Annotated in this window: 54 protein-coding genes (1 of these 54 running past the window's edge); 47 read left to right on the top strand and 7 right to left on the bottom strand. The window is 43.1% G+C overall.

All coding sequences use genetic code 11. From position 1 onward, the window contains the following. The 8 genes from BMZ78_RS08780 to moaA form a co-directional block, all read left to right on the top strand. On the top strand, positions 1-172 hold the 3' end of the coding sequence (locus BMZ78_RS08780; protein ID WP_093229629.1) for a (2Fe-2S)-binding protein. Its footprint begins 335 nt before the window's first position; 172 of the gene's 507 nt are visible here — the last part of the coding sequence; its start codon lies off the left edge, out of view; the stop codon is at positions 170-172. Positions 173-356: 184 nt separating this feature from the next. Beyond that, a complete protein-coding gene (locus BMZ78_RS08775) occupies positions 357-1,355 on the top strand; it encodes a thiamine pyrophosphate-dependent dehydrogenase E1 component subunit alpha (protein WP_093229628.1) in 999 nt (332 codons plus the stop codon). Next, positions 1,345-2,337: an alpha-ketoacid dehydrogenase subunit beta gene (locus tag BMZ78_RS08770; protein WP_093229626.1), complete on the top strand. Its 993-nt coding sequence runs from the start codon at positions 1,345-1,347 to the stop codon at positions 2,335-2,337. The genes BMZ78_RS08775 and BMZ78_RS08770 overlap by 11 nt, the downstream gene beginning before the upstream one ends. Before the next feature lie 140 nt (positions 2,338-2,477). Then, the gene (gene lpdA, locus BMZ78_RS08765) at positions 2,478-3,896 is read left to right on the top strand and encodes a dihydrolipoyl dehydrogenase (protein WP_093229625.1); all 1,419 of its coding nucleotides are present in this window, start codon (positions 2,478-2,480) and stop codon (positions 3,894-3,896) included. A gap of 29 nt (positions 3,897-3,925) precedes the next feature. Then, positions 3,926-5,131, top strand: coding sequence for a dihydrolipoamide acetyltransferase family protein (locus BMZ78_RS08760; RefSeq protein WP_093229623.1), 1,206 nt, complete (start codon positions 3,926-3,928; stop codon positions 5,129-5,131). Between the two features lie 91 nt (positions 5,132-5,222). Further along, a complete protein-coding gene (locus BMZ78_RS08755; protein WP_093229622.1) occupies positions 5,223-5,651 on the top strand; it encodes a molybdenum cofactor biosynthesis protein MoaE in 429 nt (142 codons plus the stop codon). A 4-nt stretch (positions 5,652-5,655) separates the two neighbouring features. Then, on the top strand, positions 5,656-5,901 hold the full coding sequence (moaD, locus tag BMZ78_RS08750; protein WP_175482374.1) for a molybdopterin converting factor subunit 1: 246 nt from the start codon (positions 5,656-5,658) through the stop codon (positions 5,899-5,901). A gap of 189 nt (positions 5,902-6,090) precedes the next feature. Beyond that, positions 6,091-7,104, top strand: coding sequence for a GTP 3',8-cyclase MoaA (gene moaA / locus BMZ78_RS08745; protein ID WP_093229619.1), 1,014 nt, complete (start codon positions 6,091-6,093; stop codon positions 7,102-7,104). Between the two features lie 262 nt (positions 7,105-7,366). Here moaA and BMZ78_RS08740 read toward each other — a convergent pair whose 3' ends face one another. Continuing rightward, positions 7,367-8,068, bottom strand: a complete 702-nt coding sequence (locus BMZ78_RS08740; RefSeq protein ID WP_281244553.1) for an MOSC domain-containing protein — start codon at positions 8,066-8,068, stop codon at positions 7,367-7,369. A gap of 228 nt (positions 8,069-8,296) precedes the next feature. Here BMZ78_RS08740 and BMZ78_RS08735 point away from each other — a divergent pair, with 228 nt between their 5' ends. The 10 genes from BMZ78_RS08735 to BMZ78_RS08690 all read left to right on the top strand — a co-directional run bounded on the left by BMZ78_RS08735 (position 8,297) and on the right by BMZ78_RS08690 (position 19,135). Further along, positions 8,297-10,348 (top strand): sigma 54-interacting transcriptional regulator, encoded by a 2,052-nt coding sequence (locus BMZ78_RS08735; RefSeq protein ID WP_093229616.1) that lies wholly within the window; start codon positions 8,297-8,299, stop codon positions 10,346-10,348. A 204-nt stretch (positions 10,349-10,552) separates the two neighbouring features. After that, positions 10,553-11,473, top strand: a complete 921-nt coding sequence (gene yqiS, locus BMZ78_RS08730; RefSeq protein WP_093229614.1) for a phosphate butyryltransferase — start codon at positions 10,553-10,555, stop codon at positions 11,471-11,473. Positions 11,474-11,486: 13 nt separating this feature from the next. Then, positions 11,487-12,584: a Glu/Leu/Phe/Val family dehydrogenase gene (locus BMZ78_RS08725; RefSeq protein ID WP_093229613.1), complete on the top strand. Its 1,098-nt coding sequence runs from the start codon at positions 11,487-11,489 to the stop codon at positions 12,582-12,584. 55 nt (positions 12,585-12,639) lie between these two features. Further along, the gene (locus tag BMZ78_RS08720) at positions 12,640-12,891 is read left to right on the top strand and encodes a hypothetical protein (protein ID WP_139203297.1); all 252 of its coding nucleotides are present in this window, start codon (positions 12,640-12,642) and stop codon (positions 12,889-12,891) included. Between the two features lie 29 nt (positions 12,892-12,920). Then, positions 12,921-14,345 carry a dihydrolipoyl dehydrogenase gene (lpdA, locus tag BMZ78_RS08715; protein ID WP_093229610.1) on the top strand — a complete coding sequence of 475 codons (1,425 nt, stop codon included), beginning with the start codon at positions 12,921-12,923 and terminating at the stop codon, positions 14,343-14,345. A gap of 14 nt (positions 14,346-14,359) precedes the next feature. Continuing rightward, the gene (locus tag BMZ78_RS08710; RefSeq protein ID WP_093229608.1) at positions 14,360-15,364 is read left to right on the top strand and encodes a thiamine pyrophosphate-dependent dehydrogenase E1 component subunit alpha; all 1,005 of its coding nucleotides are present in this window, start codon (positions 14,360-14,362) and stop codon (positions 15,362-15,364) included. A 17-nt stretch (positions 15,365-15,381) separates the two neighbouring features. Next, positions 15,382-16,365 (top strand): alpha-ketoacid dehydrogenase subunit beta, encoded by a 984-nt coding sequence (locus BMZ78_RS08705; RefSeq protein WP_093229607.1) that lies wholly within the window; start codon positions 15,382-15,384, stop codon positions 16,363-16,365. Positions 16,366-16,533: 168 nt separating this feature from the next. Continuing rightward, complete coding sequence (locus BMZ78_RS08700) at positions 16,534-17,841, top strand: dihydrolipoamide acetyltransferase family protein (RefSeq protein WP_093229605.1); 1,308 nt, start codon at positions 16,534-16,536, stop codon at positions 17,839-17,841. A 300-nt stretch (positions 17,842-18,141) separates the two neighbouring features. Next, the gene (lipB, locus tag BMZ78_RS08695) at positions 18,142-18,786 is read left to right on the top strand and encodes a lipoyl(octanoyl) transferase LipB (protein ID WP_093229604.1); all 645 of its coding nucleotides are present in this window, start codon (positions 18,142-18,144) and stop codon (positions 18,784-18,786) included. 157 nt (positions 18,787-18,943) lie between these two features. Further along, a complete protein-coding gene (locus BMZ78_RS08690; RefSeq protein ID WP_093229602.1) occupies positions 18,944-19,135 on the top strand; it encodes a DUF4177 domain-containing protein in 192 nt (63 codons plus the stop codon). A 144-nt stretch (positions 19,136-19,279) separates the two neighbouring features. Here the strand turns inward: BMZ78_RS08690 and BMZ78_RS08685 are convergent, their stop codons facing one another. Continuing rightward, positions 19,280-20,050: a class I SAM-dependent methyltransferase gene (locus BMZ78_RS08685; RefSeq protein ID WP_093229601.1), complete on the bottom strand. Its 771-nt coding sequence runs from the start codon at positions 20,048-20,050 to the stop codon at positions 19,280-19,282. Positions 20,051-20,162: 112 nt separating this feature from the next. After that, positions 20,163-20,348 (bottom strand): hypothetical protein, encoded by a 186-nt coding sequence (locus BMZ78_RS08680; protein ID WP_093229599.1) that lies wholly within the window; start codon positions 20,346-20,348, stop codon positions 20,163-20,165. Positions 20,349-20,914: 566 nt separating this feature from the next. On the opposite strand from BMZ78_RS08680, the gene BMZ78_RS08675 reads away from it, so the two are divergent. The 8 genes from BMZ78_RS08675 (at position 20,915) to BMZ78_RS08635 (ending at position 30,781) form a co-directional block, all read left to right on the top strand. Next, positions 20,915-22,456: an acyl-CoA carboxylase subunit beta gene (locus tag BMZ78_RS08675; protein WP_093229778.1), complete on the top strand. Its 1,542-nt coding sequence runs from the start codon at positions 20,915-20,917 to the stop codon at positions 22,454-22,456. Between the two features lie 366 nt (positions 22,457-22,822). Beyond that, the gene (locus BMZ78_RS08665; RefSeq protein WP_175482373.1) at positions 22,823-23,515 is read left to right on the top strand and encodes a DUF421 domain-containing protein; all 693 of its coding nucleotides are present in this window, start codon (positions 22,823-22,825) and stop codon (positions 23,513-23,515) included. Positions 23,516-23,809: 294 nt separating this feature from the next. Further along, on the top strand, positions 23,810-24,973 hold the full coding sequence (locus BMZ78_RS08660; protein ID WP_093229595.1) for a M20/M25/M40 family metallo-hydrolase: 1,164 nt from the start codon (positions 23,810-23,812) through the stop codon (positions 24,971-24,973). 203 nt (positions 24,974-25,176) lie between these two features. Next, positions 25,177-26,814 carry an ATP-binding protein gene (locus tag BMZ78_RS08655; protein WP_425263925.1) on the top strand — a complete coding sequence of 546 codons (1,638 nt, stop codon included), beginning with the start codon at positions 25,177-25,179 and terminating at the stop codon, positions 26,812-26,814. Further along, entirely contained in the window at positions 26,807-27,499 is a 693-nt protein-coding gene (locus BMZ78_RS08650; RefSeq protein WP_093229593.1) for a response regulator, read from the top strand. The genes BMZ78_RS08655 and BMZ78_RS08650 overlap by 8 nt, the downstream gene beginning before the upstream one ends. A 143-nt stretch (positions 27,500-27,642) precedes the next feature. Continuing rightward, complete coding sequence (locus tag BMZ78_RS08645) at positions 27,643-28,653, top strand: tripartite tricarboxylate transporter substrate binding protein (protein ID WP_093229592.1); 1,011 nt, start codon at positions 27,643-27,645, stop codon at positions 28,651-28,653. A 103-nt stretch (positions 28,654-28,756) separates the two neighbouring features. Further along, entirely contained in the window at positions 28,757-29,203 is a 447-nt protein-coding gene (locus BMZ78_RS08640; RefSeq protein WP_093229590.1) for a tripartite tricarboxylate transporter TctB family protein, read from the top strand. Between the two features lie 51 nt (positions 29,204-29,254). Next, a complete protein-coding gene (locus BMZ78_RS08635) occupies positions 29,255-30,781 on the top strand; it encodes a tripartite tricarboxylate transporter permease (protein WP_093229589.1) in 1,527 nt (508 codons plus the stop codon). A 160-nt stretch (positions 30,782-30,941) separates the two neighbouring features. On the opposite strand, the gene mciZ is transcribed toward BMZ78_RS08635, so the two are convergent. Further along, positions 30,942-31,121 carry a Z-ring formation inhibitor MciZ gene (gene mciZ, locus BMZ78_RS08630; RefSeq protein ID WP_093229587.1) on the bottom strand — a complete coding sequence of 60 codons (180 nt, stop codon included), beginning with the start codon at positions 31,119-31,121 and terminating at the stop codon, positions 30,942-30,944. A gap of 227 nt (positions 31,122-31,348) precedes the next feature. Between mciZ and BMZ78_RS08625 the strand changes: the two genes are divergently transcribed. From BMZ78_RS08625 to BMZ78_RS08615, 3 genes are all read left to right on the top strand, one after another. Then, positions 31,349-31,897 carry an NUDIX hydrolase gene (locus BMZ78_RS08625; RefSeq protein WP_093229775.1) on the top strand — a complete coding sequence of 183 codons (549 nt, stop codon included), beginning with the start codon at positions 31,349-31,351 and terminating at the stop codon, positions 31,895-31,897. Next, positions 31,867-33,078, top strand: coding sequence for an endonuclease Q family protein (locus BMZ78_RS08620; protein WP_245739794.1), 1,212 nt, complete (start codon positions 31,867-31,869; stop codon positions 33,076-33,078). Before BMZ78_RS08625 ends, BMZ78_RS08620 begins: the two co-directional genes overlap by 31 nt. Positions 33,079-33,343: 265 nt before the next feature. Further along, positions 33,344-34,705 (top strand): hypothetical protein, encoded by a 1,362-nt coding sequence (locus tag BMZ78_RS08615; RefSeq protein ID WP_093229584.1) that lies wholly within the window; start codon positions 33,344-33,346, stop codon positions 34,703-34,705. Between the two features lie 140 nt (positions 34,706-34,845). Here BMZ78_RS08615 and BMZ78_RS08610 read toward each other — a convergent pair whose 3' ends face one another. Continuing rightward, the gene (locus BMZ78_RS08610; RefSeq protein ID WP_093229583.1) at positions 34,846-35,568 is read right to left on the bottom strand and encodes a hypothetical protein; all 723 of its coding nucleotides are present in this window, start codon (positions 35,566-35,568) and stop codon (positions 34,846-34,848) included. A 263-nt stretch (positions 35,569-35,831) separates the two neighbouring features. Next, positions 35,832-36,371: a DUF420 domain-containing protein gene (locus BMZ78_RS08605; RefSeq protein WP_093229581.1), complete on the bottom strand. Its 540-nt coding sequence runs from the start codon at positions 36,369-36,371 to the stop codon at positions 35,832-35,834. Positions 36,372-36,526: 155 nt separating this feature from the next. On the opposite strand from BMZ78_RS08605, the gene spoIIM reads away from it, so the two are divergent. The 9 genes from spoIIM to BMZ78_RS08560 all read left to right on the top strand — a co-directional run bounded on the left by spoIIM (position 36,527) and on the right by BMZ78_RS08560 (position 46,684). Beyond that, complete coding sequence (gene spoIIM / locus BMZ78_RS08600) at positions 36,527-37,207, top strand: stage II sporulation protein M (protein WP_093229580.1); 681 nt, start codon at positions 36,527-36,529, stop codon at positions 37,205-37,207. A gap of 86 nt (positions 37,208-37,293) precedes the next feature. Then, entirely contained in the window at positions 37,294-37,788 is a 495-nt protein-coding gene (gene fur, locus BMZ78_RS08595) for a ferric iron uptake transcriptional regulator (RefSeq protein ID WP_093229578.1), read from the top strand. A 185-nt stretch (positions 37,789-37,973) separates the two neighbouring features. Further along, on the top strand, positions 37,974-39,098 hold the full coding sequence (gene ald / locus BMZ78_RS08590; protein WP_093229577.1) for an alanine dehydrogenase: 1,125 nt from the start codon (positions 37,974-37,976) through the stop codon (positions 39,096-39,098). Positions 39,099-39,247: 149 nt separating this feature from the next. Continuing rightward, positions 39,248-39,487 carry a DUF4227 family protein gene (locus BMZ78_RS08585; RefSeq protein ID WP_093229575.1) on the top strand — a complete coding sequence of 80 codons (240 nt, stop codon included), beginning with the start codon at positions 39,248-39,250 and terminating at the stop codon, positions 39,485-39,487. Positions 39,488-39,599: 112 nt separating this feature from the next. After that, positions 39,600-40,781 carry a phosphopentomutase gene (gene deoB / locus BMZ78_RS08580; RefSeq protein WP_093229574.1) on the top strand — a complete coding sequence of 394 codons (1,182 nt, stop codon included), beginning with the start codon at positions 39,600-39,602 and terminating at the stop codon, positions 40,779-40,781. Between the two features lie 115 nt (positions 40,782-40,896). Then, positions 40,897-41,718 (top strand): purine-nucleoside phosphorylase, encoded by an 822-nt coding sequence (locus BMZ78_RS08575; RefSeq protein ID WP_093229572.1) that lies wholly within the window; start codon positions 40,897-40,899, stop codon positions 41,716-41,718. Positions 41,719-41,737: 19 nt separating this feature from the next. After that, positions 41,738-42,565 carry a purine-nucleoside phosphorylase gene (locus BMZ78_RS08570; protein ID WP_093229571.1) on the top strand — a complete coding sequence of 276 codons (828 nt, stop codon included), beginning with the start codon at positions 41,738-41,740 and terminating at the stop codon, positions 42,563-42,565. Then, positions 42,562-43,887: a pyrimidine-nucleoside phosphorylase gene (locus BMZ78_RS08565; protein ID WP_093229569.1), complete on the top strand. Its 1,326-nt coding sequence runs from the start codon at positions 42,562-42,564 to the stop codon at positions 43,885-43,887. The genes BMZ78_RS08570 and BMZ78_RS08565 overlap by 4 nt, the downstream gene beginning before the upstream one ends. A 526-nt stretch (positions 43,888-44,413) precedes the next feature. Continuing rightward, the gene (locus tag BMZ78_RS08560) at positions 44,414-46,684 is read left to right on the top strand and encodes an immune inhibitor A domain-containing protein (protein ID WP_093229568.1); all 2,271 of its coding nucleotides are present in this window, start codon (positions 44,414-44,416) and stop codon (positions 46,682-46,684) included. Between the two features lie 212 nt (positions 46,685-46,896). Here the strand turns inward: BMZ78_RS08560 and BMZ78_RS08555 are convergent, their stop codons facing one another. Beyond that, positions 46,897-49,443, bottom strand: a complete 2,547-nt coding sequence (locus BMZ78_RS08555) for a PIG-L family deacetylase (RefSeq protein WP_093229566.1) — start codon at positions 49,441-49,443, stop codon at positions 46,897-46,899. 472 nt (positions 49,444-49,915) lie between these two features. Between BMZ78_RS08555 and BMZ78_RS08550 the strand changes: the two genes are divergently transcribed. The 9 genes from BMZ78_RS08550 (at position 49,916) to spoVAEA (ending at position 57,144) form a co-directional block, all read left to right on the top strand. Next, positions 49,916-51,076, top strand: a complete 1,161-nt coding sequence (locus BMZ78_RS08550) for a D-alanyl-D-alanine carboxypeptidase family protein (RefSeq protein ID WP_093229564.1) — start codon at positions 49,916-49,918, stop codon at positions 51,074-51,076. Between the two features lie 251 nt (positions 51,077-51,327). Continuing rightward, positions 51,328-51,681: an anti-sigma F factor antagonist gene (gene spoIIAA, locus BMZ78_RS08545; RefSeq protein ID WP_093229563.1), complete on the top strand. Its 354-nt coding sequence runs from the start codon at positions 51,328-51,330 to the stop codon at positions 51,679-51,681. Next, on the top strand, positions 51,678-52,136 hold the full coding sequence (gene spoIIAB / locus BMZ78_RS08540; RefSeq protein WP_093229561.1) for an anti-sigma F factor: 459 nt from the start codon (positions 51,678-51,680) through the stop codon (positions 52,134-52,136). Before spoIIAA ends, spoIIAB begins: the two co-directional genes overlap by 4 nt. A 10-nt stretch (positions 52,137-52,146) precedes the next feature. Beyond that, the gene (gene sigF, locus BMZ78_RS08535; protein WP_093229560.1) at positions 52,147-52,935 is read left to right on the top strand and encodes an RNA polymerase sporulation sigma factor SigF; all 789 of its coding nucleotides are present in this window, start codon (positions 52,147-52,149) and stop codon (positions 52,933-52,935) included. A gap of 132 nt (positions 52,936-53,067) precedes the next feature. After that, on the top strand, positions 53,068-53,736 hold the full coding sequence (locus BMZ78_RS08530) for a tetratricopeptide repeat protein (protein WP_175482372.1): 669 nt from the start codon (positions 53,068-53,070) through the stop codon (positions 53,734-53,736). A gap of 228 nt (positions 53,737-53,964) precedes the next feature. Further along, positions 53,965-55,251 carry a DnaJ domain-containing protein gene (locus BMZ78_RS08525; RefSeq protein ID WP_093229557.1) on the top strand — a complete coding sequence of 429 codons (1,287 nt, stop codon included), beginning with the start codon at positions 53,965-53,967 and terminating at the stop codon, positions 55,249-55,251. 270 nt (positions 55,252-55,521) lie between these two features. Further along, on the top strand, positions 55,522-56,145 hold the full coding sequence (locus BMZ78_RS08520) for a stage V sporulation protein AA (RefSeq protein ID WP_175482371.1): 624 nt from the start codon (positions 55,522-55,524) through the stop codon (positions 56,143-56,145). After that, positions 56,132-56,554, top strand: coding sequence for a stage V sporulation protein AB (locus BMZ78_RS08515; RefSeq protein ID WP_093229773.1), 423 nt, complete (start codon positions 56,132-56,134; stop codon positions 56,552-56,554). Before BMZ78_RS08520 ends, BMZ78_RS08515 begins: the two co-directional genes overlap by 14 nt. A 29-nt stretch (positions 56,555-56,583) precedes the next feature. Beyond that, a complete protein-coding gene (spoVAEA, locus tag BMZ78_RS08510; protein WP_093229554.1) occupies positions 56,584-57,144 on the top strand; it encodes a stage V sporulation protein SpoVABEA in 561 nt (186 codons plus the stop codon). Positions 57,145-57,671 lie beyond the last annotated feature (527 nt).

Below are 57,671 nucleotides of genomic sequence, written 5' to 3'. Positions count from 1 at the left end.
TGTCATTTCGGCGTATGCTTTCCTTTCCGAAAATCCTAATCCCACTGACGAGGAAATACGTGAGGCGCTGTCCGGTAATTTGTGCAGGTGTACTGGTTACCAGGGAATTATCAAATCTGTAAAAGCCGTTGCAGAAAAAATGCAGGCCACCGCCGTATCGAATACCAAGTAAGACAAAGGCAATACATCAAAAGAACCCCTTGAATTACAGAAACAAATATTGCATGAGTATGAACTCCAGCGGTCATATATTGACAATTTTTTATCTTTTTCCGATATGGACTCATTTCATGATTTTACAAATGATTGTGTTATGAATTTCAAATAATAAAACAAAAACCAGAGGAGGGAAACAAATGGGACAATTATTACAGTTCTTTGAATTAGGCGAACAGACATGGCACGGGGATCAACGAAAAGCGGAAGAAGCCTGGCGTACCATGAATCTAATCCGGGCATTTGAAGAGAAATGTATCGAGTTGTATAAACAAGGACTGATGGGAGGTTCACTTCACTCCTATATCGGGCAAGAAGCTGTAGCGACAGGTGTATGCATGAATCTGAATACGGATGACTATATAACCATCAGTTACCGTGGTCGCGGTCAAGCAATAGCAAAAGGGGCAGATCCTTATAAGTTATTTGCTGAGATGTTGGGACGAAAAGATGGATATTGCAAGGGAAAAGGGGGGCCGATGCATATTGCATGCCGCGAATTGGGGATTTTAGGTGCGAATGGAATCGTTGGTGCCGGAATTCCGATCGCCGTCGGTGCCGCTTTAACTGCCAAAAATAAGAAAACAGGGCAGATTGCCTTAACCTTTTTCGGAGATGGTGCAACAAATCAAGGTGCTTTTCATGAGGCGTTAAATTTGGCTGCTGTTTTAAAGCTTCCGGTTGTGTTTGTTTGTGAAAACAATCTTTATGCCGAAATGACTCCAATAAAACACTCCACGTTAAATGAGGATCTTGCCGAAAGAGGTGCCGCTTACCGCATACCCTCCATTGTCGTAGATGGAAATGATGTTCGAGCTGTGCATGAAGCAACCAAAACAGCTGTAGATCGCGCACGTTCGGGTGAGGGACCGACGCTTATTGAGGCAAAAACCTATCGACTTGTAGGTCATATGTTTGGAGATCCGGAAACCTATCGCACCAAAGAAGAAGTCGCAGAGTGGAGACAAAAGGAACCCATCAAACGCTTTCGACAAGTGTGCTTGGACGAAAAATTATTGGATGAAGACAGATTGGATGAAATCCAGAATCAAATCTACAAGGAAATCGATACTGTAGCCAAACGGGCGATGGAAGCAGATCAACCTGGAATGGAGGAGATCTTTACCGATGTCTACTAAAAGAGTGATTACGTATGCTGAAGCCATCAATGAGGCCCTGAGAGAGGAAATGAAAGCAGATCCAAATGTTATTCTTCTGGGTGAAGATATAGGAGCATATGGTGGTGTTTTCAAGGTAACCAAAGGTTTATTGGATGAATTCGGCAGTGACAGAGTCATAGATACCCCGATTTCCGAAACAGGATTTACCGGGGCAGGGATTGGAGCCGCTATGACTGGGATGAAACCGGTTGTGGAGATCATGTGGGTGGACTTCACCCTCGTGGCCATGGATCAAATTTTGAACCAGGCAGCAAAGATGACCTACATGTCCGGGGGCCAAACCAAAGTTCCATTGGTCATTCGTACCCAAGGAGGTGGAGGAAGAGGAAATGCTGCACAGCATTCTCAAAGTCTGGAAACGATGTTTGCGCATGTTCCAGGACTTAAAGTGGTTGTACCTTCCACTCCATACGATGCGAAGGGATTACTGAAATCATCGATTCGAGAGGAATGTCCGGTCATCTTTATAGAACATAAAATGCTTTACAATCAGAAGGGTGAAGTGCCTAGCGAAGAATATTTCATTCCTCTAGGACAGGCCGATATAAAAAGAGAAGGTAAGGATGTTACGATCGTTTCCTTATCAAGAATGGTTCATTTTTGTCTTGACGCTGCCAGGGAACTTCAAAATGAGGGAATTGAGGCGGAAGTTATTGACCTCCGCACGTTGGTACCGTTGGACTTGGAGTTGGTAAAGAAATCGGTGCAAAAAACCCATCGATTGGTCATTGTTCATGAAGCAACCAGATCGTATGGGTGGGGAGCAGAAGTAGCCGCCAGAATTCAGGAAGAAGCGTTTGACGAACTGGATGCGCCAGTGCTGAGAGTAGGTGCTGAAGACGTTCCCATTCCTTATAACTTGAATTTGGAAAAAGAAATGCTTCCCCAGGTACGGGATATTGTCGATGCAGCGAGAAACGCTCTATATCTGTCAGTGTAAGTTCTTTTATCATCTGTTCTTCGCCAAAGTGCAGGGATCCTGCATTAAACTGAAGAGAAATGTTTCCGAAAACCGGTACGATTCATAGGATAAACGGATTTATATAAAACTCGAATACTCAAAAAACAAAGGTGGAAGTTATGGACGCTTTTTATGATTTAGCGATTATTGGCGGTGGAACTGGGGGATATACTGCCGCAATTCGGGCAGCCAAAAAAGGCTTGAAAGTACTTCTGATTGAAAAGGACAAATTAGGCGGGACGTGTCTTCACAAGGGATGCATTCCGACTAAAACCTTATTGGAATGTTCAAGTCTTTTTAACAAAATCAATTCCTTGGCTAGCGATTGGGGAATTGAAATTGAGGGTAATCCCCAAATCTCAGTAGAGAAGTTGATGAAAAGAAAAGAAGCAGTAATCCATCAACTTTATCAGGGGATTCAATATTTGATGAAAAAAAACAAAATTCAGGTTGAATCTGGTTTTGGAAAAATAACGAAACACGACGGTAGAGATTTTTTTGTTCAAGTGAGGAAAGAAAAAGAAGTACTTGAGTTTAAGACATCCAATGTCATTATAGCGACAGGATCCAAGCCTGCTTTGCCATCTCCATTGAAATTGGTAAGAAATAAAGTGGTGACAAGTGACCAAATGTTAGATATGGATGATATTCCGGGTTCGATTGCAATCCTTGGAGGTGGTGTTATAGGTGTCGAATTTGCTACCATTTTTCACGAAATTGGCAGTAAAGTAAAGATCATTGAGCAACAAAACAGACTGCTACCTTTCGAGGATGAAGATATAAGTAAAGAAATGAAACGAATTATGACCAAGAAAAAAATTGAACTTTTGCTTGATTCAAAAGCCAATCTTGAGGGTCTAAATATTTCGGATACTGGTGTGCAAATTCCGGTTCTACGTTCGGGTCATACGGAATTCAAGGTGGAAGCAGACTTGCTTCTTATTGCTGTTGGTAGAACGAATAATATCAAAGATATTGGTTTGGAGCAACTGGGGATTGATATATCCCAGGGATTTGTTCCAGTAAATGAATTTCAAGAAACAACCATAAAAGGTCTGTATGCGATCGGTGATATTACAGGGTCCTACCAATTGGCTCATGTGGCTGCTCACCAAGGAATCATAGCCGTGGATCATATGACTGAGAGTGAAGTACATCCGTATCAACCGTTGTTGGTTCCAAGATGTGTTTACTCTCATCCTCAGGTCGCAAGTATCGGATTGACCGAACAAGAAGCCATACAAAAAGGATTGGAAATTAAAGTCGGGAAATTCCCGTTCAAAGGGATTGGTAGAGCTTTAACCCTTGGGAATTCCGATGGTTTTGCAAAGCTGATTTGTGATGCAAGAACAGACCAAATCATCGGGGTACACATCATTGGAACCGATGCAACCGAATTAATCGGAGAGCAAGCTCTGGGTATGCTGTTGGAAGCGACTGCTTGGGAAGTTTCCTTAACGATCCACCCTCATCCTACGCTGAACGAAATTTTTGGAGAAGCGGCTTTAGCTGTTGAAGGTCAGGAAATTAACGGATAAATGATGTAAATCGAGGGAGGTACACGATCATGACTACGGAAATAGTACTCCCGAAAATGGGGTTAACGATGGAAGAGGCAGAAGTGCTGGCATGGGAAAAAAAAGTTGGTGATTTTGTAGAAAAAAATGAAGTCATCCTTACGATCCAAACGGATAAAGCCGCCCTGGAAGTCGAGGCGCCTGCCGACGGTATCCTTCAAGATATACTGGTTAAAGAGGGCGAAGTTGTAACCGTTGGTACAGTATTGGGTTATATCTCGAATACAGAGAAACAAGATGAACCGGTAAACACGCTTCAAGAAAATGATTCTCCTGTTGATGAACCAAAACGAATTAGAATGTCACCAGCAGCAAGAAAATTAGCACGAGAAAACGGGATTGAAATAGAAGAAATAAGAGGTTCCGGACCAAGAGGCAGGATCCTATTGAGGGATGTGCAAGAGGCAATTGCACAAAAATCTCTTAAGGAATCAAAAACGGTAACCAAGACAGTGAAAAACACTGTTTCGGAAACATTGACAACCCCGAGAGGAAAAGGAAAACATGTACCTCTTACCCGAATGAGAAAAGTGATCGCTGAACGAATGACGCAAAGTTTTATGACGGTTCCCCAGTTTCAATTAAAGAAACAGGTGGATGTCACAAACATCCTGCGAATTCGTAATCTATTGGTTTCAAGTTTTGAAGAATCGATCGGAATCCGGTTGTCAATGAACGATTTTCTGATTCAGGCTGTTGCATTGACATTAAAAAAACATCCTAGAGTAAATGCCTCATATATCGATTCCGATACAAAACCATACATTTATGAACATGATGATGTCAATATTGGACTTGCAGTAGCGGTAGATGATGGACTGGTAGTACCAGTGATTCATCATGCTGATCAAATGTCATTGGCGGAGATTGCCAAAAGACGGATTGAATTAATTGAAAAAGCCAAAAAAGGAATCTTAAAGCCTGAAGAAATGAGCAATGGTACTTTTACCATTTCAAATCTGGCCTCATTTGAAATTGATGAATTTGTAGCCATTGTAAACCCCCCTGAAACAGGTATCTTAGCTGTAGGACAAGTTAGAGAACAACCAGTCGTTGTAGATAATCGAGTAGAAATAAAACCCATTCTCATTGTGAATGCTTCTTTTGACCACCGAACCATAGATGGAGCAGATGGAGCCAAATTCATGATCGATTTGGTTCAACATCTACAGTCGGATCGTTGGAAGATTTTTTGAAAAAGTGATATCCATTGAATAACTGACATTCAACCTTCCAAAAGATGCTTGTCATAAGGGCATCTGATCGGACCATGGGAGTTGAGCATCATTGAAAAACTTTGCGATTACACAAGAGGAAATTGAAATTCAACGCCTGATCGAGTGGGTAAAAGATCCAAATTGCGGAGCTGTATGCACCTTTATGGGGACAGTTCGCGAATTGACCAACGGAAAGAGAACCTTATATTTGGAATATGAAGCATATCAAGAAATGGCCGAGAAGATGTTGGAAAGAATCGGGAACGAAGTGCTGGAAAAATTCCAATGTAGAAAAATAGCAATGGTTCATCGAGTCGGTCGCTTAGATACCGAAGAGGTGGCTGTCGGCATTGCTGTTTCTGCCCCCCATCGAAAAGATGCTTTTGAGGCTTGCCGGTATGCGATTGATCGGGTTAAAGAGTTTGTCCCGATCTGGAAAAAGGAGTACCGAGAAGACGGATCCTTTTGGGTTGAATGCACTTGCTCTGAAAGTAGGTGACTGCATGGAAAAATTAAAAATACTCTGTTTCGCCAATTTGGGGGAAAAGATCGGCAAGTTTCTGGAGATTCCTGTGGAAACAGAACTTACGGTACATCAACTGCGCGAACGAATCATAAAGAGTTATCCCCAGCATCAACATACCATCGAAATGTGTATGATTGCTGTAAATCATGAGTATGTAACAGAAGAAACAATAATCAGAAAAGATGATCAGATTGCCTTGATTCCGCCTGTCAGTGGTGGATAATAATCAGGAAAAATAAAGAATGGTCACGCATAAATGAGCCCCGCAACTTGTAACTGCAATTTGGACATGGATGTCTTCATCCCTATGGGGCTCGTTTCCTATTAATGTTGGGTAAAAATCGCTGGGGATCATGTATAACAAATGTCAAGCACAGATATTGGAGATGAACGGAAAAAAAGGGGGTTCATAATGGCGAAAAGTATAACCGATGTACTCGGACGACCACTTAGAGATTTGCGCATTTCGGTAACAGATCGTTGCAATTTTCGTTGCAGATACTGTATGCCCGAGGAGATCTATGACAAGAACTATCCATTTCTGAAACCGGACCAGATGCTCAGCTTTGATGAAATCGCCCGAATAACACGCATTTTTGCATCCATGGGTGTGAAGAAAATCCGCATTACAGGCGGCGAACCACTTTTGAGAAAAGACCTTCCAGAACTGATTCACAAGCTATACTCCATCCAACCAGTCCAAGACATTTCGCTTACCACAAATGGCGTTCTCTTGAAAAAGCAAGCCCCTCTGCTCAAAGAAGCCGGTTTGGATCGGATTAATGTCAGCCTGGATACACTCCGAGATGAGACATTTGCTCGCCTGAACTCGCGTAAATACAGTGTGAAGGATGTTCTTGAAGGAATTGAAGCTGCTGCAAAAGCAGGACTCCGAGTGAAAATCAATATGGTCGTCATTAAGGGAATCAATGATGATGAGATCGTGTCATTTGCCCGGTATTTTCGAGGTAGCGGACATATTGTGCGCTTTATTGAATACATGGATGTAGGCAACTCCAATGGCTGGGACATGAATCAAGTGGTCTCCAAAGAAGAAATTGTCAGCAGAATTCATGCGGAAATGCCAGTCGAACAAATCGAATCCAACTACTTTGGAGAAGTGGCATCCCGATATCGTTATCTGGGTTCGAATGAGGAATTTGGTGTAATTTCTTCTATTACTGCTCCATTCTGTTCTTCGTGCACGCGTGCTCGCTTATCTTCAGATGGGCACTTATACACTTGTCTGTTTGCTTCCAAAGGCTACAACCTTCTTACCCTCCTCCGCTCCGGAGCCTCTGATCAGGAAATTGGGCAGTTCATCGAAGACATTTGGCGACATCGCAAAGATCGTTATTCAGAAGAGCGTTCATTACAAAAAAAGCAAAAAGACAATAAAATTGAAATGTTCTATATCGGCGGTTGAAAAAGCCGGCTTCACATCACTTGGAGCTAACCCACATAGAAGTTCTTAGAGCTTGTAGCTCTTGAGTCCGTTGACAAACACGGTTTTCCTTTTCCAGTTGAACGACTTATTGCTTGTAAGCAACGGGAGTGAAACGGAAAAGGAAAACCGGCAATTAACGGAAACTTTGTCAACAATCTGTAGAGCTAGCTCTTTAGATCTTCTATGTGGATGGAGCAAGTGTGAGTACAGTGGAAAATCACCACCGAATTGCACTGCACCTTCAGGATTCGATCAGAAACACCTGTTGTCCTACTTCCACCTCTCCTGGTTTGATCACAGTAGCATAAACTCCAAAGTAATTGTTTCGTTCTTTTACTACGGTCTTGAGCAAAGTCGAGTCGCGACTGGCGTCTTCCGGATCAACCGTTATGATCATGCAACGTTCACAATGCCTTTTAACCTCCAGTTCAACTTCTCCGATTTTGAGAATTTTGCCTAACCAGTTGTCTTCAATGAAAGGGATCTTTTCGTACAGGGTAAACAGGAAATTGGGGCGAAACCGCCTGGCATCACTCATTTTCCCCCACAACTCCTGCATTTTCTCAAGCGAAGCGTCCGTAACAAACTGCACATGTTCCTCCTCAATGGCTCCGAAAGGCACGTGTGTAGGGGGATACTTCACCAGCGAAACTTTCCTGTTGGACATCTGCTCAATGCGATGCTGTAGTTCGGCATCCTCCCAAAAATAAACCTTCCCGTCGGGAGTAGTAATTTCCAAAGGTGGATAGTGCTCCAACAATTCCTCTCCCAAGAACCTCGCTTTATACTTTACCATTTCAGGACATTGCGTAATGGTCAGGAATTTGCCGGGTCTTGTTTCATCCAGGAAAGCATGGCTGCGGTCGCCATAGAGACCATATTCCATTACCTTCGTCCTCTGAACGCTATCTCCCTGAAAAGATTTGACCGGGTATCTCATGATTTCTTTTACTTCCCAATTGGTTTCATCTGACCGTCCACTCCTTTAGGCATAAAAAACAAATGCATTTTTTAATAAGTATAAGCATTAAATAATGATTTGGGGAATTCCTGTCAGGACAATACCAAATAACTGCACCTTTACCTGTGATTTATCATGGGTAAAGGTGTTTTAAATCTCTTATAATAAATAATGGATCTGGAATGGAAATAAACAGTAAAGGTGAGTGTGATGCAAAAGATTTTAATTGTGGGTGGAGGAAAAAGTGGAGCAGCGATATTACGTATTCTATCCATGATTGATCGTGTTCAGGTCATGGGTGTGATCGATGTGAAAGCAGATGCGCCTGCCATTCAAGAGGCGAAGAAACGCGGGATTACCACTGGTCAGGAGTGGTTGCCTTTTTTAGTGGATGAACCGGACATCATTTTAGACGCAACTGGAGATCCGGTGGTGCATCAGCGATTAATGAAAGAAAAGCCGACTAATACTGTACTCGTTTCTGGTTCCGTGATCGAATTGATGGCACATCTAATCAAAGAAAATGAGCGATTGTTCCAAAATTTACGACAAAGACAACATGAGCTGGAGGCGATTATCAATTCGACCCATGATGGAATGGTGGCTGTGAATCAGTATGGCCAGATTACACTATTCAATCGGGCGGCAGAGCGGTTATTGGGAATGAAGGCCAAAGATGTGTTGGGGAAAGATGTAAGTAAAGCGGTTCCTTATACACGATTGGATGTGGTATTAAAAAGCGGGAAGCCAGAGTTAAACCAAAAGCAGGAGATTTCTGGTGAACGAGCAATTGTGACCAATCGTGTACCCGTGAAAGATCGTTCTGGACGCGTGATTGGTGCAGTTTCAGTCTTTCGTGATGTCAGTGAGTTACAACATTTAACGGAACAACTAACCAATTTAAAGGACATGAAAAGTTTGTTACAAGCGATTATTGATTCATCAGATGATGCCATTTCGGTGGTGGATGAAGAAGGGAAAGGAATTTTAATCAATCCGGCATATACCCGTCTTACCGGCCTAACCGCTGAAGAAGTGATTGGAAAGCCGGCAAATGTGGATATTTCTGAAGGCGAGAGTATGCATATGAAAGTGCTGAAAACCCGTAAACCCGTCCGCGGTGTCCAAATGAAGGTAGGCCCCCACCGACGGGAAGTCGTTGTAAATGTTGCGCCCATTATTATTAATGGAGAGCTAAAAGGAAGTGTGGGAATCCTTCACGATACCTCCGAGATTAAACAGTTATATCGGGATTTGGAAAAAGCAAAGCGGATCATCCGAACATTGGAAGCAAAATATACGTTTGATGATATTGTAGGAGTTAGTGAAGAGATCCAGATGGCTATTGAGATGGCCAAGCAAGCTGCCAATACCCGTGCAACGGTTTTATTGCGTGGTGAATCCGGGACAGGGAAGGAACTGTTTGCTCATGCAATTCATAATGCAAGTAACCGAAAATATAATCAGTTTGTTCGTGTCAATTGTGCAGCATTAAGCGAGACCCTGTTGGAAAGTGAGTTATTTGGTTATGAAGAAGGAGCGTTTACCGGAGCAAGACGAGGTGGAAAAAAAGGATTATTTGAAGAAGCAAATGGAGGAACGATTTTTTTGGATGAAATCGGTGAGCTAAAGCCCAGTACACAAGCCAAATTGCTCCGTGTATTGCAAGAAAAAGAAGTGACAAGGGTGGGAGGAACCAAGTCGATTTCTGTTGATGTACGAATTATTGCAGCAACCAATGTGTCTTTGGAGAAGGCCATTCAGGAAAAACGGTTTCGCGAAGATTTGTATTATCGGTTAAATGTTGTTCCGATTCACATCCCTCCACTACGACTGCGTAAAGATGATTTATATGCTCTTTCCATTCATTTAATTAAAAAACTGAATCAGGAATATGGACGTTCAGTTGAAGGGATCGCTCCAGATGCCTTGGCCGTTTTGTCCCGGTACTCCTGGCCTGGAAATGTACGTGAGCTGGAAAATGTGCTGGGAAGAGCCATGATTCACATGGCTTTTAATGAAAAGATGATTCAGCGTTTCCACCTTCCATCACTGGAAGTGGCATCTTCTGTAACTGAGAGTCCCAATAAGATCATCTCGGTTAAGCAACAGACTTTAAAAGAAAGGCTTTCCGAAGTGGAAAAAGAATATATTACCGAAGTGTATATGGCTTGTCATAAAAATAAGGTGGAAACCGCCCGACGATTGGGAATTTCGATTCGAAGTCTGTATTACAAGCTGGAACGGTATGGTTTGCTTTGAATATGCAATTTTTTGCAAGCAATTTATTGCAGATATTATGCATCGATTTGCAAATTTGGAGCTCATGGATTACGGATTCTCCCTAACAATATGCGGCATGGGGCTTGGCACCAATTTTGCATTTACCGTATGGTGACCGACTAAATGCAAAAAATATAGGGGCAGACTATATTATTGAGCATGTCGGTAAAGGAGTTGCAAAAAATGGAAATGATTAAAGCATTGGATCAAGCACTGGCCAAAGCTGAGATGTTGGAACCAGTAACCGTAGCAGTAGCCGCAGCAGAAGATATCGAAGTGTTGGAAGCGGTACGTGATGCCAAAAAACGGAATATAGCTCAATTTCGATTGTTTGGCGATCAACAACATATTGAGAGCCTGAGTGAAAAAGTAGGTTTGGAATTAACTTCAGATGAAGTGATTCATACAAAGTCTCATTTGGAGGCTTGTGCAAAAGCGGTAGAGGCTGTAAGGATAGATCGAGCTGATGTCGTCATGAAAGGGATGGTGCATTCTTCCGACTTTTTGCGTGCCGTGTTAAATAAAGAAAAGGGTTTACGTACGGGAAAAGTGTTAAGCCACGTGGCTGTTTTTGAAGCACCAGGTTATGATCGTTTGATTCATATTACTGATCCAGCTTTAAATGTGGCTCCAACACTTCAGGAGAAAAAACAGATTTTGGAGAATGTGATTGAGTTTTGTCATTCTTTGGGAAATGAGAATCCCAAAATTGCTTGTTTGGCAGCAGTTGAAGTGGTCAATCCCAATATGCCGCCGACTGTGGAAGCTGCTGTTTTAACCCAGATGAATCGACGAGGGCAGATCAAAGGCGCTGTGATCGATGGTCCGTTTGGTTTGGATAATGCTGTTTCAATTCGGGCAGCCAAACACAAAAAGATCGACAGTGAAGTAGCTGGTCGGGCAGATGTATTGCTTGTTCCGGATATTGAAGCGGGAAATCTGTTATATAAATCTTTGGTATACTTTGGAGGCAGCCATCTAGGGGGATTGGTTTTGGGAGCTCGAAATCCCGTCATTTTGACATCGCGGGCCGATACACATGAATCGAAATTGTATTCGATTGCATTGGCGGTCATTCAGGCGAGTTATCAAAAAAACGTTTAGGAGGCAAGGTCTCATGATTTTTGAAGTGATGACGAAGTACGACTATGAGCAACTCGTTTTTTGCCAAGATAAAAATTCGGGATTAAAAGCGATTATTGCCATTCATGACACTACCCTGGGTCCTGCACTTGGGGGATGCCGGATGTGGAATTATCAAACGGAAGAAGAAGCGATTACGGATGCTTTGCGCTTGGCTCGGGGGATGACTTATAAAAATGCAGCGGCTGGCCTTAATTTGGGCGGAGGAAAATCAGTTATTATCGGTGATCCCAAAAAGGATAAAAGTGAAGAGCTGTTTCGGGCGTTTGGACGTTTTATTCAAGGATTGAATGGGCGTTATATCACGGCTGAAGATGTCGGAACGACTGTAGAAGACATGGATTTGATCTATATGGAAACAAAATATGTGACAGGGGTTTCTCCAGCATTTGGATCCAGTGGCAACCCTTCTCCTGTAACTGCTTACGGAGTATATCGCGGGATGAAAGCAACAGCCAAAGTCGCTTTTGGTGATGATTCACTGAAAGGAAAAACGGTCGCTGTACAAGGAGTAGGTAATGTGGCTTATAATCTCTGCAAATATTTGCATGAAGAAGGAGCACAGTTAATTGTGACCGATATCAATCCGGATTCAGTGAAACGCGCTGTTCAAGAATTCGGGGCACAAGCTGTCAATCCAAATGAAATTTATGATGTAGACTGTGATATTTTTGCCCCCTGTGCACTGGGAGCCGTTGTGAATGATGAAACGATAGAACGCTTTAAATGTAAAGTGATTGCAGGAGCGGCAAATAACCAGCTGAAAGAAGACCGGCATGGAGATATGTTGGAACAGAAAGGAATTGTATATGCCCCCGATTATGTCATTAATGCGGGTGGAGTCATTAATGTTGCGGATGAGCTATATGGATACAATCGTGAGCGGGCGATGAAGAAAGTGGAAGGGATCTATGATACTATATTAAAGGTATTTGAAATTTCCGAACGGGATGGAATCCCGAGCTACAAGGCAGCTGATCGAATGGCAGAAGAACGGATTGAGTCTGTTCGTAAATCTCGCAGCACATTCTTGAGCAATGAGCGTAGTATTTTGCATTTTGATCATCGGTAAAAAAATACACCGCTTCGGGTCCCAGCCATTCATCCAGGGTCAAATTCTACGTATCTTGGAACAATCACAACGCCATGATCCTGATCCACTCACTCCATGTGAGGAGCTAGTTGATCCGTATCCACTGTGCAAACCATTGATTTTGGAAGCACGCAGCAAATGGGATGCGGTAGTGGCCCGTGGCGGACTGTTACGATTGATTCAGGATGGAACATACAGAGTAAATGGCGATGATTCAAGATTTGTGTTCTGGGGAATATGGTATTCACGCTTCTCATTGAGGAGCAGGGATGAGTTGAACCTGTAGCTCACATTTCAGGAAGGGAGTGTGAACAGATGGCTGAGCATTATGATTTGGTTGTACTGGGAGCAGGACCTGGCGGATATGTGGCAGCCGTACATGCTGCCCATTTGGGCATGAAAGTAGCCATCGTGGAGAAAGAAAAAGTGGGTGGGGTTTGTTTACATAAGGGGTGTATTCCCAGCAAGTCTCTGTTGCGCAGTGCAGAGATTTACCATGAAATGAAACATAGTGCCGAATATGGTATTCGTGTTCAGGATGTACAACTGGATATGGCATTGGTACAACAGCGGAAAGAAAAAGTTGTTTCCCAATTGCATAAAGCCGTTGAGCATTTGTTAAAGAAAAACAAAATTGATATCTATTATGGGACGGGACGGATTCTGGGACCTTCGATCTTTTCTCCTCAACCCGGAACAATTGCGGTAGAAAAAGCAGATGGCAGTGAATCCGATATGTTGATTCCGCAATTTGTACTGATCGCTACGGGTTCCAGACCCCGTTCATTACCCGGGCTGGAGGTGGATGGAAAGTTTATCCTTAATTCGGATCATGCTTTGGAACTGGAGTCATTGCCCCGTTCGATGATCATCATCGGTGGCGGTGTTATTGGCATCGAGTGGGCCTCGTTATTAAGCGATTTTGGCGTGGAAGTAACCGTTATTGAATATATGGACCGTATTCTCCCCTTTGAAGATGAAGATATTAGCAAAGAAATGACACGATTGTTAAAGAAACGAAAAGTAAAAGTGGTCACTGGAGCTAAAGTTCTTTCTGAAACCGCTTCCATTCAGGAGAATAAGGTCCAGTTGCAAGCAGAGAAGAATGGGGAAATCCTTTCTTTTACGGCCGATCGTGTACTCGTTTCAGTAGGAAGACAGGCGAATATTGAAGATATTGGCCTGGCAAATACAGCGATCAAGGTAGAAAAAGGTGTCATTCAAGTCAACACCTATATGCAAACAGCAGAATCTCATATTTATGCGATTGGGGATGTGATTGGCGGTTATCAATTGGCTCATGTAGCATCGCATGAAGGAATTCTGGCCGTCGAACATATGGCAGGAAAAAAAGTGAATCCGATCGATCCCCTTGCGATCCCGCGCTGTACCTATAGCCGCCCTGAGATTGGAAGTATTGGCTTGACCGAAGCGGAAGCCAAAGAGAGAGGATTTGAAGTAAAGGTAGGCAAATTTCCTTTCAAAGGCGTTGGCAAGTCGTTGGTATTTGGTCAAGTCGATGGGTTTGTCAAGATCATTTCGGATAAAAAGACAGACGATTTATTAGGGGTGCATATCATTGGACCACATGCTACCGATCTCATTTCTGAAGCAGGTTTAGCCAAGGTTTTGGATGCGACTGCATGGGAGATTTCCCAGACGATTCATCCACATCCTACCTTATCAGAAGTATTCGCGGAAGCCGCTTTGGCTGTTGATGGCAAGGCAATTCATAGCTAAAAGGAGGACTTTTCATGAGTGAATTTGATTTTAACGAGCTGGATCACACCGAGCTTGGATTGACAGATGGCCAGGTATTGGAAATGTATCGTTATATGCTATTGGCTCGCAAAATTGATGAGCGTATGTGGTTGTTAAATCGGGCTGGCAAGATTCCGTTTGTGATTTCCTGTCAGGGACAGGAAGGAATCCAGGTAGGTGCCGCTTTTGCCTTGGACAAGTCAAAAGACTGGTTATGCCCCTACTATCGGGATCTGGGAATGGTACTGGTATTTGGTCAAACGGCACGGGATAATATGCTGGCAGCATTTGCGAAAAAGGATGACCCCAATAGTGGAGGACGACAAATGCCAGGGCATTATGGAGATCGGCGCTATCGAATTTTAAGCGGATCCAGCCCTGTCACTACACAGGTGTTGCATGCTGTAGGAATTGCTTATGCCGGGATTCTGGAGAAAAAGGACCATGTTGTGCTCACTTCTTGTGGTGAAGGTTCCAGCAATCAGGGTGACTGGCATGAAGCATGTAACTTTGCAGGTGTGCATAACCTGCCTGTGATCTTTATGGTCGAAAATAACAAGTATGCGATTTCGGTACCACTGACCAAACAAGTGGCAGGTGGGGATGTGTCAGCACGTGCACAGGGTTATGGATTCCCTGGAGTCAAAGTGGATGGCAGTAATCCGCTAGCGGTGTACAAAGTCGTAAAAGAAGCGGCAGAACGGGCACGAAGAGGCGAAGGTCCAACACTGATCGAGGCCATCTCTTATCGTTTGGTACCTCATTCCAGTGATGATGATGATCGCACCTATCGTACACGTGAAGAGGTAGAAGCAGCGCGGAAATATGACTCGCTCATTATCTTTAAACGTTACTTGATGGAAAAAGGGCTGCTAACAGAAGAAAAAGATCAGGATTTGTTGGCGATGGTGATGCATGAAGTGGATGAAGCGACGGAATATGCAGAAAAAGCGCCTTATCCAGATCCTGAAGATTTATACAAACACGTGTATGCATAAGAAAGGGGAATGTTTGGATGCCGGTGATAAGTTATATTGATGCGGTGACCCTGGCGTTGAAAGAAGAAATGGAACGCGATGCACGTGTGTTTATTTTAGGTGAGGATGTGGGCGTGCGTGGTGGCGTGTTTCGAGCTACGGCAGGGCTATATGAACAATTTGGAGAAAAGCGTGTATTGGATACCCCCCTTACAGAGTCGGCTATTGTGGGGGTAGCGATTGGGGCAGCTGCGTATGGGATGCGACCCGTCGCAGAGATTCAATTCGCAGATTTTATCATGCCTGCTGTTAACCAAATTGTTAGTGAAGCGGCTAAACTTCGTTATCGCTCCAACGGGGCATGGAATTGTCCGCTCGTCATTCGAGCGCCTTATGGCGGTGGGGTACATGGTGCGTTATATCATTCGCAAAGTGTAGAAAAGATATTTGCTGGCGTTCCAGGTTTGAAAATTGTGATGCCGTCAACACCTTATGATGTCAAAGGACTGTTAAAGGCGGCCATCCGTGATGAAGATCCTGTTCTCTTCTTTGAGCATAAACGTTGCTATCGTTTGATTAAAGAAGAAGTCCCAGAAGAAGATTATACGATCCCGATCGGAAAAGCAGAAGTCAAACGAGAAGGAACAGATGTTACAGTTATTTCCTATGGACTTACCCTCCATTTTGCTTTGAAAGCGGCAGAAGAATTGGCAGAAGAGGGAATCAGTGTTCATGTGTTGGATTTGCGTACATTAATCCCATTGGACAAGGAAGCAGTTATCGAGGCGGTAGCAAAAACGGGAAAAGTCCTGATCATTCATGAAGACAACCTGACCGGAGGGTTTGCTGGTGAAGTGGCAGCTGTCATTGCTGAAGAAGCGTTTTTTGAGCTGGATGCGCCCATTCGTCGTTTATGCGGTCCAGATGTGCCAGCGATGCCCTATAGCCCACCATTAGAAAAAGAATTTATGCCAAGTCCGGAAAAAATAGCCAAGGCGATTCGGGAGCTGGCAGAGTTTTAGCCATAGAGATTACATCCTTTCGTTTTTCGTCAGACAGCGATCAGGGGATGGGTTGAGCCTTTGGATCAAGGGAGTCATATGCCCAATCGCGTGCCCATGTAAAGGGATCATTTCGGGACAGATGATCCCATTCTTGTGGAATGGACAAATTAAGGGGGTACACATGTTATGGCCACAGATATTCTCATGCCGCAGCTGGGAGAGAGTGTAACAGAAGGAACCATTGCCAAGTGGCTGAAAAAGCCTGGAGATAAGGTAGCAAAATATGAACCCATTTGTGAAGTGGAAACAGATAAAGTAACGGCTGAAGTACCATCTACGATCTCAGGCACGTTGACGGAGATCCTGGTGAATGAAGGAGAGACGGTCGAGGTTGGCAAACGGATTGCCCGGATTGCAGAAGAAGGGGCAGTCGAAGAAAAAACTCTTGCCAGAGAGGAAGAAAATACAGAGGAAGCAGCGAAGGAAGAAACGCATGCAGAGGTTGCAGAAGATCAATCGATGAAACATCGCTATTCGCCAGCAGTTTTGCGCTTGGCTCAAGAAAATGGGATTGACTTGACCAACATTCAGGGAACCGGGAAAGGCGGACGTATCACTCGAAAAGATGTCTTGAGAGTAATCGAAGAAGGAAAAGGAATTCAGCCAGCAGTTACAGAGCCTGTCGAAGAAAAGCAAGCTCTTCAACGGGAAGGGAACAAAGGCGCCCCAGAACCTTCCAGAGCTGAATCGCAAATACCAGATAAGCCAAAAGCCAAACCATCTGGAGTTGTATTGGAAGAAGGAGATATCGAAGTACCTGTTTCGGGTGTGCGACGTACCATTGCAGAGCGAATGGTCATGAGCAAACATGAAGCTCCACATGCCTGGCTCATGATGGAAGCAGATGTCACAGGGCTCGTCGAATTGCGAAACCGGCTCAAAGAAGAGTTCAAACAACGTGAAGGGGTCAGTCTGACCTTTGTACCTTTCTTTATTAAAGCAGTGGTTGATTCGTTAAAAGAATTTCCTTATTTGAATTCTGTATGGGCTGGCGATAAAATTATTTTGAAGAAGCGTATTAATATTTCCTTGGCTGTAGCAACAGAAGATGCACTTTTTGTTCCTGTGATTCATGATGCTGATGAGAAGAGCATTTTGGGATTAGCCAAAGAAGTACATCGTTTGGCCAAAAAGACAAGAGAAGGCAAATTGGAGCTGAACGACTTGCAGGGTGGAACATTTACAGTCAATAATACAGGGGCATTTGGCTCAATCGCTTCTTCACCGATTATTAACTACCCACAAGCGGCTATTTTATCTTTTGAGTCCATTGTGAAGCGGCCTGTTGTGAAAGAGGATGCGATTGCCATTCGTGATCAGATCAATTTATGTATGTCCATTGATCACCGTATTTTAGATGGACTGATGGCAGGGAAATTTTTGAAACGCGTTAAAGAGCGTTTGGAAGCTTTTGGGCCGGATACACAAATTTAGGAAGGTGCAGCATCCTTTTGAGGTGCTGATGATATTGGCAAATGACAGGGATTCTTCAGCTGGAATCCCGTCAATCGTTTTTCGACAGACCCTCATGTTGCAGGACAACACCATCGGAGGGATGAAAAAGGTGTTCTGTTTTCAATAAAGCGGAGGGATGGGTTCCTTACGGAGTGGCCGTGATGGTACAGAAGTCGTCACGAAGGAAGGAATCCATCCCGAAGCGTGGGAGTAACGTATCCATATTTAAAGGATAGTCTCTGCATCCTTTTGGGATGCTTTTTGTTTGGAGGGATTTGATTGTTTATTGTACAGAAACTGGGGCTTGTTTCTTACCAGGAAGCATGGGATCTACAGAAAAAATGGGTTCAGCGCATCGATCAGGAGCATCTGCCCGATCAATTGTTGTTATTGGAACATCCTCATACGGTTACGCTTGGAAGAGGGGCGCACCAGCAAAATTTGTTACTTTCACCTCATCAATATCAGGCACAAGGAATTGAAGTAGTTGAAATTGACCGTGGAGGAGATGTTACCTATCATGGCCCGGGACAATTGGTAGGCTATCCGCTGTTTTATCTGGGTGAAAAAGGAAATGATGCCAGGAAATATCTTCGTGATTTGGAAGAAGCGATGATCCAGGCATTAAAGCATTGGGGAATTGAAGCCGGTAGAAAAGAAGCATATACCGGTGTCTGGGTAGAAGACAGGAAGATTGCCGCAATTGGAGTCAAATTCAATCGTGGACGTAAGCGCCGGGGATATATAACCAGTCATGGCTTTGCTCTAAACGTGAATACGGATTTGCGGTATTTTCAGACGATAATTCCGTGTGGAATTACAGAGTATGGAGTCACTTCCCTGGAGCAAATTTTGGGTAGAAAAGTGGATATGGATGAAGTGATGGAACAGATTGTCAAAGGTTTTGAAAAAGTATTTGGATGATAGCCGCCAGACAATGTGGCGGCTGTGCCATCCTGCATGTTTGGTTATTGTTAAGTCTTGGACGGATGGTGGTAAAACCATTCTTCGTGCCCTTCTATTTAATCGAATATTGCGATAAAATTAAAATTAGTTACATGTGTAATAGAGGAGAGATTATATGTATGAATATAAGTTTGTTACAGTTGAGTCGAGTTTTATAAGTGGCAAGACGAAAAAGGATTATCAAGAAATTATCATAAAACATGCAAAAGATGGATGGCGTTTAAATAATATACTCCAACATATACAAAATGGAGGTATTGTACGTTCGATTGATCTTATTTTTGAAAGAAAAATACAAACTGACTGAAAGAAACTGTCAGGTAGGCTAGAAAGATTGATTTTGGCATATGATTTAAATTCCTGCTTAAATGCGAAATGACTTGAGTTCCCTAAGTGGTGTCTCAAGTCATTTTTTCATTTCTTGGGGAATGGCGGCAAAATCGGCCAATGGTTAATCCTGATTGAAATATTTGAATCCACCGAAAACTGCATGGCCAGCCTTCAACCAGAACACATCGACTCCCTGAAAACCGGCTTCCGTAAGCCATTGCAGTTGATCATACAAACTTGAAGGCTTATCGACGGGATCATCGGGGTGACGATACAGATTCCATTCTTCCTTGATGAACGCATCATACCCCCGTAAATCACCGAATTTTTCGATGGATTGCCGTTTAACCTCCTCTTCCCATGCAAATTCCCAATAGTTTCGTTGCCAATCGCTTCGTGGGCGAACGAGATCCGCGATCAGCAAGACACCATTTGGATTGAGGGATTGATACAGCTGTTTGAAAAGAACACGTTTTTCCTGGTCATTTAGATGGTGGATGACTAAAGAGCTCAAAAAGCAATCCACAGATTTTGAAAGAGAAGATATCCAGTTTGGATTCTCCAACCGAAATTTTTGAAAAGAGACACGTTCCTGGTACTTTTCCAGGAGTTGCTGTGCTCGGTTCAGCATCTGTTCTGAGCCATCGAGGGCAATGACTTCTGCATGGGGAAACTGACGCAGGACAGCTTCGCTTAACCATCCTTGACCACATCCGATATCCACGGCAACAAAAGCATCCTCTTTCTTTTTCGGTATCATACGAATGATAGACTCTCTGATCTCTGTACGACGAGGAGTAAACAACTCTCCCATCTCCAAAAATACTTGTGTATCATCCTCTTCCCAAACCTTTGAATGGAATCGCTCATCATTTGATGACGGTTGGCTCATGCAGTTCCTCCTAAATTGTTTTTAAAAGATTTTTGATATGGATGATCTAAAAGGGGAACAAGGCGCAAAAAAAGGCTTTCATCTATGTAGAGATAAAAGCCTTTCTTGGACATTATTGCAGTCCAACAAATAAATCATAAAGTGCCAAAGCTGTAATCCCAATCATACCGAGGGTTAGTATACCACCGATGATAAAGCCAGGTTTGTTTCCAGTTTTCTTGTTATAAAGAGTTCCCCAGATTGCAAGTAGTGTGCAGACCACAAGAATCGGTTCCATGTAATGACCGAGTTCTGACATGATACATACCCTCCAATTTCTGAATATGTCTAGTCGTTCACAAACTCCATTAAACAGTATAATGCATTTTGCCATCAAAAAACAGCGTCTTGAAGATTATTGTAACAAAAAAACGGCTCCACTAATCAGAGAAGTAAACAAGAATGTGAGTAGAACCACAAAAGTAATAATCTTCACCCATTTTGGCTTCAATACGCCTCACCTCAAACAACTATTGTAGCTGACAGGATGGGAATTTGTCCATAAACAAACCATGTCGATTTTTTGTATTGTGGGGATGCGACCAGTTTCATAGGATATCTCCAATGATTATATCCAGAAATGTCGGTCTATTATTCAGGAAAGGCAAAAGCAAAATTATTTGTTATATTAGGAAGTGAAAGTGTTTTAGGCCGGGAGGGATAAACGATCACTTTCTCTCCTATCTTTTAGCGCTTTGCAGATAAATTCAGCTGTTTCCTTGTTAAGTGTTTGGAAAATGCGATCCCGTGGTATCGAGATATATTGGGTTTTTGCTTGAATTATGCGAACCTATGAACCAAAGAAAGGAGTAAAAAAATATGGATATGATGGAAAAAATCGAAGAACTCAGACGTCGCAGAGAAAAAGTAGAGCAGGGAGGTGGCGAACTTCGGATTCGGGCACAGCATGAGCGTGGAAAATTAACCGCCCGTGAGCGTATTCAATTGCTGCTGGATGAGGACACCTTTGTGGAACTCAATCCATTTGTAGAACACCGGGCTACTCACTTTGGTATGGATCTGGTGGAAGCCCCAGGCGAAGGAGTAGTCACCGGATATGGAAAGATACATGGCCGTTTGGTTTATGTGTTTGCACAAGATTTTACGGTGTTTGGTGGAGCCCTGGGAGAAATGCATGCTCTTAAAATTGCACGTATTATGGATCTGGCAGCAAAAAATGGTGCACCCATTATTGGACTGAATGATTCAGGTGGTGCTCGAATTCAGGAAGGAGTTGTTTCATTGGATGGATATGGACATATTTTCTATCGAAATGCGATTTACTCTGGCGTAATTCCCCAAATTTCCGTGATCATGGGTCCTTGTGCAGGAGGAGCTGTTTACTCTCCGGCGATTACAGATTTTGTTTTTATGGTGGAAGATACGAGTCAAATGTTTATTACAGGCCCGAAAGTGATTGAAGCGGTAACCAAAGAAAAAATCAGTGCCGAAGATTTGGGTGGCGCCAAAGTGCATGCGAGTGTGAGCGGAAATGTCCATTTTACTGCTCCTACGGAATCCGATGTGTTAGAGCAAGTCCGGCGTTTACTCAGTTTCCTGCCACAAAATAATACGGAAAATTCGCCACGGGTCTATTGCAAAGAAGATGATGGGTGGATTGAAGAGATAGCGGATGCAGTTCCAGTAGAGGGAACCAAGGTGTATGATGTTCATCGACTGATTGAATTAATCGTGGATAACGGCGATTTCATGGAAGTGCATGAGAAATTTGCCAAAAACATTGTCATCGGCTTTGGACGGATTGCGGGACACACCGTAGGAATTGTGGCGAATCAGCCAAAATTTATGGCAGGAGTGCTTGATATTGACTCTTCCGACAAAGTGAGCCGTTTTATTCGCTTCTGTGATTGCTTCAATATTCCCCTCATTACCTTTGTCGATGTCACTGGATTTTTACCGGGAGTCAATCAGGAACATCGTGGGATTATCCGACATGGTGCTAAGATCTTGTATGCTTATTCGGAAGCGACCGTTCCAAAGATTTCTGTGATTACTCGCAAAGCCTTTGGTGGTGCATATGTAGCTCTCAATAGCAAGGCGATTGGTGCAGATCTGGTGTTCGCTTGGCCGAGTGCGGAAATAGCAGTCATGGGGCCGGATGGAGCAGCGAATATCATTTTTCGTCGTGAAATTGAAGAAAGTGAAAATCCTGAGGAAACACGAAGAGCAAAAATTGAGGAATATAAAGAGAAATTCGCCAACCCATACGTGGCGGCAGCGATGGGAATGGTGGATGATGTGATCGACCCGCGCGAAACACGCCAAAAATTGAAAAGTGCTTTAGAGATGTTGCGTAATAAACGGGAAAACCGACCGCCAAAGAAACATGGCAATATTCCGCTATAAAAGTGCCTTTTCATCTAAACGGGATTTGCATCCTTTTGCCTAATCGGTACGATTCCCCTTTCTTGATCCATAGCATGGTTAGAAAGGGTGAGAATATGGTTCGTGGTTCCGTTGGCGTTTTTATACGGAGCCCTCGTGATCACTCATCTTGGCGTGAAACAGGGCATAAAGAATTGCTTCATTCCCATGCTATCGGATGGAAAAAAGAAAGGTTACATAAAAGCTGGAAAAGCTTGAATAAATCATGGGTGATGCCAGTCGAACCGTTTAAATTTGGAATGAGGTTAATTTCAATCCCTTTTTGGCAACAATAGTAAAAACGCCATTGGCAACAAATAAAAATTTGCCATACTATGAGGGAAAATGATGTCTGACCTAATCGAAGCCATTTTAAGAACGATCTTCTCTGTTTTCTTACTCCTCCTAAGTACTCATGTCATTGGAAAACAGGCCATTTCTCGTCTGACATACACGCACTATTTCGTGAGTATTACTTTAGGGTCGATTGCAGGGAATCTTGCTTTTGATACGAAACTGAATGCTTTTAATTTAGCGGTTTCTTTCGTACTGTTCAGTGCCCTTGCCGTTCTGTTGTCATATCTCGCATTAAAAAGCCGTACGTTAAAAAAATGGATTATTGGAGAACCGGTGATACTCATCGATAAAGGAAAAATTCTGGAAAAAAATCTGTCTAAAATAAATATGAGCCTGGAAGTCCTTAATGAAAGTTTAAGAAGAAAAGATATCTTTGATATCAATGAAGTGGAATGCGCGATACTGGAAATGGACGGGGGATTATCCGTTTTAAAGAAACCCATGTATCTTCCAGTGACTCGAAAAGATTTATCATTAAAAACATCAAACAGTTCATTTCCTGCAGAATTGATTGTAGACGGAGAAATTATTGTCGAAAATTTGACCAACAGAAATTTGACGATGGAGTGGTTGGAAAAAGAATTGCATAAGCGAAAATTAAAACAGAAAGATGTTAACTATATGGTACTGGGTTCAAATAATCAACTGTATATAGACTTATATGAAGATCATATAAATAAATAACTTCTTTCAAACGAACGGTTTATTATGAAACCAGGCGAACCGAGACCTTCTATAAGGTGCTCGGTTTTTTGTTCTGTTTTTAGATCCATGCGGCAAGAGGATGGACATGCATGTATCCATATGACACAGCGCTATGTAAAACTGGCAGAAAAAAGCTTGAGCAAATTGCAGAAGGAGCTTTTTCTTAATTGGTAAAAGTAAATAAATATGGAAGTCCATACATGACAATTGAACAGTTTGGTCATGTAGTAGTAGAATATATTAATATAGCTGGAGATATATGGAGGAATCACCATGATTAATAAACAACGTATATTGAATGAATTTTTGGAGTTGGTACAGACGGATAGTGAGACGGGTTATGAACGGGAGATTTGTGATTTGCTTAAGAAAAAATTAGCGGATTTGGGCCTGGATGTAGTAGAGGATGGAGCCGCTTCAGCGACAGGGCACGAAGCTGGAAACCTGATTGCCACTTTGCCTGGAGATATCGCAGATGCACCTGCCATCTACTTTACAGCCCATATGGATACAGTTACACCAGGAGTTGGCGTAAAACCTTCGATTCAGGGAGATTTTGTAGTTTCCGATGGAACCACGATTCTAGGTAGCGATGATAAGGCAGGATTGGCAGCGATCCTCGAGGGAATTCGGGTAATAAAGGAGCAACGGATTCCGCATGGAACGATTCAGCTGATTTTTACCATCGGTGAGGAATCTGGCTTGAAAGGAGCACGCCATCTGGACAGATCACTCATTCAAGCCGAATTTGGATTTGCCTTTGATTCCGATGGACCAGTCGGAGAAATTATTGCTTCGGCTCCGGCACAAGCGAAAATAAAAGCTTCCATTCATGGCAAATCGGCTCATGCAGGGGTAAATCCAGAAGATGGTGTAAGCGCCATTCAAATTGCCAGCCGGGCGATTGCCAAAATGCCACTGGGACGTATTGACTTTGAAACCACTGCGAATATTGGTCGCTTCCAGGGCGGAACAGCTACCAATATTGTCCCAAATTATGTTGAAATTTTGGCCGAGGCACGTAGCCGGGATGAAAAGAAACTGGAAGCTCAAATCAAACGAATGGTACGTGCTTTTGAAGAGACGGCAAAAGAAATGGGTGGAGAAGCAGTAGTCGAAGTAGAAATGCTCTATCATGGATTTAAATTTGATGAATCGGATCTGGTGGTACAAAAAGCGGCAGCCGCAGTGAAAAAAGTGGGACGGAAACCAAAAATCGGAGCGAGTGGTGGCGGAAGTGATGCCAATGTTATTGCAAATTACGGAATTCCAACCGTAAACTTGGGCATTGGCTATGAAAATATTCATACCACGAATGAACGTATGCCGATCACGGAGCTATATAAAGCAGCTGAATTGGTCGTAGCGCTCGTAGAAGAATGTGCAAAAACCGGACAAGTGGCTACTGCACGTGAATTGGAAGCTGTTCTGAAATAATGGGCATGATTTCATTGGAGTGCAGTCAATGAGCGATTTGGTGTTCTGGGAATGGCTCTGGTCAGTGTTGGAAAAACAGACAGAATACCAAATCGCAATAAGACCATGCTGTACATAAAGGCGACATTCACGAATCAGTGGTGTCGCTTTTTTCATGGATGAAGAGATGGAGATCGAGAAAAGGAGTTGAATTGCGAAACATCATGAAAAAATACGGTTTTGGCTCAAAAAACTGGCCACTCGAGTGGCGGATGATTGGCTGGTTTACACTTTTGCTGCTATGTATCGTTATTTTTTTGGGAAGTACTTTTTACTTCATGCTGGTCAATCACACGGAAGATCATGTAGGCAAAAGAGCCTTGAGTGTAGCACAAGCCGTTGCTGAAATTCCTGAATTGCGTCAAGCTTTTCATACCAGGGAACCATGGAAAATCATTCAACCCATTGCCGAAAAAATCCGGCAAAAAACGGGAGCTGAATATATTGTGGTAGGGAACAGACAAGGAATTCGGTACTCGCATCCTTTGCCGGATCGACTCGGTAAGAAAATGGTTGGAGGTGATAATGCACCTGCATTAATGAAAGGAGATTCGTATATATCCAAAGCGGTAGGGAGTCTGGGGCCAGCAGTAAGGGGAAAGGTACCTGTGATCAGTGAACAGGGAGAAATTGTGGGAGTTGTTTCTGTCGGATTTCTGCTCAGTGATATTCAGGAAATGGCCAAGACTTACTTAAAACAGATTGCATTGATTGCCCTTATTTTGTTTGTAATTGGTATAATGGGATCATTTGCGCTTGCCAAACATATCAAGCGGCAGATATTTGGTTTGGAACCGGAAGAAATCTCAGCCCTTTACAAAGAGCGGAATGCTGTCATTGAATCGGTGCGTGAGGGCATTTTGGTAATTGATCACCAAGGTATCATTTCTTTAGTGAATCAATCAGCTCTGGACATTTTGGATCTTCCTGCACAGGATTGTGCGGTGGGAAAACCGGTCCAAGCCTTGTTACCGCATACACGTATGCTAGAAGTCTTAAACTCTGGAGAAGCTGAGTTGGATCGGGAGATGCATTTAAATGGCAGAGAGATTGTGGTGAATCGTTTGCCGATTCGAAATGAAGAAAATCAAGTGATTGGAGTAGTGGCAAGTTTTCGGCTAAAATCAGAGATGGATCAATTAAATCAAGAACTGTCACAAGTTAAGCAATATGTGGAGGCATTAAGAGCCCAAACGCATGAGTTCAAGAATACGCTTTATACCATTTCCGGTTTGATTCAACTCGAATCATACCAGGAAGCCATTGAATTAATTACGAAAGAAGCCGCGCTTCATGAGGATCATGTGACTTGGGTCATGGAAAAATTTGCTGATCCGTGGATGGGGGCCATTCTCATCGGCTTTTACAATCGGGCGCGGGAGCTGAAAATCGATTTTATCATTGATCGGGAAAGCAGGATGGAGAAAATTCCGGAGCATATTCCCCATTCCGCGATTGTGTCGATTTTGGGCAACTTGGTGACCAATGCTTTTGAAGCGGTACAGGAAAATGAAGAAAGGGACAGAAGAGTTCGATTATTCATTGCTGACAGGGACGATACTTTGTGGTTTGAGGTTGAGGATAGCGGTCCGGGAATTGATGAGAAATGGATTCCTCACATTTTTCGTCAAGGATTTTCCACTAAAAAAGGAACGAATGGAGAAAAGAGAGGATTTGGTTTGGCGAGGGTGAAACAGTTGACGACTGAACTCGGAGGAACGGTTTTAATCGAAAAGGGAGAGTGGGGAGGAGCGATTTTTTCCATCGCATTACCAAAACGAGAGGTGGAAATAGATGATTGATGTATTAATTGTAGAAGATGATATACGTGTGGCGGAGATTAATCGCCGTTTTGTGGAAAAAATCGAGGGATATCGAGTGGTCGGTGTGGCCAATACAGGAGAAGAAGCCAAAGAGTATCTAGAAGTGATGCAACCGCAACTGGTATTGTTGGACGTTTATTTGCCGGATATGAAAGGGGTGGAGTTAGTCTGGCACATTCGTCAGCGATACAAGCATACAGACATTATTATGATCACAGCAGGCGGAGAGATTGAAACAGTTCAAGAATCCATTCGTGGCGGTGTATTTGATTATTTGGTAAAACCTGTATTATTTGAACGGTTTAAAAGAAGTATGGAAAAATATCGACAATATCTAACCACTTTGTCCAAACATCATCAATTGGATCAAAAGCTACTGGATCAAATCCTGTGGAGTAAAGAAGAAATAACCGAAACACCATATGGTCCATCTCTTCCCAAAGGAATTGACCCGATCACATTGGAGAAAGTCGTACAAATTGTGAGCGACTATGAAACACAAGGGATTACAGCGGAACAGGTCGGAGTCCAAATGGGAGCCAGTCGGACAACCGCCAGACGTTATCTGGAATATCTGGTTTCGATCAAACGGTTAAAGGCAGACTTGTCCTATGGCTCGATCGGTCGGCCTGAACGTCGCTATTATCCCATGACTTCTTTGTGAACAAAATGAACAAAATGTGAATTATGTATTTTATTATTTTTATTTGTAAAAATTTATTTTGTTTGTTAATTTCGTTACAGTAGAAGACAGGAGTGATGCCTGTCTTTTTTATGTAAGCGTTATCAATTAAGGAGGGAGTTCATTTGAAAAAGTTATCTGCCATTCTTTTACCCGGTGTACTGGCATTAGGTCTGGCTGCCTGTAGTCAAAAGCCCAATTTTGGCAATAGTGGGAAAGGATATCCTGAAAAACCCATCACAGTAGTCGCACCGTCTGGTGCTGGAGGCGGTTGGGATCAAACAGCTCGTTCGATCACCAAAGTATTGCAAGACACCAAATTGGTCAATCAGCCGCTTACAGTCGAAAACAAGCCGGGTGGGGGTGGAGCTGTCTTTTTGGCTGAATATGCAACACAAGACAAGAAAAATCCGTACAAGCTTTTTGTGAATTCACCACCTATTATCATTAACAATCTGAAAAAAGAAGGAAACAGCCCATTTGGGATTAAGGATGTAACGCCTCTTGCCCAGCTGACGAAAGACTATGGAGCGATTGTAGTGAAAAACGATTCGCCGATCAAGGATTTACCATCTGCCCTGAAAGAGCTTAAGGCCAATCCGCAGAAATATACGTTGGCTGGCGGATCTGCTCCAGGTTCCATGGATCATCTGATCGCTGTACTTCCTGCCTTTAAATCAGGGGTAGATATCAAGAAACTGAAATATGTGTCTTATGATGGCGGGGGCGAAGCAATGGCCGCTTTGCTCGGTGGCAATGCGGATATCATTGCCACAGATGTTTCAGGTGTAGTGGAATACAAAAAATCCGGAAAAGTCAGAGTGTTGGCTGTAACTGCCCCTCAGAGACTTCCAGGTGAATTCAAGGATGTACCTACTTTGAAAGAACTCGGCATGAAAGATGCGGATTTTATCATCTGGCGTGGTGTGTTTGGTCCGAAAGAAATGCCTGATGAAGCGAAGAAATATTGGGAAGAAAAGCTAAAAGCCCTTTCGGAAAAAGAAGAGTGGAAAAAGGAGCTGGAAGCAAAAGGATGGGTGAGTGAATATCGGGGCTCTGTTGATTTTACAGCCTTCTTAAAGAAGCAAGAGGAACAGGTTCTCACTCTACTCAAAGCATTGGGAATGAATAAATAAAAAGAAGAGGGGAGAAGATATTCTTCTCCTGTTTTAAAAGCTACGTAGCCATGCATGAGCGGAGTTTTTCCAAGCGAGTGACTTTTAGACAGGAGGCGAGAATGTGAGTCGCAGCTTTGATCGGATCGCCAGTATTCTATTTATTTTAGTGGGTGTTTTTTTCATTGTCGAAAGCCGTAAGCTGTCATCGACAGCATACGGAAGCGGGGTAGGACCTGATCTTTTCCCGATGGGATTGGGTATTTTGCTGATTTTGCTAAGTATTCGGTTGATTTTTGAAACTTTTCGTTATCCAAAAGAAAAACAGGAAGGCAAAACACTTGATATCAAACGCTTTGCCATCATTTTATTTTCTGCACTGTTATATGCACTATTGATGGAGACATTGGGTTATGTCCTGACCACTTTTCTCTTTTTGGTTGTCGCCTTTCAGACGATGGAAAGAGGAAAATGGTGGCTCAGTATCATCCTTGCAGCCGCTTTTTCTGTCGGTGTCTATTACCTCTATGTGAACATATTGAAAGGAACGTTACCGTCCTTCCCCTTTTAAAATCGGAACGGAACTGATCAGCACAGTGGATGGATGAAGGTGGTGAAAGAGATGAGTGTATGGGAATATTTGTACAATGGATTTTTGGTGGCGCTGCAATGGCAAAATTTGATTTATGCCTTTGTCGGCGTTTTAATCGGAACAGCGGTTGGGGTATTGCCGGGGATAGGGCCGATGAGCGGCGTTGCTCTGCTCATTCCCGTTACATCCACTTTGACAGCTGGCTCGTCTGCAGAGGAAGCAGCAGCGAGTGCGATTATTCTTTTGGCAGGCGTGTATTATGGGGCGATGTATGGAGGGTCAACCACTTCGATTTTGTTGAATACGCCTGGTGAATCTTCATCCGTTGTCACGACATTGGATGGATATCAGATGGCCAGACAAGGACGGGCAGGAGCAGCCTTGTCGATTGCAGCCATTGGTTCATTTGTGGCTGGAATTGTATCATTAGTGGCACTCGTCTTTCTGGCTGAACCCTTATCGAATTTGGCCTTAAAGTTTGGGCCTGCCGAATATTTTTCACTGATGGTTTTGGGATTGTGTGCCGTAAGCGGATTGGCAGGTCATTCGATGACCAAGGCCTTGATAATGACCGTATTTGGTTTATTGTTAGGAACGATTGGTGTCGATAATGTGTCTGGAGTGGCACGGTTTACTTTTGACTCCCCTGTTCTTTATCAGGGACTCGAGTTTTTGACGATTGCGGTTGGTTTATTTGCTTTAGGGGAAGTATTTAAAGCGATTTTAGAAAAAGAAAAAAATGAGGGGACCATTGCCAAAGTCGGAAAAATCTATCCCTCCAAACAGGATCTGAAACAAAGCGCAGCTCCAATCGCACGTGGTTCTTTATTGGGATTCTTTATCGGTGTTTTACCTGGGGCAGGAGCAACGTTGGCTTCCTTTTTTTCTTACATGATGGAGAAAAGAATCAGTCGTCATCCGGAGAAATTCGGTAAAGGTGCAATTGAAGGAGTTGCAGCACCCGAATCTGCCAACAATGCGGCTTCTGGGGGAGCCATGATTCCGATGTTAACATTAGGGATCCCCGGTTCAGGAACCACAGCCATCTTAATGGGTGCTTTAATCATGTATAATGTACAGCCCGGTCCTCTGTTGTTTGACGAACATCCACAAGTTGCCTGGGGACTGATTGCGAGTATGTTTATTGGCAATCTGATGTTATTGATCCTGAATATGCCGTTGGTAAAAATATTTGCCAAGATCATTGATACACCATCCAAATATTTGCTTCCAATCATTATAGCCATTTCCTTTTTTGGTGTTTACGCTGTACAAGTGAACACATTTGACCTCTTTCTCTTGATTGTTTGCGGTTTGATGGGATATCTTCTCGCAAAAAATGATTTCCCGCTGGCTCCTTTGGTTTTGGGGCTTGTCCTGGGACCCATGATTGAAAACAATATGCGTCGTGCCTTAACAGCCACAGGTGGCGACTGGAGTATCTTTGTCACTCACCCGATCTCTCTTCTCTTTTTAGTCATTGCTGCGTGTTGGATCCTGATTCCACTGATCCTCAAATGGCGTGGTAAGAAAGTGTTGGTGAATGAAGAAGGTTAAAGCGGGGTTTTTTAGGAAAGTTGTCAATGGCATATGTGGTTAAAGAAAGACGCATGGGGAAATGCCATGCGTCTTTCTTTTTGATATAGATCGAGTCATGAGAGTGGCTGTTGCTGATCTGGATATGCGCCTGGTTGGATCAGTGAAAGTCATTTTTTTGTTATGGCCTGTCATGGGAATAAATCGTATGTTCATTCGTTTTTGATAAATATACGGACGGCTGTCGTGACAAAAATTCTTGCACCGTGAGGGGATGTCTCGCCCATTCGCGTAATCGGGATCGAATCTCCCAAGCTTTACCGACTAACAGGCAGTTGGATGCCCCAAAGTGAATCTGCATGGTTTACCTCCAAATATTTCGTGTTCATAAGCCTGTTTCTATATTTTGTCACTGTTATAAATATGCATACGCAAGAATGAAACGAGATATTAACTCATGTCACGCCGAAGTAAGCTATAATAAGAGAGACGAGCGAAATTTTTATATCAGTGGCAATCAATGGTAAAAGGAGTCTACCTTACCACAAGTGTATGGAAGTCAACAAAGAAACGGATACGAGGTGGATCATGTTGAAGGATTTTACAGAGAAAACCATTGCAACAGAGATGGTATTTAAAGGGAAAATCATTCAAGTACAGGTAGATCAGGTCAAACTCCCAAATGGAAAGGTAGCGTTACGAGAGCTTGTGAAACATCCAGGGGCTGTGGGTATCATGGCCATTACACCAGAAAGAAAGCTTGTCCTCGTACGCCAATTTCGCAAGCCGCTTGAAAAAACGATTTTTGAACTCCCTGCAGGAAAACTTGAAGAAGGAGAAGATCCAATAAGCTGTGCACAGCGCGAGCTGGAAGAAGAGACAGGGTACCAGGCGGAAACGTTGAAACATGTCGTTTCTTTTTATACATCACCAGGATTTGCCAATGAAATCTTGCATTTATACCAGGCTGAAGGATTGAAAAAAGGTCAGATGAAGCCGGATCAGGATGAATTTGTAGAGCGAGTCGAATGGAGTTTGGATGAGTGTCTGGCTCGAATTGCCAGTGGAGATATTTGTGATGCCAAAACAATTGCAGCCATTTATTTATGGCAGGTACAAGAGATGAAGGCACAATGACACTTCAATCGATTTTTGCTGACTTGCATATTCATATCGGGCGTACCAAAAATAACCTGCCTGTCAAAATAACTGCAGCCAGAAATATGACTTTTGATCAAATTATACGTGAATCTTACCATCGTAAAGGCTTGCAGATGATCGGCATTATTGACGCTCATTCACCACCCGTGCAATACGAGATTCTGGAAGGATTGCAATCAGGGTTATTTCGGGAACATCCCGACGGAGGAATTGTTTACCAGCATACAACTTGTATTTTGGGAACAGAAATTGAAATCAAGGAACCAGGCATGGGCGCATGTCATGTTTTGGTTTTTCTGCCGACTTTGTCCCATATGATTTCATTTACGGAGTGGCTGGCAAAGTATATGAAAAATGTTCAGCTGAGTACACAACGGTTGTATCGGCCTGTCTCCGCTTTGCAGGAAAAAGTGATGGAGTTGGAAGGTTTAATCATTCCTGCCCATGTATTTACTCCCTTTAAAAGCGTATATGGAAGTGCCACAGATCGATTGAGTCAATTGTTTGATACAGACTGTGTTGCCGGAGTGGAATTGGGACTCAGTTCAGACAGTGACCTGGCTGACTGTTTATCTGAGCTGCATTCTTTCACCTTTGTAACCAATTCGGACGCACACTCCATTCCCAAAATTGGACGGGAGTATAATGAACTATGGGTGAAAGAAGCGAGTTTTCAAGAGTTAATGAGGGCCTTGATGAGGCAGGATGGCCGGAAAGTGGTGGCCAACTATGGATTGAATCCACGACTGGGGAAATATTATCGGACACGTTGTCTGAAGTGTGAAGAGTTGTGGCCCATCGATCCGGAAGTGACTCGATGCCCCTACTGTGGCAGTGAGAAACAAGTGAAAGGGGTACGGGATCGGATTATGGAGTTGGCAGATCAGGAAATGTCTCATCCAGATCATCGCCCGCCCTATATTCATCAAGTTCCGCTGGAGTATATTCCTAAACTGGGAAAGAAAATGTTAGAAAAACTGTTAGAAGCATTTGGAACTGAAATGAATATTTTACATCATGCTTCGTTAGAGGATATTGCCAAAGTAGCCAATGAACAGATTGCCTATCATATTGGATTAGCCAGGGAACAACGTTTGGAGTTTGAAGAAGGTGGCGGAGGTACTTACGGAAAGGTCAAGCAAGCAAAGAATACATGAAGAAGAGCAAAAATGGATGAAGGCAAAAGTGTTGATGATCCATAGATCGACACCATTCCAGAAAGGGGCTCCTTTTCCAGTTAAGCGATATTTACTTGCTTTGTGAGAAAGAAAAGGAGCCCCTTTGCTTGATGATCGTTTGAGTCTTTCGGCAAGTCAATCATATATACTTTTCAAAACAGTAAATATATGGTAGTATGCAGAATATATGTTTGGTTTATGGTTATTGCTTTTGTTTCGTGAACCCCGTTTAGGAGTGTTATTGATGAACTGGCCAGGAAGATTCATGATGAATCGCATCGCTCTTATTTTTGTTTGGGGATGTTTATGCATATTGCCGCTAGGTTGTCAGGCTTTTTTTGCGGATCAACCGAATCCCTCCAATGCAGAAATTAATGAACAGCTGAAAAAATATCTTCCAGCAGATGCACAGTGGTTACAAATGGATGATGGAAAAATGAAAAATACAAAGCGGATCTGCAAAGATATCGATGGAGATGGAACCAGGGAAGGGATTGGCTTTTTTGTCAGCGCGAAAAAACCGAAACAGATCGGAATCCTGATGGTCCGTAAACAAGAGACAGGTAAGTGGAGCCAGATGATATGGTTTGAAGAGGGAACCAATTTGGCATATGCGGATTTTCAAAACCTGACAGGAGATGAACAGCTCGAATTGGTATTGGGAATCGACGGAATAAAAGGGAATGCCCATCGTGTTGTTCTCGTGTATGGTGAATGGGATAGACAGAGAAAGCGATTGCTCAGGAAGAATGTTCATGAAATAGCTGTAGGAGATTTGGATCATGATCAATTGTCCGACTTGATGTTGTTGACGAAAGAGCCGAACAAAAAGCGTGTGCGGATCGAAGTGTATCAAGGATTGGTGGGTCAACTGTTGGTATTTGACCGCATGTATTTAAGAGCGGATTCAATGAAAGTACGAACATGGAGATTTGGGCATGTCGACCAGAAAAGGACCGGTTTATTTTTGCAATTTTCCGTATACCATTCAAAAAATCAGGTACATATCCTAATCATGGAGAAAGGGAAATTAAGGGACTTGTCATCTATTCCCATAATCCAGCAGCAATTGAACCGTATGTGGATCGTCAGCTGTGAGGATGTCAATCAGGATGGAATGATCGAATTTTTGGTGAAACAACAGGCATCGCATAGGAATGAGCATTTGCCAAGTCCGAAAATAGAAGAACTGTTGATTTACTCGTGGTTTCAGCTGACAAAGGAAAATCAGTTTCGATTGTTGGATCAATTTATTGATAACAGGAAATTTGGTTATCAGTTTTATTTTCCAAAAAAGTGGCAACATCAAATTCGCCTTACTCAGACGGAGACGAATCTGGAATTAAGTCAAACCGATTTTTACTTTGTGGATCACCGGCTGAAGAATACGCCACTGTTTTTGTTGGGACTTGATGTATATGAGGAAGAGATGTGGTTCAATGCCGAAAAAAGTTATCGAGAAGCGCGAACGAATTATCAAATCATTCGCAAAAAGAACGGGAAAGTGTATGTGGTACGGTATCCGTCACAAGCGGATTGGCCTGTGATTTTCCGAAAAATGAAACTGGTACCCTCAGAAGAAGAACTCAAAAAGTTACTAAAGTAAACCCAAGAAAGCTGTACCATTAGAGGAGACTGTGAGATTGTTGACAAACAGGGGCTTCCTTTTTCCATTGAAAGACTTTTGCCCATATGATAGAGCGGGGGTGAATGAAAAAGGAAGCCCATCCCTTTATGAAGGGACGGTTATACTTTATTTGCTTTTCTGGACAAGAAAACGGTGAGAAGAAAGAAACCACAGGGAAGAAACCAGATGAAAGGCAGAAGAATCAATCCAATGACACTGGTTCCAATCAGGAAAGCATGATGAAATGTTTGCAATTCTTTTTCTTTCCAAATCATAAACATACACAGGAAAGTGAGGGCGAGTAAACCAAGTTCCACTACTGTGAATGGAAAAACAAAGTGTTTCCAGCCACCAAGCAGAAACATGTTTTGAAAGATGTCATTTTGGTTTTCTTCAAGCATAACCGGCCAATAGATCGAAATAACGATGCCTGCGATACCACCAAGCAAACAGCAAATTTTGCCCATGCGTTGGCGTTCGAAAATGACAAAAAACATCGAAAGGCCCAGGAAAATAAATGGAATCAGCCAGATATGGAATAACAATAACAATCCACTGACAGCTGTAATGAATAAGCAAGAAATTTGGATCCAGACATTCTCTTTTCCTTTCCATACCAACCAGATGGATAGAAAAGAGAAAATCAAAAGTAGGATACCGGAAACAGCGATGTCGATAATGTTATATCTCCAACCACCTAATGTCCACATCAGATGATAGGAATAGGTATCAATGGCTTCTTTCAAACCAAGGATTTTCACCAATAGCGGAAACCACAGGAAAGTAACAAATAGACCGGCTAATCCTCCGATCCATCCGCATAGCTTCGAAATTTTTTGCATCTGTAGCACTCCTTTTGAATTGGTTAAAGCATATCCTTTTCATATATTATAATTTAAATTGAATATAGCAATATGTCTTTTATTTATATTTATTTGACCAATGAGAAAATATGAAGAACAGCGAAAAAGATAGATAAGTGAGATGAACGGTGGAGGAGTTATGAGACTTGTTTTTAAATCTGTGAAGGAGGAGAAAGGCATAAAACTCGATGAAAAAAGGATCATTTTTCGAATGCAAACGAAAAATGATCCTGCCACTTTGTTCATTGATAATACGGTGAAATCAGCAGATAGACAAGCACACCTGTAATACTGACATATAACCAGATTGGCATGGTCCAACGTGCGATTTTGCGGTGTTTTTCTTTTTGCATATTTAATCCACGTGCAGCTGTCAGCAGGGCTAGAAAGACAGTCGGTGCAGCGAGAACAATGTGAGTAATCAGTACAAAATAGTAGAAATATTTAAGTGGTCCTGTTCCGCCATACGGGGTAGAAGGAGCTAGAGAGTGGTAAATGAGATACGTAACAAGGAATAAGGTGGTTGTTGTAAAAGCTGCGAAAATGAAGCGACGATGCATCACGATGTTTTTTTGCTTGATAAAATAGAGTGCAGCCAAAAGAAAAACGGTAGTAAAGCTGTTGAAAATAGCATTGAGCATGGGCAAAAAAGTCAGGTCCAGATGATCAAATCCTTTTGCTTTGGGAGAGACCATCAAAATAACGACGATGGCATTAATCACAATGGTAAGCCCGACAACCCATGGTGTATAATTTCGCTGTTTTGGTAGTTGGTCACTCATTTTTTCACCCTTTCTTCACAAATAGTTTACATAGATTCACATGGACAATCTAGTGTTTTGGCAATTTTGTCACGGAAACGTTTCTTTCTCTCTTATCTAGTCTATTTTCTTTCCTTGGATCATAGATTGAAAGGGAAGAGGATAGGGGGGAAAAAATGTTTCCAAATAAAAAAGCCAGATGGAGCCAAACCATTCATCAGCATATGAGAAACCAGAAGTCACTGTATATCTTTGTAGCTGTTCTATTCATGATGGGCGTTGTTTTTGGGACAGTTATCGTCAATATGCTGGATCCAAACCAAAAGAGTGGGTTGCTTAATTATTTGGGTTACTTTTTTCGTCAGTTACATGAAGATCAGATTGCTGAACCTTTTGTTGCCTTTCAACATGCGACAGGAGATCATCTGAAGACCATCGGTTTATTATGGATATTGGGACTGTCTGTCATTGGCATTCCCATTATATTGATTTTAATCTTTATCAAGGGATTGGTGATTGGTTTTACCGTGGGATTTCTGGTCAATCAACTTTCCTGGGATGGATTATGGTTTGCCTGTGTTTCCATTGTTCCCCAAAATTTGTTTGTGGTTCCAACTTTTATCATTGTCGCTGTGACAGGGATCAGTTTTTCATTGTTATTGATACGCAATCGTCTGATTCATCATCGTGGTGCCATTTATCCATCATTTGTCTCATTTTCATTGTTGGCAATGGGAATGGGAATTTTGCTGATTGTTGCAGGTGGTTTTGAGGCTTACATTTCTCCATGGTTGATGAAAAAAGTGCTTCCTCACACGAGCTGGATTTCATCCATGATCCATTTATCATTAAAATAATTATTATTTTATAGTTTCTTTTATCTATTTGACTTCCCTGTCTTTTCTCCCATATAATGTAGTCAGAAATACAGGGGGGTGTGAATGTGGAAGAACGGGTGAAACAAATTAAACAACAATTGTCCGCCCATAACTACAAATTAACCCCCCAACGGGAAGCAACTGTCCGTGTGCTTTTGGAAAATGAGGAAGATCATTTAAGCGCGGAAGATGTCTACCTGTTGGTGAAGGAGAAGGCTCCAGAAATCGGATTGGCTACGGTTTATCGTACGTTGGAACTGCTGAGTGATTTACAAATCATTCACAAACTCAACTTTGGTGATGGTGTGACTCGTTATGAGTTCCGCCAAGAAGGTGCTGAGCATCATCACCACCATTTGCTCTGTCTCAATTGTGGTGCAGTCGATGAAATTATGGAAGATTTATTGACACCTATCGAAAAAAAAGTAGAAACGGAATTTGATTTTCAGATTGTCGACCATCATCTTACCTTCCATGGAATTTGCCATCGATGTAAAAATCAGGTAAAAAGCCAGCATACAGACCCAAAAAAGATAGTCGTTAACTCCAAGGTTACATGAGATCTGTCCAGGCAGGTCTCATGTTTTTTTATTTTCTTACTTTGTTTATCGATTGGATTTTCAGAATTGATCTTTGCAATTTATATTTAAATAAAGTAGAATAGCCGTTGGAAATGCCAAATTTAATTCTTGCATGAGTTGGACATACTAAGTTTAAGTTCCTTACATTATAAGGGGGTTTTTTTGTGATTATCGGTGTTCCAAAAGAGATCAAGAATAATGAAAATCGGGTAGCGATTACTCCGGCAGGAATTGATGCTCTCATCAAAGCAGGACATGAAGTTATTATTGAAACTGGCGCTGGAAATGGAAGCGGTTTTACAGATGAAGATTACACAGCGCATGGAGCACGGATTTTAGGTACAGCTGCTGAGGTATGGAATCAGGCAGACATGATTCTAAAAGTAAAAGAACCTCTACCCAGTGAGTACGAATATTTCCGGGAAGATCTAATTCTCTTTACATACTTGCATTTGGCTCCAGAACCGGAATTAACCAAAGCTTTGATGGAGAAAAAAGTGGCTGCGATCGCATATGAAACCATCCAGTTGGATAATGGAGCGTTGCCACTACTGACACCCATGAGTGAAGTTGCAGGTCGGATGGCTGTGCAAATTGGAGCTCAATTTTTAGAAAAGCCAAAAGGTGGAAAAGGAGTACTTCTTGGTGGTGTTCCCGGAGTGCTGCCAGGAGAAGTTGTGATTATCGGTGGTGGTACGGTTGGAACCAACGCAGCCAAAATGGCTCTGGGACTTGGTGCAAATGTAACCATCCTGGACGTAAATCCGGATCGTCTGCGTCAATTGGATGACCAATTTGGTGGTCGTTTGAGAACCTTGATGTCCAATAGTTACAATATTGCACAATCGGTGAAGAAAGCAGACTTGTTGATTGGTGCTGTATTGATTCCAGGTAGACGAGCCCCCCGTTTGGTTACGGAAGAAATGGTAAAAGAAATGTCGCCAGGATCCGTGATTGTCGATGTTGCCATCGACCAAGGCGGTTCGATTGAAACCATTGATCGGGTAACCACACACAGTGATCCAACTTATGTGAAACATGGCGTTGTTCATTACGCTGTAGCGAACATGCCAGGAGCTGTACCAAGAACATCTACCATTGCCTTGACCAACGTAACGATACCATACGCGGTTGAAATTGCTTCCAAAGGGTTGAAAAAAGCGTTAAGCGAAAATAAAGCGCTGGCTCGTGGTGTCAACGTATTAAATGGAAGAGTCACTTACCAGGCCGTTGCCGAAAGCTTGAACTTGCCTTATGTACCACTCGATCAAGTGATGGCAGAAATCTGATAGGAAACGGTGATGTTACGGGGTCGTTTTCCTGTTAACCATATCAGGAAAATGCCCCCTTTTTTATAAAGGTGTTCGGATCCAAGCAATCATATTTCTTCGTCCAAAATCATAAGGATACATCAAGATTGAAAAAGAGGACGAGTTGAATGATGATATTTTCTGTAAGGATCAAACGGTGGTTAAGATTCTTCATTCTATTTATATTATTTACCCTATTATTTTATCAAGTGATTTCATTTTTATCTACTTTTTTTGAGTCAGATGATTTAAATGATAAACCCCAAGATGGGGCGATTCGTGTATTTGCAAAAAATGAGACGTCTGCTTCCTCTTTTGTGGAAGAGGTAAAAACACGTTTGCAAGTGTTTTATTGGCTTGGAGAGTAAAAAACATTTTAATTTTGCTTCTGATTAACTAAAATAAAGAGGAAAAGGCGAAAAAGCAAAAACGAACAAAGGATGGTTCGTTCTTTTTTTGTTGCCAAAGGAGGTTACATCAATGTCTCGATTTTCACGGATTGCACTGATTGTCCTGGATAGTGTGGGAATTGGTGCATTGCCAGATGCAGAAGATTATAACGATCGGGGAGTACATACATTAGGACATACTGCTGAACATCAAAACGGTCTTCATATGCCACATATGATGAGCCTGGGTCTGGGAAATATTGAGCCGGTCCAGGGAGTTCAGCCAGTCAGTGAGCCACGTGCTCATTATGGAAAGATGATGGAGATTTCCAAAGGAAAAGATACCACCACTGGACATTGGGAAATGATGGGCATTTATACCGAAACCCCTTTTAAAACGTATCCCAATGGTTTTCCAGCGGAATTAATCCAGGAGTTTGAGCGACGGATTGGACGAAAAGTATTAGGTAATAAAGTGGCTTCAGGTACCGAAATTATTGCTGAACTGGGCGAAGAACATATGAAAACGGGTGCTGTAATTGTATATACTTCAGCCGATAGCGTTTTCCAGATTGCTGCCCATGAAGAGGTTGTTCCGCTAGAGGAATTGTATCGCATTTGTGAAGTGGCACGGGAATTGACATTGGATGAAAAATACTCGGTGATTCGTGTAATTGCTCGTCCTTTTGTCGGAGAGCCTGGCAATTTTACCCGTACGGCCAATCGCCGGGATTACTCCGTAGAGCCACCGGAGAAAACGGTTTTAAATCATTTGGCTGAAGCGAATTGGGATGTCATTGGTATTGGAAAGATATCGGATATTTTTGCAGGCAGTGGCATTACCCGTTCCATTCACACCAAATCCAATATGGATGGCGTGGATCAGTTGGTTCGCACTCTCTCTGAATCGTTCCAAGGATTGGCATTTGTCAACCTGGTTGATTTCGATTCAAAATATGGTCATCGCCGTGATCCGGCAGGATATGCCAAAGCCCTGGAAGAGTTCGATGCACGAGTACCCGAAATTTTGGCGGCATTAAAAGAAGATGACTTACTCATCATTACAGCGGATCATGGAAACGATCCAACCCATCATGGAACGGATCATACACGTGAATATACACCTCTTCTCGTATACAGCCCAACATTGTCACCGGTTGGGAAAGGATTGGGAATTCGTCGTACATTTGCAGATATCGGGGCAACGGTTGCCGAGAACTTTGGTGTGACAAAACCGAAGATCGGGGAAAGTTTCTTAAGCGAGCTCTCATGAGCAACCAGTGAATGACCATGACGAGGCTGGCTCGTTTTCGTTGCTTTTTGAGGAAATGGTAGTGTTTCTGACGGATGGATGAAAAAGATTTTTTCAGAAAGGGAGGAAAGGGAATATGCATATTTCCCGTGCACAGATTAGAGAAGCAGCAGACATGATTCAAAAACAAAGCTCGATACAGCCACGGATTGGACTCATTCTGGGTTCCGGCTTGGGTGTTTTGGCAGAGGAAATTCAGGATCCGGTAACGATTCCTTATGGGCAAATTCCACACTTTCCCATCTCGACGGTTGAAGGTCATGCTGGTCAATTGGTGATTGGTACGCTGGAGAATCAACCGGTTGTGGTCATGCAAGGACGTTTTCACTTGTACGAAGGACATGAACTGGCTTCTGTAACCTTCCCGATTCGTGTCATGAAAGAATTGGGAGTTGATACGATTTTGGTTACCAATGCAGCGGGTGGTGTGAATGAATCCTTTGAGCCGGGCGATTTGATGATTATTCGTGATCATATCAATCTGATGTTCCGCAATCCATTGATTGGACCCAATGATCCAGAGCTAGGACCTCGTTTTCCTGATATGTCGCAAGCATATGATGCCGAACTTCGCCAATTGGCTCATCGTGTGGCGGAAGAGCAGGGAATCAAGGTCCAGGAAGGTGTATATGCGGGAGTACTTGGCCCCTCCTATGAAACACCTGCTGAAATCCGCATGATTCGCAAAGTCGGTGGGGATGCAGTGGGCATGTCTACCGTACCTGAAGTCATTGTCGCACGCCATGCAGGCATTCGGGTATTGGGGATCTCCTGTATCAGCAATATGGCAGCCGGTATTTTGCCACAACCGTTAAGCCATGAAGAAGTGATGGAAACAGCAGAGAGAGTGAAAGAAAAGTTTATCGGTTTGGTGCGGGGCATTTTAAGACAGTTGTAAATGGTGGGAGTGAATCCAGATGAGCAAGCTGCAACAGATCAGAGAAGCGAAGGCAAAAATTGAGAGCCTGATCGCTCATCGGCCACAAATTGGTTTGATCCTGGGTTCTGGCCTGGGAGATCTGGCTGATGAGATTGAAGAAGCAACCGTGATTTCATATCAGGACATCCCTCATTTTCCGGTATCTACAGTCGAAGGGCATGCCGGCCAGCTCGTCATCGGAAAGTTGGAAGGAAAAACGGTTGTTGCCATGCGGGGGAGATTTCATTTCTATGAGGGATATACGCAACAGGAAGTGGTCTTTCCGGTCTATGTGATGAAAGAATTGGGAGTTCAGCTGCTGATCGCTACCAATGCTGCAGGAGGCATGAATAAAAATTTCAAGCCTGGCGATTTGATGCTCATTGAGGATCATATCAATATGACGGGTTCAAATCCTCTGATTGGACCCAATGAGGAAGAGTTAGGTCTGCGCTTTCCTGATATGTCTACGGCATATACCCCCGAACTTATTGCATTTTCAAAGCGAATGGCGGAAGAACTGGGGCTGGCAGTACAACAGGGTGTGTATGTTGGGGTGAGTGGCCCTACCTATTTGACACCTGCTGAACTGATCATGATGCGGGAGCTTGGTGGAGATGCGATCGGCATGTCTACTGTGCCTGAGGTTATCGCTGCCCGCCATGCAGGGTTAAAGATACTGGGCATTTCTTGCATTACCGATATTGCGATTGGTGAAGAGCTGGAACCCTTGACACACGAACAGGTGGTTGAAGTAGCGAACCGGACAAAACCGCAATTCAAAAAATGGATGAAGGCTATCGTGAGAGGGGTTACTCTGGCATGAATACAGTCGAGATTATTCGCAAGAAGAGAGAGGGACAAGCTTTAAGCAAGGAAGAAATTGAGTATCTGATTCAAGGTTATACCAATGGCACCATCCCGGATTACCAAATGTCCGCTTGGGCCATGGCGGTTTGTTTTCAGGGAATGAATGAACAGGAAACCGCAGATTTGACCATGGCGATGGTTCGCTCTGGTGATCAGGTGGATTTATCGTCCATTCGAGGCATTAAAGTCGATAAACATAGTACAGGTGGCGTTGGAGACACGACTACCCTGATTCTTGGCCCCCTTGTGGCGGCAGCAGGGGTACCTGTGGCCAAAATGTCTGGACGTGGTCTGGGCCACACGGGAGGAACCATTGATAAATTGGAATCGTTCCAAGGTTTTTCGACAGAATTGACCACCGAGGAATTTGTGGACCTGGTGAATCGCATTCAATTGGCGGTAAACGGTCAGACAGCCAACTTAACGCCAGCAGATAAAAAATTGTATGCACTTCGTGATGTGACCGGAACCGTCGATTCCATTCCGCTGATCGCCAGCTCCATTATGAGTAAAAAAATTGCGACAGGCGCTGATGCGATTGTATTGGATGTCAAAACCGGAGATGGCGCTTTTATGAAAGAGGAAGAAGATGCCATTCGCTTGGCAAAAGCGATGGTAAGCATCGGCAAACTGGTAGGAAGAAATACCATTGCTGTGATCAGTGATATGAGTCAACCGCTGGGCTACGCTGTTGGAAATGCACTGGAAGTGAAGGAAGCGATTGATACCCTGAAAGGGGAAGGACCAGAGGATCTCACCGAATTAACCCTGGTTCTAGGCAGTCACATGCTTTGCCTGGCGGGACGCGCACAAACAGCCGAAGAAGCGAGAGCGGTTCTGGAGCAATGCATCCGTGATGGCAGTGCACTGAACAAGTTAAAAGAAATGGTTCAAGGGCAACATGGAGATCCAAATCAAGTCGATCACCCTGAGCTATTACCACAAGCCAAAGAACAGATTGTCGTACGTGCCGAACAGGAAGGTTATATCCACCGTATTCAGGCAGAAGAGATTGGTCTTTGTGCAATGCGACTGGGAGCAGGACGTGCGACCAAAGAAGATCAAATCGATCATGCCGTCGGCGTTGTTTTACATAAAAAAGTGGGCAATCCCGTAAAAAAAGGCGAGCCGCTGGCTACCTTATATGTAAACCGAAATGAAATGGTCAATGAAGTGACACAGCGATTATTACAAGCGATTGAGATTCAAACCCGACCTGCTCAACCACCTAAACTCATTCGGGCTATTGTTACGCCAACAGAGACCATTCGGCTATAAGAAAAGGACAGAAAACCGTATTCCGATGTGACCGTATTCACTATGGAATACGGTTTTTTCTTTTTTAGAAGTCATTTCAAAAGTCCCTGAGTTACAAATCGATTTGGGCATCCGCTCTGTATTTCCGACTCGTTCCGACAGCTTTTCTGCAAAGAAGTATCGCTCCGACCCTCATGTTGCCAAGAAACACCAATGAAAAACTTTATATAAAGCGGAGGGATGGGTTCCTTACGGAGTGACTGTGATGGTACAGAAGTCGTCACGGAGGAAGGAACCCATCCCGAAGCGCAGGAGAAACGTATCCATATTTTCAGTATAGTCCTTTTAAATCGTTTGTATATGAAACCAACAACATCTATCATTTACAAAATTTTTACAATAACTGTTTATATATATAATTATACCTTTCTATAAAAAAATATTGTTAACACTATATTGTCAATTTAATATATTTATTTTATAATGATAAAGACATTTTTGCATTATTTCAACCTATATAAGGATCGATTGGTTGGGAGGAGAAAGAGTGAAGAGAAATAGGAGAATCGCCAGTCTGCTCTCGACTTCCTTGGTCTTGGGTGCCTTGGTTATGGTTCCAGTGCAAGGTCTTGCTGAAGAGAAACCGCAAGGTATTCAAAAAAGCCAAAGTCTGGGCCAAGTTGACTGGGGAGTCATTAATGAAGAAGCTCTTATTAAAAGCTTGATTAAAAAGGGAAAATTAAGCAAAAATCCATCTCCAAAGGAAATTGAAAACGCTTTAAAAGCATATGTAAACAAGGATCGTGTTCCTTCTGTGACAACAGATGGAATCGATACACGTACAAAAGCAGGTAAAAAAGCGTATAAAACGAAAAAAGCTTTAAAGAAAAAAGTGGCTGATCGAATTGCCAACGCTTCAGATGAAAACGCGGTAAACAGATATTCTTCCATCAAGAAGAAGCAGTTTGTCGATAACGGAGTCGTCGCATTAATCGAATTTTCAGATGTAAAGCACAATCAGATTAAAAAAGAAGATACAAATAACTGGTATTCGGATTACAGCCCTGCTCATTATCAAAATCTCATCTTTGGAGATAAAGGAATTACCCTGCCGGATGGTAAAAACGGAAAAACGGTCAAGCAGTATTACCTTGAACAATCGGCTGGCTATTGGGTTGTAGATGGAAAAGTGACTCCGTGGATTCAGGCCAAAGAAACGGCGAAGTATTATGGTGGGCATGAAGGTGGCATGAAAGATGCCAGACCCCGTGAGTTGGTCAAGGAAACGCTGGCGACCATCGGCAAAGAGATTGCAGGGAACGAACAAAAATATGATCAACGTGACCCTTATGATTTGGACCAGGATGGAAATGTAATGGAGTCTGACGGTTTACTCGATAACCTGTTTGTCGTTCATGCCGGTATGGGTGAAGAAGCCGGTGGAGGTGCACAGGGTGAAGATGCCATTTGGTCCCATCGTTGGACTTTGCCTGAGCCAACCCCAATTCCAGGAACGAATTTGAAAGCATTTGACTATATTATTCAGCCAGAAGATGGTGCGATTGGTGTATTTGCACATGAGTATGGTCATAACCTGGGGCTGCCAGATGAATACGATACCGCATACTCGGGTACAGGCTCGCCGGTAGAAGATTGGTCCATCATGTCTCATGGTAGCTGGGCTGGCAAGATCCCAGGCACAGAACCTACCGGATTCAGCCCATGGGCTAAACTGTTCTTTAACCAAACCTATGGCGGAAACTGGCCAGCACCAAAAACGATCAAATTTGAAGAGTTGAAAGGCAAAAAATTGTTATCACTGAAAGAAGCAGTAGCCAATACTTCCGAAGGAAAAATCCTGAAAATCGATTTGCCTGATCGTCCGCTTGCTCCGCCAACTCAACCATTAGGTAAAAAATCCTATTTCTCAGGCAAAGGTGATAACCTCGATAATCGAATGATCACGCCTGTGCTTGATCTGACCCAGGCAAATACAGCTACGCTAACCTTTGATCTGTGGCGAGATATTGAAACAGATTATGACTATCTGTATATCAATGTATATGAAGAAAATGGAACAGAGCCAAAACGGGTTAAAATATATTCCGATACCAAAAAAGAATGGGAAAAACAAACGGTTGACCTTTCTGAGTTCAAAGGCAAAAAGATTCGCATCGAATTCCAGTATCAAACCGATGGTGGATTAGCCCTGGAAGCAGCTTATATTGATAACATCTCCGTAAAGGCGAATGACCAGGAAATATTTGCAGATGATGCAGAAGGACAAGCCAAGTTAGAATTGAAAGGCTTTAAGGTATTTGATGGTGCACCTGTTTATTTCCCCAACTACTATCTCGTGGAGTACCGTACACATAATGGTGTAGATAAAGGCCTGCAGCAAGTCGGATTTGCCGGTAACAAGATCACCTATGATCCAGGTGTCGTCATCTGGTATTATGACGGACGCTATGGTGAAGATAACCAAACGGGTAACCACCCAGGTGAAGGCTTCCTGGGAGTTGTCGATTCACATCAACAAGGCATCTTCTGGAGTGACAATACCCCAGGGACAACCCGTGTTCAAATCAAAGATGCAGCATTTGGATTCAAGACCACACCGATTTCCATCACGAGAGATGGCAAAACGCTCAATTATCCAGGTTATCCAGGTGTGACTCTCTTTGATGATCGCAATGATTATTCCACGCCTTACAACCCAAGCGGTGGAAAACTGTTACCGAAACTCGGTTTGAAAATCCAGGTGAAAGTACTGGGCAACGCTGGAGCAGTCGTGGAAGTTTCCAAAGCGAAGAAGTAGAAAATAGGAAAAAGTGCAAAAGCTGTTACCCTGCGAAAGGGGTAGCAGCTCTTTTTAAATGCAGAATATGGGATTTGGGTCTTTGTAACCCTTGGTGGAGTGTATAAATAAAGGGGCTCCTTTTCCAGTTGAGAAACGGAAAAGAAGCCCTTCATTAAAATAAGACTTGGTTAACGAATGGAGACTCTAGCTTTGGAGTCCGGTTTTTTATGTCATGATGATTGATATGGATGTTCAATGAGATTGACCATCAGGCGATAACCACCAGGCACTTGTGATTGGATTTGACGGTAAAGTACCAGGCTGGTATAGATGTAGGTACCTTTTCCATAGTTTGCTACCAGTACCCCGCTAGTGAAAGGTTTTTCTCCCGGATCTGCCATGGAGAAGAGTGGTTTATAGTTTTGCTCATCCCATGTGGATGGGAAATATACCGCCCGCTCCTGCACCCAGTTGTCAAAGTCTTTGGAGGTGATGAGATTCGGTCCTTTGATAATCGAATGGTTTGGATCCAGGAAGGTTACCGGTGCATTCTCATCGGTTACCCGCCAGTTAATGGGTGGATCTCCAGGGATCAGCGGGTATGGAGCCAGCTCCTGTTTCCAGTTGTCACTTGGCTTATGGTATTGCATCACTACATGGCCACCGTTTTTCACATAGTCGAGCAAGCGTTGATTGTTCTCCAACAGATCTTTACGGGAAAGGTAAGCCCGGATTCCGACGACGATGGTATCGTACTGGCTCAGATCTCCGGATTTCAGATCAGCTTCAGTGAGAGAATGAACATTGAGTCCAGCTTCTTTCAAAGCGTTGGACACATTGTCAAAACCGCTTTCGACATAGCCGATTTTTCGATTTGGATTGAATTTTAAAGATACTCCCGTAAAACCGGCCTTGGCATCCCGAACATAGTAGACTTTTCCTATATGAGGATAGGAGATGGTTTGTACTTGCTTTGAGAACGTTTTGCCATTCACTTTTGCTACCACTGGGACTGCATAGTTTTTCTCGCTGATCTCAGCAGAAGTCGTGATGGTAAATGTTACATTCTTGCTTTCCAAAAACTTTTGAAACTCTACCGACTGACTGCTCGGCTCTGCCTTCCAGCCTTCAGGTAGCTGCAATTCCAGAGTTCCTTTGCTTGGACCCTGTAGGTAGTTCGTGACTTGCACGGTCACTTTTTTCGTATCCGGTTTTTTCTCTGTATTGACAATTCCGGATTCGGGTGTAAGCAACAGTCCCCAGTCCGGAAGCAAGGCCACCGTTTGCTTCAGAGGATCCACGGATACTCGTTGAGTGACAGTTTCCCCATAAAGCTTGTAGCTCACGTCAAATTGTACAGCGGATGGTTGGTAAGGTTCGTAGAAAGTGTTGCTGTTAGCGGGAGCCTTTACCTCAGCAGAGATGGTCAGCTTGTCCCCATTGCCAAGATGGTGTTTAAACGCCTTGATTTTTGCTTTCCAGTCCTTATTTGCGAGAACGGGTTTTACCTGAATATCTGCAAGGTTGGTCGTGCTGTCATTTTGGATTTGAATTGTCACATTTTTTGCAGAACCAGGTGTCCAGACACCATCACTTACATCAAGTGATGCTTTTACCCTGGAAGCAACGGCACTGGCATGCTCCAGTTGTTTTTCTTTCACTTGAAGACGATACAATAGATCGGACTGTTGTTCACCCGCAAGAGGATGCTTTTTTAAATCCTTGATCAGTTCACGGGTAGACTTCAGTGCCTTTTGCACTTCTTGAGTCACTTTCACATGGTTTGGATAGCTTTTGATCGCCGCATCATACTGAGCCTGCAGTTGGGAAAGCTTCACTTTGGTCTTCTTATCTTTTACTTTCTCGCCGTATTCTCGGAAGTCATAGGGAAGGTTATCGAAAATCGTCTGTTCCGCTCCGATTTTCCCCACTGCAGACTTGGCCAGTTGCAGGTTAACATAATAGTCTGCAACCGGAAGATCCCGGCCCATCCCTTGTGATTTATGGTATTTTCGGGATTCTTCTCCCAATTGGGGATAGGTAAGACCATAGACTGGATCCACTTTTCCGCCAATGTTGAACTTCAGCGTCGTTGTGCTGGCTGTCCCCGGCAGATAGAGCTTCTTCACTTGCCATGGCTGCAGTCCTCGCTTCAGGTGTTCCGGAAAAACCTTTGGATTGGCTGCATCCTCAAATGCTTTTTGAGTTAACTGACTGATTGCACGGTGATGCCCATGCTGGGACGGATCATCAAGAAATGAAGGCATGACGATATCAGGGCGAGTCTCCCGAATCCTGCGGATCAATCGCTCATAGGTGATTTCCTCTCCCCATTTTTGCAGGGTCTCTTCAGGAGACTTGGAGAAACCGAAATCAAAGATGGGATCATCCGGCTTCTCACTTAACAGGATCAGATGCAAGTTGAGTAACTTCGCTGCCTCTTCCAGTTCCCGGGTACGAATCATCCCCAAGGCATTGAAAAGCTCTTTTCCGATCTCGTTCTGTCCGCCCTCACCCCTGTTGGCGATCAGGCTGATCGAACGTACGCCTTTTCCAAGAGACAGGTAGGCCAGCAAGGCACTCTGTTCATCATCTGGATGTGCACCCGTGTTCATGAAACTGACCACCGTATCCAGAGGCAAAAGCGCCTTCCATAACTCCACGTCTTTCTCTGCTGCCTGTACCTGCGCAAATGCTCCAGCAGGAATCACGAGACTGACAATCAGTAGCAACACCAGCAAAACAGAAATCCCAAAACGTGGCTTCCTAACTGCCATATTACACCTCCAGTTCAATTTATAACAAATAATGTTACAATTCTATGAAAACAGAATGGGCAGCATTATTCAAATATAAAATATTACGAGAATCGAAGAAATGACGCATAAACAGGAGAAAACTAATCTCCTCCTTATGAAAACGGTTTCTATTCTGGTTTTATTTTGTTTTCAATAATAGATTTTTTATCAGCCTGTGGTGACAGCTTCTGTCACATGTGACTTTATATCCTTGCGAGCGAGAAAACCTTAGCTTCAGCTATGGGGATGAGAGCGAGCGTCGGACAAAGGAGGGTGTTAAACCTCTTGCAATTCCGGCATTTTTTGTTTTTGGAGATGGAATCTGTATTTTTACACGTTCACGTTTAACAGTAGTGATTTTAAACATCTCCATTGTATTGTAGTAAAAACAAAAGCTGGAATAATATCCCTCCGAATCGTTCAGACTAATGACACAAGAATAGGAGGGATTATGATGAAGCGTTTCGGCATCATGTTGGTCGTATGGTTTGTGGCTTTTGCCCTATGTCCCTTCCATGTTTTTGCCGAACCGGGAGTGGAATTGGCTGCACAGGCACGTTCTGCCGTGTTGATGGATGCACTTTCAGGCAAGATCCTGTTTGAGAAGAACAGCCATGAGAAATTGCCGCCTGCCAGCATCACCAAAGTGATGACCATGTTACTGATCATGGAAGCGCTCGACCAGGGAAAAATTTCGCTGAAAGACAAGGTACGAGTGAGCGAAAAGGCAGCGACGATGGGAGGTTCGCAAATTTTCCTGGAGCCTGGGGAAGAAATGAGTGTGGAGGATATGCTCAAGGCCATTGCGGTGGCTTCAGCGAATGATGCCGCTGTTGCGATGGCTGAGCATATTGGCGGAACAGAAGAACATTTTGTTGAACTGATGAATAAGCGTGCAGCTGAACTGGGATTGAAGAATACACATTTTCAGAATAGCAATGGATTGCCAGCGGACAATCATTATTCTTCCGCTCATGATATTGCGGTCATGTCCCGTGAATTGTTAAAGCATCCCGAGATTACAAAGTATACGGGGATCTATGAGGATTATTTGCGCAAAAACTCACCCAAACCATTTTGGTTGGTAAATACCAATAAACTGGTTCGTTTTTATCCAGGGGTAAATGGGTTAAAAACCGGCTTTACTTCGGAAGCCCGCTTTTGTCTGACAGCAACGGCCAAACGGGATCATATGCAAGTCATTGCTGTAGTAATGGGCGAGCCGGATTCAAAGATTCGAAACAAGGAAGTCTCCCAAATGCTGGATTATGCATTTAATCAGTATACCAATCTCATGGTATACAAAAAAGGAGATCTCATTGCTCGAAAGCAAGTGCCAAAAGGAAAACCTGAGTGGGTAGAATTTCGGGCAAATCGCCCCCTTGGCCTTCTGATTCGCAAAGGGGAAGACCCAAAGTCTTATCATAAGCAGATTATCTGGAATAATATTGAAGCTCCGATCAAAAAAGGACAGGTTCTCGGAAAAGTGCAGGTCAGCAAAGAAGGACGTGCTGTGGCAGAATTGGAGCTGATCAGTACACAAGACATCCAGAAAGCAAGTATGTGGTCGAATTTCAAAAAGACATTAAGGAAGATTTTTTTCATTGATTAACCCTGTTTGCTACAGGAGTGAGGCCGTTGACAAGCCCGGTTTTCCTTTTCCAGTTGAACGACCTGGAAAGGAAAACCGGCATATGACGGAAACTTTGTCAATCAGCTGAACCCTGTATGATGCAGGGTTTTTTGTTTGGCGAAAAAAGGACTGATTTGACGGATGGATGAATCCGGATTACTGCAGAAAGAAGGAAATAAAAGGAAATGGATAGAATTATTAGTTTGGAAGCTGTAAGAGGAGGCGAATAAATGAGTCTGAAGATGGAAATGAAGCACTATCGAAACGTGCTTGTTGTTAGATTAATGGGCGAGTTGGATCATCATACGGCTGAGCAAGTACGTCATCAGATCGAGCACGAACTGGCCAAAGACATCTACACGCATCTGGTGTTGAATTTGAAACATCTTGACTTTATGGATAGCTCAGGATTAGGCATGATCCTGGGAAGATACAAGAAAGTATCGCAACTGGGCGGGAGGATGGTTCTCTGTTCCATTCAGCCTTCGGTCTACCGTTTGATGGAAATGTCTGGTCTATTCAAGATTCTTCCTACTTTTGAGGATGAAAAAAGCGCAGTTTCAGCGTGTGGGGTGGCATCATGAAACCAAAAGTACATAAGAATTTCATGGAGCTCAAGTTTCCAAGTCGCTCAGAAAATGAGTCTTTTGCCCGTGTAGCCGTTGCATCCTTTGTATCTCAACTGGACCCGACTGTAGAAGAACTGACGGATATCAAAACAGTGGTATCTGAAGCTGTGACAAATGCGGTGATTCATGGTTATGAAAATGGAGAGGGCATGATCTACATCCGGGCGGAAATCGAAGGAAAACGGGTATGCATTCAAGTGACTGACTATGGTGTTGGAATTCAGGACGTCAGTGAAGCGCGTCAGCCCTTGTACACTTCCAAGCCCGAACTGGAACGGTCCGGAATGGGATTTACCATCATGGAAAATTTTATGGACGAAGTGACGATTCACTCCAAACCCGGTGAAGGCACAACCATTTACATGGTGAAATATCTAAAAAGCCATCAGCAGCAAAAGATGGCGAATTGAGGGATTCGCAATGGATGCTGATGTGCGTAATCATAAATACCAACATTTGTCCGACGAAGAAGTTCGTGAGCTCATTGAAGCGAGTCAAGCCGGTGACCAAAGCGCGCGTGACCGACTGATTCAGCATAATATTCGACTGGTTTGGTCTGTTGTGCAACGCTTTTTAAATCGCGGATATGAGGCGGAGGATTTGTTCCAGATCGGTTGTATTGGGTTACTCAAGGCTGTTGACAAGTTTGATCTTTCCTATGATGTCAAGTTTTCCACTTATGCCGTTCCGATGATTATTGGGGAAATACAACGCTTTTTGCGTGATGATGGCATTGTCAAAGTGAGCCGCTCATTAAAAGAGATGGCCAACCGCATCAAGAAAACCAAAGATGAATTGTCCAAAAGAATGGATCGTGTACCCACGATTCATGAAATTGCTAAAGAACTGGGAGTGGCCCCGGAGGAGATCGTCTTTGCACAAGAGGCGAACCGAGCGCCTGCTTCCATTTACGAAAATGTTTATGAGAACGATGGAGATCCGATTACTTTAATGGATCAGATCGCGGATGAATCTGAATCCACCTGGTTTGACAAGTTGGCACTCAAAGATGCGATTCATCGATTGAGTGAACGGGAGCGCCTGATTGTCTATCTTCGCTATTACAAAGACCAAACCCAGGCAGAAGTGGCCGAGCGATTGGGTGTATCCCAGGTGCAGATATCACGGTTAGAAAAAAAGATCATTTCCCGTATGCGTGCAGAGCTTGAACCGGATATGAATCAGGACTTTCCTGACGCCTCTGGATGAGGTGTTTTTGTTTTGTTTCATGCTTTTTGTGGGAAAAACATATGATATCGAAAGAAAAAGAATCCTGATGCCAAAAACGGACTTTTTATCAACAATCTTAAATGAAAGTCAGAATAGATGGAAGGTTATGCGATGACACGGGAAAAAGCCAATGTAAGAACAAGAGAAGAAGTGGATTTTCAAGAGAAACATTTGACAGAAACGATTGAGTTCCAGTGGATTCATGCTGCGGAAAATGGCAGTGTAGAAGCGATGTTTCTATTATCCCAGCATTATTTCGAGCAAGGCAAAGTTGTAGAAGGAGAACAATGGTTGAGAAGTGCCGCCAAAGCAGGGCATACAGAAGCAATGTGCCAGTTGGGATGTCGGTTGTTTGATGGCAATCAGATGAAGCAAAACAAAGCGAACGGGATTGGTTGGATTATTCGGGCAGCTTTTCGTGAAAATCCGCAGGCTATGTATCGACTTGGTCGGTGTTTTTGTCAGGGGGATGTACTGGCTAGGGATCCCGAGGAAGGAGAAAGATGGCTGCGAAGAGCTGCAGAAGCAGGACATATGGAAGCGATGGTTGAATTGGGTTGTTACTTGTTGGAACAATCTCCGGAAAATGTCGAGGGTACAAATTGGATCACGCAAGTATTGGAACTGGGATATCCAGTAGAGAAGTTACCAAAGGTAAACAAGCGAGAAAAGGTTGGTAAAAAAGCAGGTTGGGTGATGGTCGGAATTGGGGCGATTGTTCTTTTGATTGTGTTAGGAATCTATTTTGAATTGGAAATTTTACGGTTTTTAGTAGATTAGTTAGTTTGAGAACCCGATTCAAGGGTTCTTTTTTTTGAAAGAAAATGAATGAAAGAAAACGTGTTTGCTAGTACAATGAATGGTAGAATATAACTGGAAATTGTACTACAGTACCAAGCCTGTTGACAAACGGTATATAATGGAAAGTTGTCAACTAACTGTGTACAACAGTGTTTTACTCTTGATTGGCATAGACTTTTAACCAAGTACTGAAGGGGAAGTTAACAGATGGAAAACTACTATGAAATATTGGAGATATCTCCTTCGGCATCGACAGAAGAGATTCAGGAAGCCATTTATCAGAAGCAACGCATTTGGCATCAACGTACCAATTCTCCCGATTTTGAAAGACGTGTCGAAGCAGAGCGCATGTTGCGCCGTTTAGAGGAAATGCAAGATGTCTTGCTGGATGAGGAGAAGAGAAAAGAATACGATAAAAAGATCACAGCGCTTTCGACTTTTGAAGTACGTCAAGAAGAGAGGAAACAGGAAACGGATCCTGAAAAAAACGATCAGCTGATAGATAAACAGGATGAGGAAAATCATACCGAAGCAAAAAAATCAGACCCTGAACCTACTGCGGATGAAATGGTGGAGTTAGGGAGAAAGTTGCTGGAGGGTAATTCCAGCAACACGGATAAAATGAAAGGGATTGAATGGATCATCAAGGCGGCGGAATTGGGAAATCTGGAAGCCATGTATCAGTTGGCTCTTTACTTTTTACAGGGAAAATTCTTGCCGCTCGATGTCAAAGAAGGAGAGAAATGGCTGAAAAAAGCTGCCGAAGCGGGAAGTATTCCAGCCATGACAGAGCTGGGACAGAGGCTGTTGGATGGAGATTCATTCAATAAAAATACAACAGAAGGAATTCAATGGCTTGTTAAAGCGGCCCAACTGGGAAGTGATGATGCACAAAAGATACTGGATGAGCGTTTATCAAAAGAACATAATGTCGTCGGGCATCATCCGAAGAAAAAACAGGAACGCAAGACAGAACGAGTGAAAAAGAGTGGTTGGGCAAGTAAAGCCGCCATATTCGTTGCTGTGATCTTCGTGCTGGGTGTGGCGGTTTACGCCATGAATGAACAGAAGCAGCAACCTCCGAGTAATCATGAAAATCCAGCGAAAAATAGCGATATGAACAATCAGCAAAAGAAAGCAGAAGAACCTCAGGAAGATCAGGGATCCGAACCAGATCAATGGAATGGGCGAAAGGGTTCCGATTCGGGTAACGGAGGAACTCAGTCGAATCCCGGGAATACAGGAACCCAGCCAGCAAATGGCCAGCAACCGCAACAGCCTGGGAATGATGGTACCGGAACCACTCCTCCTGGAAATGGCAATACTGGAACCAATCCCGGGGATGGAAATACTGGGACCGAACCAGGGAGTGGCAACAATGGAACCAACCCGGGAAATGGGAATACCGGGACCGAACCAGGGAATGGTAACAATGGAACCAACCCTGGGGATGGTGGTACCGGGACCACTCCTCCTGGAGATGGTACATCTTGAGACAATGGGGTACTTCGTTGACAATTTACAGGAAGTTTAGCATGGCTACATCCTGAAAGCCAAAAAATAATGACCAGAACCTTATTAGCAGTTCTCGCCGGTTGGCTTTTGGAACTCGCCTGGGTTCTGGTCTTTTTTATCCATGAAAATCGGGTGGTTCCATAATAATCATAATAATTTGATTTCGTTATTTTTCGAGCGACGTTAGAAAGGAAGAAAACGATTTGGTACATACTAATGGAAACTTGTATGTTGAAAGGAAGCTTGCCCATGGAGACGGTGATTTATCTGCGATTAAAGAAAAAAGTTCTCGTTCAATGTGGGCAATTGCTGCGTTTGAAAGATATTTGTTATTTGGTTGCAGATGAAAAATGGCAATATCTACAGGATCTTCCCATTCATACAGTCGATTTGGCTCATGGAAATTATGCTCTCATTGAATTAAGAGAAGTGATTGAACGAATCCGGCAACATGTTCCTCAAGCGGATTTGCGCAATATTGGACCCTTGCAAACGATCGTCGAGATCATGACACCGATCCGGATTCCCAAAAAATTGTCCATTGTTCTGATTTGGATCTTTTTGTTTACGGGGTCGGGACTGGCTATCATGAACTTTCATACAGATGTAAATATGAAAGAAGTGCATGAGCGGATTTATTATTTGGTAACAGGAGAGAAAGAAAAGAATCCATTGGTTTTACAGATCCCGTATTCCATTGGAATCGGTGTCGGGATGATTCTCTTTTTTAATCATTTATTTAAAAAGCGGTTCAATGAAGAACCTAGCCCGATGGAGCTGGAAATGTTTTTATATCAAGAAGCAATTGACCAGTTTATTATCGATGATGAAAAACAGAAAGCGGAACGAAAGGATTATGATGGTTCTCCATAATCTATTATTGATTTTTCTGGGATTAGCAGGTGGTTTTGCTGTTGGTAGTGGATTTGTAGCCTTTATTACCGTTTTGGGTATTGTTCCACGATTGGTGCAGTTGAGTAAAACAGGGAAAATGATTCATTTATACGAATATGGCATTGTTTTGGGGGTTGTTCTGTTTACATGGTTTGATTTGCGCGGATGGGTGATTGAAGCGCCGGTTTTTATTACGGCTTTTTTGGGACTTCTGACAGGAATGTTTGTAGGAATGCTGGCCGCTGCATTGGCAGAAGTGTTGAATGTATTGCCAATCATGGTGAAACGTCTACATATTCAAGACTATCTTCTTTATATATTAATGGCCATGGCGTTGGGAAAAATTTTTGGGTCACTGTTTCAGTGGTTAATTTTTCAGGTGTGGTAGTGAAAAAGAGCAACTGAGGGATGAGCGGTATGCCCAAGCGAAAAGTGATTCTCGTTACAGATGGTGATCAGATAGCAAAAGAAGTATTGGAACTGGTAGCAAAGCAGATTGGGGGACGGTGTATTTCACTGTCGTCGGGAAATCCAACGCCACTTTCCGGTCCCATGTTGGTTGCACTGATTCAGCAAACGCCGTATGACCCTGTTCTGGTTATGTTTGATGATTGCGGAAATGCGAAAGAAGGAATGGGAGAGCGAGCGCTTCGCTATGTAGCATCCCATCCGGATATTCAGGTGCTCGGGGTGATTGCGGTTGCATCCAATTGTACAAAAGGGAGAGGAACACCCATTCATATGGCAGTGGACTTGCATGGACAAATTGTTAGTCATTGTATCGATAAAGATGGACAGATCCAAAAAAATAAGCCGCTCAGAATTTATGGAGATACCGTAGAAGTGCTCAATCATATTCAGGTCCCCATCGTTATTGGAATTGGGGATATTGGAAAGATGAGGAGAAAAGATCATGTTCGGATCGGAGCACCCATTACAACCAAGGCTGTGCAATTAATATTAAATATGTATCGATAATGCTTGGGAAGCTGAAATGCATGTATGAAACCACCAGCCTGATCCAAGCTATCATTTTTAAAGATCCTGTTGTGGGATAATGGCAAGTACTTGGAAAGCCAGTTTCAGGATCATCTTCCTTTTTGATTGTGAATGGAAAAGATCGGGGCATATCGCCTCGATCTTTTCTCTGTTCTGGACATTCCTGTTTATATACCTTCTGATTTCATCCAAAATCATATCTTCACGAAATTCTTGTTTTGCCATGTAATCATCTCTCTTGATTCAACCTAATTTAATTATGTCACATTTATCTATTTTAATGACATTAAAAATACACCTAAAAAATGAGATTGATGCATTAATGGCACTGAAAAATAAGATTTCGGAGGTGGTCGAGTTGGAAAATATAAAAATTCTCGTTGTTGAAGATGATCAAGAGGTTAATGACCTCTTAATGAACCCCGTTTGTCCAGACATTTAAGCAACATTTGAAGTTATAGATTGACGAAACTCTTTAGGGGATAAATATCCCAAAGCAGAATGTG

The organism is Thermoflavimicrobium dichotomicum (genome assembly GCF_900114055.1).
Classification (GTDB): Bacteria; Bacillota; Bacilli; order Thermoactinomycetales; family Thermoactinomycetaceae; genus Thermoflavimicrobium; species Thermoflavimicrobium dichotomicum.
This window is presented reverse-complemented; position numbering and strand designations above follow the sequence as displayed.

Coding starts and splice junctions, on each gene's coding strand:
- BMZ78_RS08735 (WP_093229616.1), top strand. CDS start 8,297: ATGCAAAAGATTTTAATTGTGGGTGGAGGAAAAAGTGGAGCAGCGATA.
- BMZ78_RS08520 (WP_175482371.1), top strand. CDS start 55,522: ATGGAGACGGTGATTTATCTGCGATTAAAGAAAAAAGTTCTCGTTCAA.
- BMZ78_RS08705 (WP_093229607.1), top strand. CDS start 15,382: ATGCCGGTGATAAGTTATATTGATGCGGTGACCCTGGCGTTGAAAGAA.
- BMZ78_RS08585 (WP_093229575.1), top strand. CDS start 39,248: ATGATGATATTTTCTGTAAGGATCAAACGGTGGTTAAGATTCTTCATT.
- spoIIAB (WP_093229561.1), top strand. CDS start 51,678: ATGAAACCAAAAGTACATAAGAATTTCATGGAGCTCAAGTTTCCAAGT.
- BMZ78_RS08725 (WP_093229613.1), top strand. CDS start 11,487: ATGATTTTTGAAGTGATGACGAAGTACGACTATGAGCAACTCGTTTTT.
- BMZ78_RS08530 (WP_175482372.1), top strand. CDS start 53,068: ATGACACGGGAAAAAGCCAATGTAAGAACAAGAGAAGAAGTGGATTTT.
- mciZ (WP_093229587.1), bottom strand. CDS start 31,121: ATGCAGATTCACTTTGGGGCATCCAACTGCCTGTTAGTCGGTAAAGCT.
- BMZ78_RS08620 (WP_245739794.1), top strand. CDS start 31,867: ATGGCAGGTACAAGAGATGAAGGCACAATGACACTTCAATCGATTTTT.
- BMZ78_RS08685 (WP_093229601.1), bottom strand. CDS start 20,050: ATGAGCCAACCGTCATCAAATGATGAGCGATTCCATTCAAAGGTTTGG.
- lpdA (WP_093229625.1), top strand. CDS start 2,478: ATGGACGCTTTTTATGATTTAGCGATTATTGGCGGTGGAACTGGGGGA.
- BMZ78_RS08635 (WP_093229589.1), top strand. CDS start 29,255: ATGAGTGTATGGGAATATTTGTACAATGGATTTTTGGTGGCGCTGCAA.
- yqiS (WP_093229614.1), top strand. CDS start 10,553: ATGGAAATGATTAAAGCATTGGATCAAGCACTGGCCAAAGCTGAGATG.
- BMZ78_RS08525 (WP_093229557.1), top strand. CDS start 53,965: ATGGAAAACTACTATGAAATATTGGAGATATCTCCTTCGGCATCGACA.
- BMZ78_RS08760 (WP_093229623.1), top strand. CDS start 3,926: ATGACTACGGAAATAGTACTCCCGAAAATGGGGTTAACGATGGAAGAG.
- BMZ78_RS08710 (WP_093229608.1), top strand. CDS start 14,360: ATGAGTGAATTTGATTTTAACGAGCTGGATCACACCGAGCTTGGATTG.
- deoB (WP_093229574.1), top strand. CDS start 39,600: ATGTCTCGATTTTCACGGATTGCACTGATTGTCCTGGATAGTGTGGGA.
- BMZ78_RS08690 (WP_093229602.1), top strand. CDS start 18,944: ATGTATGAATATAAGTTTGTTACAGTTGAGTCGAGTTTTATAAGTGGC.
- BMZ78_RS08700 (WP_093229605.1), top strand. CDS start 16,534: ATGGCCACAGATATTCTCATGCCGCAGCTGGGAGAGAGTGTAACAGAA.
- spoVAEA (WP_093229554.1), top strand. CDS start 56,584: ATGCCCAAGCGAAAAGTGATTCTCGTTACAGATGGTGATCAGATAGCA.
- BMZ78_RS08575 (WP_093229572.1), top strand. CDS start 40,897: ATGCATATTTCCCGTGCACAGATTAGAGAAGCAGCAGACATGATTCAA.
- BMZ78_RS08650 (WP_093229593.1), top strand. CDS start 26,807: ATGATTGATGTATTAATTGTAGAAGATGATATACGTGTGGCGGAGATT.
- lpdA (WP_093229610.1), top strand. CDS start 12,921: ATGGCTGAGCATTATGATTTGGTTGTACTGGGAGCAGGACCTGGCGGA.
- moaA (WP_093229619.1), top strand. CDS start 6,091: ATGGCGAAAAGTATAACCGATGTACTCGGACGACCACTTAGAGATTTG.
- BMZ78_RS08625 (WP_093229775.1), top strand. CDS start 31,349: ATGTTGAAGGATTTTACAGAGAAAACCATTGCAACAGAGATGGTATTT.
- BMZ78_RS08680 (WP_093229599.1), bottom strand. CDS start 20,348: ATGTCAGAACTCGGTCATTACATGGAACCGATTCTTGTGGTCTGCACA.
- spoIIAA (WP_093229563.1), top strand. CDS start 51,328: ATGAGTCTGAAGATGGAAATGAAGCACTATCGAAACGTGCTTGTTGTT.
- BMZ78_RS08605 (WP_093229581.1), bottom strand. CDS start 36,371: ATGAGTGACCAACTACCAAAACAGCGAAATTATACACCATGGGTTGTC.
- BMZ78_RS08775 (WP_093229628.1), top strand. CDS start 357: ATGGGACAATTATTACAGTTCTTTGAATTAGGCGAACAGACATGGCAC.
- BMZ78_RS08555 (WP_093229566.1), bottom strand. CDS start 49,443: ATGGCAGTTAGGAAGCCACGTTTTGGGATTTCTGTTTTGCTGGTGTTG.
- BMZ78_RS08655 (WP_425263925.1), top strand. CDS start 25,177: ATGAAAAAATACGGTTTTGGCTCAAAAAACTGGCCACTCGAGTGGCGG.
- BMZ78_RS08675 (WP_093229778.1), top strand. CDS start 20,915: ATGATGGAAAAAATCGAAGAACTCAGACGTCGCAGAGAAAAAGTAGAG.
- BMZ78_RS08615 (WP_093229584.1), top strand. CDS start 33,344: ATGAACTGGCCAGGAAGATTCATGATGAATCGCATCGCTCTTATTTTT.
- BMZ78_RS08515 (WP_093229773.1), top strand. CDS start 56,132: ATGGTTCTCCATAATCTATTATTGATTTTTCTGGGATTAGCAGGTGGT.
- BMZ78_RS08665 (WP_175482373.1), top strand. CDS start 22,823: ATGTCTGACCTAATCGAAGCCATTTTAAGAACGATCTTCTCTGTTTTC.
- sigF (WP_093229560.1), top strand. CDS start 52,147: ATGGATGCTGATGTGCGTAATCATAAATACCAACATTTGTCCGACGAA.
- BMZ78_RS08565 (WP_093229569.1), top strand. CDS start 42,562: ATGAATACAGTCGAGATTATTCGCAAGAAGAGAGAGGGACAAGCTTTA.
- BMZ78_RS08660 (WP_093229595.1), top strand. CDS start 23,810: ATGATTAATAAACAACGTATATTGAATGAATTTTTGGAGTTGGTACAG.
- moaD (WP_175482374.1), top strand. CDS start 5,656: ATGGAAAAATTAAAAATACTCTGTTTCGCCAATTTGGGGGAAAAGATC.
- BMZ78_RS08770 (WP_093229626.1), top strand. CDS start 1,345: ATGTCTACTAAAAGAGTGATTACGTATGCTGAAGCCATCAATGAGGCC.
- spoIIM (WP_093229580.1), top strand. CDS start 36,527: ATGTTTCCAAATAAAAAAGCCAGATGGAGCCAAACCATTCATCAGCAT.
- BMZ78_RS08570 (WP_093229571.1), top strand. CDS start 41,738: ATGAGCAAGCTGCAACAGATCAGAGAAGCGAAGGCAAAAATTGAGAGC.
- BMZ78_RS08550 (WP_093229564.1), top strand. CDS start 49,916: ATGATGAAGCGTTTCGGCATCATGTTGGTCGTATGGTTTGTGGCTTTT.
- BMZ78_RS08610 (WP_093229583.1), bottom strand. CDS start 35,568: ATGCAAAAAATTTCGAAGCTATGCGGATGGATCGGAGGATTAGCCGGT.